At 73.9% G+C, this 56687-nt stretch carries 51 protein-coding genes and 1 tRNA gene (1 of these 52 running past the window's edge); 24 read left to right on the forward strand and 28 right to left on the reverse strand.

The window, feature by feature from the left end:
- Positions 1–127: 127 nt before the first annotated feature.
- From ACFHW0_RS18250 to ACFHW0_RS18260, 3 genes are read right to left on the reverse strand one after another with little or no spacing between them, the layout of a single operon-like run.
- Positions 128–1465, reverse strand: a complete 1338-nt coding sequence (locus ACFHW0_RS18250) for an FAD-dependent oxidoreductase (protein ID WP_416609174.1) — start codon at positions 1463–1465, stop codon at positions 128–130.
- Positions 1462–2769: a kynureninase gene (kynU, locus tag ACFHW0_RS18255; RefSeq protein ID WP_416609176.1), complete on the reverse strand. Its 1308-nt coding sequence runs from the start codon at positions 2767–2769 to the stop codon at positions 1462–1464. The genes ACFHW0_RS18250 and kynU overlap by 4 nt, the downstream gene beginning before the upstream one ends.
- Positions 2770–2789: 20 nt before the next feature.
- Positions 2790–3689 (reverse strand): tryptophan 2,3-dioxygenase, encoded by a 900-nt coding sequence (locus ACFHW0_RS18260; RefSeq protein WP_416609178.1) that lies wholly within the window; start codon positions 3687–3689, stop codon positions 2790–2792.
- Positions 3690–3869: 180 nt separating this feature from the next.
- Between ACFHW0_RS18260 and ACFHW0_RS18265 the strand changes: the two genes are divergently transcribed.
- The 3 genes from ACFHW0_RS18265 to ACFHW0_RS18275 all read left to right on the forward strand — a co-directional run bounded on the left by ACFHW0_RS18265 (position 3870) and on the right by ACFHW0_RS18275 (position 5797).
- Positions 3870–4325, forward strand: coding sequence for an Lrp/AsnC family transcriptional regulator (locus ACFHW0_RS18265; protein WP_416609180.1), 456 nt, complete (start codon positions 3870–3872; stop codon positions 4323–4325).
- 89 nt (positions 4326–4414) lie between these two features.
- On the forward strand, positions 4415–4933 hold the full coding sequence (locus tag ACFHW0_RS18270; RefSeq protein ID WP_416609182.1) for a hypothetical protein: 519 nt from the start codon (positions 4415–4417) through the stop codon (positions 4931–4933).
- A gap of 12 nt (positions 4934–4945) precedes the next feature.
- The gene (locus tag ACFHW0_RS18275) at positions 4946–5797 is read left to right on the forward strand and encodes a class F sortase (RefSeq protein ID WP_416609184.1); all 852 of its coding nucleotides are present in this window, start codon (positions 4946–4948) and stop codon (positions 5795–5797) included.
- 49 nt (positions 5798–5846) lie between these two features.
- Here ACFHW0_RS18275 and ACFHW0_RS18280 read toward each other — a convergent pair whose 3' ends face one another.
- Entirely contained in the window at positions 5847–6380 is a 534-nt protein-coding gene (locus ACFHW0_RS18280) for an HNH endonuclease (protein ID WP_091628780.1), read from the reverse strand.
- Between the two features lie 513 nt (positions 6381–6893).
- Positions 6894–7649 (reverse strand): SDR family oxidoreductase, encoded by a 756-nt coding sequence (locus ACFHW0_RS18285; protein WP_416609186.1) that lies wholly within the window; start codon positions 7647–7649, stop codon positions 6894–6896.
- 327 nt (positions 7650–7976) lie between these two features.
- On the opposite strand from ACFHW0_RS18285, the gene ACFHW0_RS18290 reads away from it, so the two are divergent.
- The 3 genes from ACFHW0_RS18290 to ACFHW0_RS18300 all read left to right on the forward strand — a co-directional run bounded on the left by ACFHW0_RS18290 (position 7977) and on the right by ACFHW0_RS18300 (position 11159).
- The gene (locus ACFHW0_RS18290; protein ID WP_416609188.1) at positions 7977–9029 is read left to right on the forward strand and encodes a mechanosensitive ion channel family protein; all 1053 of its coding nucleotides are present in this window, start codon (positions 7977–7979) and stop codon (positions 9027–9029) included.
- A 229-nt stretch (positions 9030–9258) separates the two neighbouring features.
- Positions 9259–10734 carry an MFS transporter gene (locus tag ACFHW0_RS18295; RefSeq protein WP_416609190.1) on the forward strand — a complete coding sequence of 492 codons (1476 nt, stop codon included), beginning with the start codon at positions 9259–9261 and terminating at the stop codon, positions 10732–10734.
- On the forward strand, positions 10731–11159 hold the full coding sequence (locus tag ACFHW0_RS18300) for a globin (protein ID WP_121399420.1): 429 nt from the start codon (positions 10731–10733) through the stop codon (positions 11157–11159). Before ACFHW0_RS18295 ends, ACFHW0_RS18300 begins: the two co-directional genes overlap by 4 nt.
- 87 nt (positions 11160–11246) lie before the next feature.
- Here ACFHW0_RS18300 and ACFHW0_RS18305 read toward each other — a convergent pair whose 3' ends face one another.
- The 4 genes from ACFHW0_RS18305 to ettA all read right to left on the reverse strand — a co-directional run bounded on the left by ACFHW0_RS18305 (position 11247) and on the right by ettA (position 14850).
- Entirely contained in the window at positions 11247–11834 is a 588-nt protein-coding gene (locus ACFHW0_RS18305) for a YbjN domain-containing protein (RefSeq protein ID WP_416609192.1), read from the reverse strand.
- Positions 11835–11983: 149 nt separating this feature from the next.
- Positions 11984–12688: a hypothetical protein gene (locus ACFHW0_RS18310; protein ID WP_416609376.1), complete on the reverse strand. Its 705-nt coding sequence runs from the start codon at positions 12686–12688 to the stop codon at positions 11984–11986.
- 17 nt (positions 12689–12705) lie between these two features.
- Positions 12706–13152, reverse strand: coding sequence for an acyl-CoA thioesterase (locus ACFHW0_RS18315; RefSeq protein ID WP_358086721.1), 447 nt, complete (start codon positions 13150–13152; stop codon positions 12706–12708).
- Positions 13153–13173: 21 nt separating this feature from the next.
- Positions 13174–14850, reverse strand: coding sequence for an energy-dependent translational throttle protein EttA (ettA, locus tag ACFHW0_RS18320; protein WP_357867258.1), 1677 nt, complete (start codon positions 14848–14850; stop codon positions 13174–13176).
- A 331-nt stretch (positions 14851–15181) separates the two neighbouring features.
- Here ettA and ACFHW0_RS18325 point away from each other — a divergent pair, with 331 nt between their 5' ends.
- Both ACFHW0_RS18325 and otsB read left to right on the forward strand, forming a co-directional pair.
- Complete coding sequence (locus ACFHW0_RS18325) at positions 15182–16582, forward strand: alpha,alpha-trehalose-phosphate synthase (UDP-forming) (RefSeq protein ID WP_416609195.1); 1401 nt, start codon at positions 15182–15184, stop codon at positions 16580–16582.
- Between the two features lie 38 nt (positions 16583–16620).
- A complete protein-coding gene (gene otsB, locus ACFHW0_RS18330; RefSeq protein WP_416609378.1) occupies positions 16621–19182 on the forward strand; it encodes a trehalose-phosphatase in 2562 nt (853 codons plus the stop codon).
- A 62-nt stretch (positions 19183–19244) separates the two neighbouring features.
- Here the strand turns inward: otsB and cobA are convergent, their stop codons facing one another.
- Genes cobA through cobC form a run of 3 tightly spaced genes read right to left on the reverse strand, consistent with a single transcriptional unit; the run spans position 19245 to position 22742 of the window.
- Positions 19245–20516 (reverse strand): uroporphyrinogen-III C-methyltransferase, encoded by a 1272-nt coding sequence (gene cobA / locus ACFHW0_RS18335; RefSeq protein ID WP_416609197.1) that lies wholly within the window; start codon positions 20514–20516, stop codon positions 19245–19247.
- A gap of 37 nt (positions 20517–20553) precedes the next feature.
- The gene (gene cobT / locus ACFHW0_RS18340; protein WP_416609380.1) at positions 20554–21648 is read right to left on the reverse strand and encodes a nicotinate-nucleotide--dimethylbenzimidazole phosphoribosyltransferase; all 1095 of its coding nucleotides are present in this window, start codon (positions 21646–21648) and stop codon (positions 20554–20556) included.
- Positions 21648–22742 (reverse strand): Rv2231c family pyridoxal phosphate-dependent protein CobC, encoded by a 1095-nt coding sequence (gene cobC, locus ACFHW0_RS18345; protein WP_416609199.1) that lies wholly within the window; start codon positions 22740–22742, stop codon positions 21648–21650. Before cobC ends, cobT begins: the two co-directional genes overlap by 1 nt.
- 121 nt (positions 22743–22863) lie before the next feature.
- Between cobC and ACFHW0_RS18350 the strand changes: the two genes are divergently transcribed.
- The gene (locus ACFHW0_RS18350; protein WP_416609201.1) at positions 22864–24996 is read left to right on the forward strand and encodes a transglycosylase domain-containing protein; all 2133 of its coding nucleotides are present in this window, start codon (positions 22864–22866) and stop codon (positions 24994–24996) included.
- Between the two features lie 76 nt (positions 24997–25072).
- Here ACFHW0_RS18350 and ACFHW0_RS18355 read toward each other — a convergent pair whose 3' ends face one another.
- Together ACFHW0_RS18355 and ACFHW0_RS18360 are read right to left on the reverse strand one after the other, a co-directional pair.
- Positions 25073–25642: a GNAT family N-acetyltransferase gene (locus ACFHW0_RS18355; protein WP_416609203.1), complete on the reverse strand. Its 570-nt coding sequence runs from the start codon at positions 25640–25642 to the stop codon at positions 25073–25075.
- On the reverse strand, positions 25639–27027 hold the full coding sequence (locus ACFHW0_RS18360; RefSeq protein WP_416609205.1) for a cobyrinate a,c-diamide synthase: 1389 nt from the start codon (positions 27025–27027) through the stop codon (positions 25639–25641). The genes ACFHW0_RS18355 and ACFHW0_RS18360 overlap by 4 nt, the downstream gene beginning before the upstream one ends.
- 210 nt (positions 27028–27237) lie before the next feature.
- Here ACFHW0_RS18360 and ACFHW0_RS18365 point away from each other — a divergent pair, with 210 nt between their 5' ends.
- Entirely contained in the window at positions 27238–28065 is an 828-nt protein-coding gene (locus ACFHW0_RS18365) for an SURF1 family protein (RefSeq protein ID WP_416609206.1), read from the forward strand.
- Between the two features lie 19 nt (positions 28066–28084).
- Here ACFHW0_RS18365 and ACFHW0_RS18370 read toward each other — a convergent pair whose 3' ends face one another.
- From ACFHW0_RS18370 to ACFHW0_RS18385, 4 genes are all read right to left on the reverse strand, one after another.
- Entirely contained in the window at positions 28085–29668 is a 1584-nt protein-coding gene (locus ACFHW0_RS18370) for an ATP-dependent DNA ligase (protein WP_416609382.1), read from the reverse strand.
- 88 nt (positions 29669–29756) lie between these two features.
- On the reverse strand, positions 29757–29963 hold the full coding sequence (locus tag ACFHW0_RS18375; protein WP_121399432.1) for a hypothetical protein: 207 nt from the start codon (positions 29961–29963) through the stop codon (positions 29757–29759).
- A gap of 77 nt (positions 29964–30040) precedes the next feature.
- Positions 30041–31393 carry a dipeptidase gene (locus ACFHW0_RS18380; RefSeq protein ID WP_416609384.1) on the reverse strand — a complete coding sequence of 451 codons (1353 nt, stop codon included), beginning with the start codon at positions 31391–31393 and terminating at the stop codon, positions 30041–30043.
- Between the two features lie 252 nt (positions 31394–31645).
- The gene (locus ACFHW0_RS18385) at positions 31646–32269 is read right to left on the reverse strand and encodes a hypothetical protein (protein ID WP_416609208.1); all 624 of its coding nucleotides are present in this window, start codon (positions 32267–32269) and stop codon (positions 31646–31648) included.
- 235 nt (positions 32270–32504) lie between these two features.
- On the opposite strand from ACFHW0_RS18385, the gene ACFHW0_RS18390 reads away from it, so the two are divergent.
- A complete protein-coding gene (locus tag ACFHW0_RS18390) occupies positions 32505–32906 on the forward strand; it encodes a rhodanese-like domain-containing protein (RefSeq protein ID WP_416609386.1) in 402 nt (133 codons plus the stop codon).
- A 307-nt stretch (positions 32907–33213) separates the two neighbouring features.
- Here ACFHW0_RS18390 and ACFHW0_RS18395 read toward each other — a convergent pair whose 3' ends face one another.
- The 3 genes from ACFHW0_RS18395 to ACFHW0_RS18405 all read right to left on the reverse strand — a co-directional run bounded on the left by ACFHW0_RS18395 (position 33214) and on the right by ACFHW0_RS18405 (position 37144).
- Positions 33214–34758 (reverse strand): cobyric acid synthase, encoded by a 1545-nt coding sequence (locus ACFHW0_RS18395; RefSeq protein ID WP_416609210.1) that lies wholly within the window; start codon positions 34756–34758, stop codon positions 33214–33216.
- Complete coding sequence (locus ACFHW0_RS18400) at positions 34755–35834, reverse strand: cobalamin biosynthesis protein (protein ID WP_416609212.1); 1080 nt, start codon at positions 35832–35834, stop codon at positions 34755–34757. The genes ACFHW0_RS18395 and ACFHW0_RS18400 overlap by 4 nt, the downstream gene beginning before the upstream one ends.
- A gap of 515 nt (positions 35835–36349) precedes the next feature.
- Positions 36350–37144 (reverse strand): single-stranded DNA-binding protein, encoded by a 795-nt coding sequence (locus ACFHW0_RS18405; protein ID WP_416609214.1) that lies wholly within the window; start codon positions 37142–37144, stop codon positions 36350–36352.
- 375 nt (positions 37145–37519) lie between these two features.
- Between ACFHW0_RS18405 and ACFHW0_RS18410 the strand changes: the two genes are divergently transcribed.
- Complete coding sequence (locus ACFHW0_RS18410; RefSeq protein WP_366644205.1) at positions 37520–37936, forward strand: HPF/RaiA family ribosome-associated protein; 417 nt, start codon at positions 37520–37522, stop codon at positions 37934–37936.
- Positions 37937–38036: 100 nt separating this feature from the next.
- Positions 38037–39074: an alpha/beta hydrolase gene (locus ACFHW0_RS18415; RefSeq protein WP_416609216.1), complete on the forward strand. Its 1038-nt coding sequence runs from the start codon at positions 38037–38039 to the stop codon at positions 39072–39074.
- 94 nt (positions 39075–39168) lie between these two features.
- Here the strand turns inward: ACFHW0_RS18415 and ACFHW0_RS18420 are convergent, their stop codons facing one another.
- Complete coding sequence (locus ACFHW0_RS18420) at positions 39169–39870, reverse strand: hypothetical protein (RefSeq protein ID WP_416609218.1); 702 nt, start codon at positions 39868–39870, stop codon at positions 39169–39171.
- Positions 39871–40035: 165 nt separating this feature from the next.
- Here ACFHW0_RS18420 and ACFHW0_RS18425 point away from each other — a divergent pair.
- Both ACFHW0_RS18425 and ACFHW0_RS18430 read left to right on the forward strand, forming a co-directional pair.
- Positions 40036–40108: transfer RNA gene (locus ACFHW0_RS18425), tRNA-Arg, on the forward strand.
- A 414-nt stretch (positions 40109–40522) separates the two neighbouring features.
- The gene (locus ACFHW0_RS18430; protein WP_416609220.1) at positions 40523–41755 is read left to right on the forward strand and encodes an RCC1 domain-containing protein; all 1233 of its coding nucleotides are present in this window, start codon (positions 40523–40525) and stop codon (positions 41753–41755) included.
- Between the two features lie 189 nt (positions 41756–41944).
- Here the strand turns inward: ACFHW0_RS18430 and ACFHW0_RS18435 are convergent, their stop codons facing one another.
- Entirely contained in the window at positions 41945–42541 is a 597-nt protein-coding gene (locus tag ACFHW0_RS18435) for a hypothetical protein (RefSeq protein WP_416609222.1), read from the reverse strand.
- A gap of 95 nt (positions 42542–42636) precedes the next feature.
- Between ACFHW0_RS18435 and ACFHW0_RS18440 the strand changes: the two genes are divergently transcribed.
- The 6 genes from ACFHW0_RS18440 to ACFHW0_RS18465 all read left to right on the forward strand — a co-directional run bounded on the left by ACFHW0_RS18440 (position 42637) and on the right by ACFHW0_RS18465 (position 48186).
- A complete protein-coding gene (locus ACFHW0_RS18440; RefSeq protein ID WP_416609224.1) occupies positions 42637–43194 on the forward strand; it encodes a DinB family protein in 558 nt (185 codons plus the stop codon).
- Positions 43195–43279: 85 nt separating this feature from the next.
- Positions 43280–44173, forward strand: coding sequence for a septum formation family protein (locus ACFHW0_RS18445; protein ID WP_416609226.1), 894 nt, complete (start codon positions 43280–43282; stop codon positions 44171–44173).
- Positions 44174–44357: 184 nt separating this feature from the next.
- Positions 44358–45536: a sensor histidine kinase gene (locus tag ACFHW0_RS18450; protein WP_416609228.1), complete on the forward strand. Its 1179-nt coding sequence runs from the start codon at positions 44358–44360 to the stop codon at positions 45534–45536.
- On the forward strand, positions 45526–46701 hold the full coding sequence (locus ACFHW0_RS18455) for a hypothetical protein (protein ID WP_416609230.1): 1176 nt from the start codon (positions 45526–45528) through the stop codon (positions 46699–46701). Before ACFHW0_RS18450 ends, ACFHW0_RS18455 begins: the two co-directional genes overlap by 11 nt.
- Entirely contained in the window at positions 46674–47387 is a 714-nt protein-coding gene (locus tag ACFHW0_RS18460; protein ID WP_416609232.1) for a response regulator, read from the forward strand. The genes ACFHW0_RS18455 and ACFHW0_RS18460 overlap by 28 nt, the downstream gene beginning before the upstream one ends.
- A 73-nt stretch (positions 47388–47460) precedes the next feature.
- On the forward strand, positions 47461–48186 hold the full coding sequence (locus ACFHW0_RS18465) for a hypothetical protein (protein WP_416609234.1): 726 nt from the start codon (positions 47461–47463) through the stop codon (positions 48184–48186).
- Here the strand turns inward: ACFHW0_RS18465 and ACFHW0_RS18470 are convergent.
- From ACFHW0_RS18470 to ACFHW0_RS18490, 5 genes are all read right to left on the reverse strand, one after another.
- Positions 48068–49048: a GlxA family transcriptional regulator gene (locus tag ACFHW0_RS18470; protein ID WP_416609235.1), complete on the reverse strand. Its 981-nt coding sequence runs from the start codon at positions 49046–49048 to the stop codon at positions 48068–48070. The genes ACFHW0_RS18465 and ACFHW0_RS18470 overlap by 119 nt on opposite strands.
- A gap of 4 nt (positions 49049–49052) precedes the next feature.
- Positions 49053–49661 carry an isochorismatase family protein gene (locus ACFHW0_RS18475; protein WP_416609237.1) on the reverse strand — a complete coding sequence of 203 codons (609 nt, stop codon included), beginning with the start codon at positions 49659–49661 and terminating at the stop codon, positions 49053–49055.
- A gap of 131 nt (positions 49662–49792) precedes the next feature.
- Positions 49793–50551 carry a lysophospholipid acyltransferase family protein gene (locus ACFHW0_RS18480; protein ID WP_416609239.1) on the reverse strand — a complete coding sequence of 253 codons (759 nt, stop codon included), beginning with the start codon at positions 50549–50551 and terminating at the stop codon, positions 49793–49795.
- Positions 50552–50704: 153 nt separating this feature from the next.
- Positions 50705–52765, reverse strand: a complete 2061-nt coding sequence (locus ACFHW0_RS18485) for a glycogen debranching N-terminal domain-containing protein (RefSeq protein WP_416609241.1) — start codon at positions 52763–52765, stop codon at positions 50705–50707.
- Positions 52765–53142, reverse strand: coding sequence for an SCP2 sterol-binding domain-containing protein (locus ACFHW0_RS18490; RefSeq protein WP_416609243.1), 378 nt, complete (start codon positions 53140–53142; stop codon positions 52765–52767). The genes ACFHW0_RS18485 and ACFHW0_RS18490 overlap by 1 nt, the downstream gene beginning before the upstream one ends.
- A 430-nt stretch (positions 53143–53572) precedes the next feature.
- Between ACFHW0_RS18490 and ACFHW0_RS18495 the strand changes: the two genes are divergently transcribed.
- The 3 genes from ACFHW0_RS18495 to ACFHW0_RS18505 all read left to right on the forward strand — a co-directional run.
- Entirely contained in the window at positions 53573–54829 is a 1257-nt protein-coding gene (locus ACFHW0_RS18495) for an MFS transporter (RefSeq protein ID WP_416609245.1), read from the forward strand.
- Positions 54830–55098: 269 nt separating this feature from the next.
- Positions 55099–56202 carry an FAD-dependent oxidoreductase gene (locus tag ACFHW0_RS18500; protein WP_416609247.1) on the forward strand — a complete coding sequence of 368 codons (1104 nt, stop codon included), beginning with the start codon at positions 55099–55101 and terminating at the stop codon, positions 56200–56202.
- A 20-nt stretch (positions 56203–56222) separates the two neighbouring features.
- Positions 56223–56687 carry the beginning of a SidA/IucD/PvdA family monooxygenase gene (locus ACFHW0_RS18505; RefSeq protein ID WP_416609249.1) on the forward strand. Its footprint extends 843 nt past the window's final position, so only the first 465 of its 1308 coding nucleotides appear in the window; its start codon is at positions 56223–56225; its stop codon lies off the right edge, out of view.

Genomic DNA, 56687 nt, shown 5'->3' on the forward strand with positions numbered 1-56687 from the left:
CCCGTCACCGGACTGCACTTGACGAACCGCCGCCCACCCTCGACGAACTCACCACCGACGAAGTTGCGCAGCAGGCCCGGGCCGTCGGGCGCCCGCCCGGCCATCAGCCGGGGATCCCAGGTCACTGTCATCGACGCCTCCCTCGGCTGATCGTGAAGCCGACCGCGCCGGCCAGCAGCGCCGCCGCCCCGGCGGCCACCACCCCGAGCACCCGGTGCTGCCGGCGGACCCGGCGACGCACCTCCGCGTACGGGGTGGTCGAGAAGGACACCAGCTCGTAGCGGGAGACGTACCGGCCCGGCAGCACCCGCTCCAGCGCGTGCTCGACCTTCCGGCCGGCCTGGAACAGCGGGGAGGCGACCTTGTCCCGCATCTCCACGAAGTTCGCCAGCGCCATCTGCGCGATCGCCTCGGCGTTCTCCTGCCGCCGCTGCTGGAACAGCGGCAGTGCCTCCGACCAGTCGTCGGCGCACTCGTCCAGGCAGCGGTCCAGCTCGACCACGTCCTCGAAGGCGCAGTTCGCGCCCTGGCCGTAGAACGGGACGATGGCGTGTGCCGCGTCGCCGAGCAGGCCGACCTTCCCGTACGCCTGCCACGGGGTGCAGCGGACGGTGCCGAGCACGCCCACCGGGTTGTGCTGGTAGTCGTCGACGAGGCCCGGGGCGAGCGGCGGCAGGTCCGGGTAGTGCTCGGCGAAGTGCCGCTCGATGGCCGCCGGGCTGCCCAGCGAGGCGAAGCTGGCGGTGCCGTGGGTGGGCCAGAAGAGCGTGCAGGTGAACGAGCGGTCCGGGTTCGGCAGCGCGATCATCATCGAGGTGCCGCGTGGCCAGATGTGCAGCGCCTCCGGGTCGAGGGCGAAGTCCCCGCCCAGCGGCGGGATCGTCAGCTCCTTGTAGCCGTAGTCGAGGAAGTCCACGCTCTCGGTCAGCAGCCCGTACGCCAGCAGCTGCCCGCGCACCGCCGACCCGGCGCCGTCGGTGCCGAGGACGACCGACGCGGTGGCCGCGACCGTGCCCTGCGGGGTCTCGAAGGTCATCTCGCCGCTGGTCGGGTCCAGCCCGACGAGCCGGTGGTCGAAGGCGACCCGCACCCCGGGCAGGCTGGTGGCCGCGTCGAGCAGGGCGTTGTTCAGCGCGCCCCGGCTGATCGAGTTGATCGCCCGGTCGCCCGAGGCGCTGTACGACTGGAACTGCGCCTCGCCGTCGACGGGGTGGATCATCCGGCCGCGCATCGGCAGCCCGTCCGCCAGCACCTGCTCGTCCAGGCCGATGCGGCGCAGCGCGTCCAGGCCCCGCTCCGAGAGCGCCAGGTTGATGGAGCGTCCCCGCTCCACCGTGCCGGTACGCGGGTCGGGTCGCCGCTCGTAGAGCGCCACCGGGTAGCCGCGCCGGGCCAGGAAGCACGCCAGCAGGCAGCCGGCCAGGCCCGCGCCGACCACCGCGATCTCGTTCCGCTCGTCGGTCATGCGTGCACCTCCACCGTGGCGGCCAGCGCGTCGGCGACCCGCCAGCAGTCGTGGAACGTGGAATAGAGCGGCACCGGGGCGAACCGGATGACGTCCGGCTCCCGGGCGTCGGCGATCACGCCGTGCTCGTGCCGCAGCCGCTTGGCCAGCCCGGCCGCGCTGCCCGCGCCGATGCGCACCGAGAGCTGGCAGCCGCGCCGCTCCGGCTCGCGCGGGGTGACCACGGTCAGCGGACGGTTCGCGGTCACCTCGTCCAGCAGCCCCGCCAGGTAGCCGGTTAGCCGGAGGCTGCGCTCGCGCAGCGCGGGCATCCCGACGGCGTCGAAGAGCTCCAGCGAGGTCCGCACCGGGCCCATCGCGAAGATCGGCGGGTTGGATATCTGCCAGGCCTCCACGGTGGCCGGCGGCCGCGAGACGGGGGTCATCTCGAACCGGGTGGCCGCCTCGGTGCTCCACCAGCCCTCGAAGCGGGGCAGGTCCGGGTCGCCGAGGTGCCGCTCGTGCACGAAGACGCCGGCCAGCGCGCCGGGCCCGGAGTTCAGGTACTTGTAGGAGCACCAGGCCGCGAAGTCGACGTCCCAGTCGTGCAGGGCCAGCGGGACGTTGCCGGCGGCGTGCGCCAGGTCCCAGCCGACCACGGCCCCCGCCGCGCGGCCGGCGGCGGTGATCGTCGGGATGTCCATCAGCTCGCCGGTGAGGTAGTTGACCCCGCCGAGCAGCAGCAGCGCCACCGTGTCGCCCTCGGCGGCCAGGTAGGCGGTCACGTCCTCGGTGCGCAGGGTGTCCTCGCCCGCGCGCGGGCGCAGCCGGACGACGGTGGTGTCCGGGTCCAGGCCGTGGAAGCGGACCTGGCTGCGCACGGCGTAGCTGTCCGAGGGGAAGGCACTGTCCTCGATGACGATCCTGGTGCGCGCCCCCGCCGGCCGGTAGAAGCTGACCATCAGCAGGTGCAGGTTGACGGTGAGGGAGTTCATCACCACGACCTCCGCCGGGGCGGCGCCGACCAGTCGCGCGGCCGGCGCCGTCAGCAGCTCGTGGTACGGCAGCCAGGGGCGTTCCGCCTCCAGGTGCCCCTCGACCCCGAGCCGGCGCCACGCGTCCAGGTCGGCGAGGAGTTCGTCGCGGGTGGCCCGCGGTTGCAGGCCCAGGGAGTTGCCGGCCAGGTACGCGGCGTCGCGGAAGCGCCCGCCGTCGGCCGGCGGCACGTGGAACAGGTGGCGGTGCCCGGGGTGGGCGGCGTCGAGGCGGCGTGCCTCGGCCTCACCGGCGGCGAAGCTGGACGAATCGGATGCGGGGGTGGTCATGGGGTCGTCTCGCTCTCGGGTCACATCGCTGTCCGGGCCGACCACAGCTCGGGGAAGACCACCCGGGCCATGCTGCGCTGCAACCACGCCAGTCCGGCGGAGCCACCGCTGCCGACCTTGGCGCCCATTGTCCGCTGCACCGCCTTGACGTGGTGCTGCCGCCAGTCGCCGAACTGCTCGGCCACCTCGGTCAGCGCCTCGCCCAGCATCCGCAGGTGGTTCTCCGGCCCGGGCTCGGCGTAGATCCGCACCCAGGCGGCCTCCACGGCGGCATGCGGCTGGTGCTCGGCGGCGAACTCCCGGTCGAGCAGGTCGGCCGGCAGGTCGTGGCCGTGCCGGGCCAGCAGGGCGAGCACGTCGTCCCAGAGGCTCGGCGCCGCCAGGGTCGCGCGCAGCTCGGTGTAGACATCGGTCTGCCGCCGGAACGGCCGGATCAGCGTCTCGTCGCGGAGGCCGAGCAGGAACTCCAGGTGGCGGTACATCGCCGACTGGAAGCCGGAGCCCTCGCCCAGCAGGTTGCGGAACCGGTTGAAGTCGGCGGGGGTCATCCAGCGCAGCCCGTTCCAGGCCGCGTTCAGCCCCTCCAGGTGCAGCGCGGCGCGGCGCAGCGGGGCCAGCGCGTCCCACACCCGGTCGGCCCGCAGCAGCCGCTGCGTCTCGCGCAGCTCGTGGCAGGTCAGCCCGAAGTACAGCTCCATGATCTGGCTGACCATCAGGAAGGACATCTCACCCGGGTCGTCGCTCAGCGGCTGTTGCAGTTGGTGCAGCGTGCTGGCGTGCACGTACGCGTCGTACGGCACCCGCTCGGCGAACTCCAGCGTCGGTTCGCCGCCGTTGCGGGCGGCGCGGGCCGCGCGCTGCCGCGGGGTCGCCGGGCGCACCGCCGCCTTGGCGGGTACGCGCACGTCCGTCTGCTTCACCGGTGGCCTCCCTCTGCTTCGTCACCCCGGGACGGCCGACGGTCGGCCGTTTTCGGGATGCCGACATGATCTCTCGGCGGAACCCCCGGATGGAATGCCGGATCAACGGCGCTCACCCCGTCTGACCTGCGACGCAGAAGGCATGAGCCTCATTCGGCTTCGAGAAAGTAAGGTCGCCTCATGGACGACATGGACTGGGCGCTGCTGCGGGAACTGCAGGCCGACGCGCGCCTCTCCTTCAGCGAGCTCTCCCGACGGGTGCACCTGTCGCCGCCGGCCGTGGCCGAGCGGGTGCGCCGGCTGGAGGAGTCCGGGGTGATCACCGGCTACCACGCCCACGTCGACCTGACCCGGGCCGGCCGCACCGTGGTCGCGCTGATCCGGATGTCCTGTTACGGGGCGCGGTGCATCCTGCACGACCCGAACGTGGCGGGCTGGCCCGAGATCCTGGAGATCCACCGCATCACCGGCGACGCGTGCAGCATGCTCAAGGTGGCCGCCGGGTCGATCGACGACTTCGAGGGCGTCATCGACCGACTCGCCCCGTACGGCCAGCCGTCGAGCACGATGGTGCTCTCCACCCCCCTGGCGTGGCAGCCCGTCACCCCGCTGCCCCCCGCCGACCGGCAGCGCTGACCCGCCCCGGGTTTGCCCTGCGGCCAGCGGGAAAGCAGGCCCTGTTGCCCGGGGGAGGATTCCGGTGATCGTCACCGGAAGGGGGGATCATGCCGGTGCTCACAGCGTTCCAACGTGCCCTGACCCGCGCTCTGACCGTCTTGGGGCTGGTCGGGGCCTTCGTTCTGACGACCGTCGCACCCGCGTGGGCGGGTGAGAACACCTTCGTCGAGGTGGTGCCCAACAGCGCGCAGGCCGGCACCCGGGTCAGCATCCGGGCCGGTTGCGACAACGCCAACAACCGCCAGGCCGACGTGCACTCCGACGCCTTCGGGCGGGTGATGCTGCGGCCGGACAACGGCTTCCTGACCGGCCAGGTCACCATCCCGGGCAGCAAGGAGCCCGGCGACTACCCGGTCGACCTGCGCTGCGACAACGGCAAGACCGCGACCACCACGCTCACGGTGCTGAACATGGAGCAGCCCAGCAAGGGCCCGGCCACCGGGGGCGGCGGCACCGCCGCCTCGGGCACCGGCTCGATGCTGATGATCGGCGGTCTCGCGGTCGTGGCCCTGGCCGTCGGCTTCGGCTTCTTCGGCAACCGCCGCCGGACCGGGTCCGGTTCCTGACCCGCCGTCGCCATGGCCGGCTCCCAGAGGCGTACCAGGCGATCGGATCCGGGCCGGGTCCGGGCGACCACCCGGCGGGCGCTGCGGGCGTCCCGCCGGGCGGCGGCCGCGACCGCCCGCCGGCTGCGCCGGGTGGCCGGGGAGGCGGTGTCGGCGAGCGTCGCCACCACCGATCCGGCCGCCGGTCCGCTGCCCGCCCGGCCCCGGTACCGCCGGATCCCGGCCGGCCGTGGTCGGTGGGCCCTCGGCCGAGGGCCCGGCCTGCCGGTCCTCGTGATCGGGACGCTGATGGCGCTGATCATCACGATGCTCGGCGTGGAGCGGATCGCCGGCGTGAGCGTGCTGCCGGAGCGGTTCCTCGCGGGGCTGCGACCCGCGCCGAAGAAGTTCCCGGTGCTGCCCGCGAGCCGGCCCGTCGGCATCGAGATCGAGCCGATCGACGTCCGGGCGCCCGTGCACGGCGTCGGCATCGCCCCGGACGGCAGCATCGCGGTGCCGGACGCCGCCCGCGCACAGGAGGCCGGCTGGTACGACCAGGGCCCGACCCCCGGGCAGTACGGACCCTCGGTGATCGTCGGGCACGTCGACACCAGCACCGGGCCGGCGGTCTTCCACAAGCTGCGGGACCTGCACGACGGGGACCGGATCGAGATCGCCCGGCAGGACCGGTCGGTGGCCGTCTTCGAGGTGGACTCCGTCGAGCGCTTCGACAAGGACCGGCTGCCGGTGGACGAGGTCTTCGGGGACTTCAGCCGCCCCCGGCTGCGCCTGATCACCTGCGGCGGGCGCTGGGTGGGCGGGGAGACCGGGTACGCCGACAACGTGGTGGTCTTCGCGTCGCTGGTCCGGGCCCGCACGACGTGACCGGCCCCCGACGCCGCCCGCGGGCCGCGTCCCCGGGTGCGGGCGACGGTCAGGCCGCCTCGGGCTCGCGCAGGTCGAGCCAGTCGGCCCAGCGGGGATCCGGCGCCCGGTGGCCGAGCACCCGCCAGGCGGTGCCCTTCGGGGCCGCCGGCAGCGCGTGCAGCCGCCAGCCCAGCTCGGCCGGCGTCTTGTCGCCCTTGGTGTGGTTGCACCGGGCGCAGGCAGCCACGACGTTCTCCCAGGCGTGCCTACCGCCCCGGCTGCGCGGGAAGACGTGGTCGATGGTCTCGGCGGGGCCCCGGCAGTAGGCGCAACGCCAGCCGTCCCGGGCGAAGATGGCGCGGCGGGAGAGCCCGACGTGGGTGCGGTAGGGCACCCGTACGAAGCGGGTGAGCCGGACGACCGACGGCACCGGCAGCGCGTCGCGGGCGCTGTGCAGGATGCCGTCGCCGTCGGCGACGCATACCGCCTTGGCGGAGAGCACGAGAATGGCGGCACGACGCACCGACACGACGCACAGCGGCTCGTAGGTGGCGTTGAGGACCAGCGCACCGGAGCCCACCGTGGGTCGTATGTCAGGCATCGCGTTCACCCTCCCGGTTCAGCGGCCCCTGCTCGCCACCGCCGACCGGAAACGGGCACGGCGACCCACCACGGCCGACGCCGGCCGGATCACCGACGTCCGTGCGCCCATCGTCCCTGATCGGACCCCGGATTGCACGTACTAATGTGACAAGCCAAGTGGGCATCACCCGGAAACGGGCAGATCCGGCCCCTGAGCAGGGCCGGAGCCCTCAGCGACTTTCGACGTTTCACACCCGTTTTCGATCTCAGTCGTGCCGGATCCACGCCCGATGATCTTGCATTTGCATTGATCTCCGTAATCTCGATCAAGCCAACTCAAGATCACAAGAGTGCCTGACGTGAAGCGGGAAACCCCTCTCCAGGCGGTGACCCTCGGTTCGCCTGTCCCTCGTCGTCATGGCGTACAGGTGCGCTGGCCGTTCCTGCGGCGTGGGCGGTGAGAGCCCAGGTTGAGGCGGAACAGGGAGAGAGCGTGCCCCCGCCTCCCGTCCCACCCACGTAGCGCGCCGGCTCACTTTCGGTGGGTCGCCCGCGTTCGCCAGTCATCGAGGCGCGTACCAGCGGTGCGGGCGCCGTCGGCGGGCAGGAGCGAGCGTTCTTCCAGCGTGGTACCGAAGTACCGAGCGCCGGAGCTACCCACCACCGAACGAGGGTCCTGCTTGGCCGCCCGAATGGATCGTCCCAGTTCGTCGAGGCGGAACTGCTCCGGGCCACCGACCTCGACCGCGGCGTTCGTCGGCGCGCCGACCACGACCTCGGCCACCGCGGCCGCGACGTCGTCCGCTGCCATCGGCTGGATGAGCACCGGCGCGAGGTGCACGGTGTCACCGTCCGTGGCGGCGTCGACAATGCCCTGGATGAACTCGAAGAACTGGCTGGCGTGGACCAGCGAATACGGGAGCCCGGACGCGGCGACGAGCTTCTCCTGGGCGACCTTCGCCCGCATGTAGCCGCTGTCCGGAAGCCGGTCGGAACCCACGATGGAGAGCACCACGTAGTGACCTACCCCGGCGTCCGCGGCGGCGGCGAGGAGGTTCCGGGTGGACGTCTCGAAGAACTCCAGTGCGGCGGCGCCCTCGAACGACGGCGAGTTCGTCACGTCGACGACGGCGCCGGCGCCGGCGAGCACCTCCGCCACTCCGTCGCCGGTCAGTGTGTTCACGCCGGTCTTCGGCGACGCCGGCACCGCCTCGTGACCCTGGGCAGCGAGTCTCTCCACGAGCTTGGAGCCGATGAGCCCGCTGCCGCCGATGACGACGATCTTCATGATCGAGCCACTCCCTGCCTGCCTTAGGGACGTCTCGTAACTCGATGTGCGTTCAGGTGGATCATGTTGGGGGCAGGTGATCTCGGCGGCCCTCGACGGTCAGCAACCTGGCAACCACAACTGTTTCCCCAGCTGGAGGCCGGTGCGTTCTGGCCATTCGGGGATTGCACGTACTGTCCGGGCCCCTCCGGAAGCGATCCCCGCGCGTGTCAGGGTGACCGGTTCGCCCGCGTCCCGCACGGCGCCGTGGCCCCCGGGACGCCGGGCGGGGCCACGCCGCGGAGGGTCGGCGGGATCCGGCCCCGCCGGGTGCGGTACGAAGACAGCGTGACCGTTGCCAGCCTGACGCCGCCCGCCCTGCCCGCCGTCGAGGCGCCGGACCCGGCTCCGTCGCCGACCTGCCTGGACGACGCCCTCTGCAAGAGCGTCTACGACATGACCGGCTCGGTGTGGTTCGCCGAGGGCAGCTACTGGATCCTGCTCAAGCCGCTGCGGATCGCGCTGATCCTGCTACTGGCGGTCGCCGCCCGGTGGCTGGTGCACCGCACGATCCGCCGGCTGGTGCGCACCACCACCGACGCGGGCGTGCCGACCATGCTGCGTCCGCTGCGCGAGCGGATCCCCACCGCCTCCGTCGAGCCGGGCGAGTTCGTCCCGGAGCGCCGCCGGCAGCGGGCCGAGGCGATCGGTTCGGTGCTGCGCAGCCTGAGCACCGCGTTCATCTTCGGCATCGCGCTGCTGATGATCCTCAAGGAGTTCAGCTTCGACCTGGCCCCGCTGCTGGCCAGCGCCGGCATCGCGGGCGTGGCCCTCGGCTTCGGCGCGCAGAGCCTGGTCAAGGACCTGATCGCCGGCCTGTTCATGCTGATCGAGGACCAGTACGGCGTCGGCGACACCGTGGACCTCGGCGAGGCGACCGGCGTGGTGGAGTCGGTCGGGCTGCGGGTCACCACCGTCCGCGACGGGCGGGGCGTGCTCTGGTACATCCGCAACGGCGAGATCGTCCGGGTGGGCAACAAGAGCCAGGGTTGGGCCCTGGTGGTGGTCGACCTGCCGATCGGCTTCGCCGGCACGGAGGAGGCCACGGCCGTGCTGCGGACCGCCGCCGCCTCGGTGGCGATCGACCCCGACCTGGCGCCGGAGATCGTCGAGGCGCCGGAGGTGCTGGGCGTCGAGCAGATGACGGTCGACGGCGCGGTCATCCGTACGGTGGTCAAGACGACCGCGGACGGGCAGTTCGCCGTCGGCCGGGAGCTGCGTCGCCGGCTCGCCGAGGCGTTGGAGAACTCCGGCATCACCGCGAAGATCGCCGCCGCCCGGTTCTACCCCGGCATGCCGGTGCGCACCCCCGGCGAGACCGGGCAGGGCGGCGCCACCTGAGGCGCCCGAACGCCGGGCGGCGGGGGTCGCGGGCCGGGTGGCCCCTCGGGTATCGTCCGTTCGTTCAGTCGGAGATGCGACGATCTACCCCTTCGCCCTAGCCACTCGTCGGACGATCGGGCAAAATCCGGTGCACGCGCTCCCCCGGAGCGTGATCACGTCCTCGCTGATCCGTAGATCTGACGACGGTTCCCGGGCCGTCCATCACGAGTGGCCCGCCAGGGGAACGATGGAGGCGACGGTGCCTGACGAGCGACCATCCCCGGAAGGGCCGGCAACCTTCCGCGAGGTGTTCGCCAATCGCGAATACGGCGCCGTCTTCTCGGCGAGCGCGCTCTCCTGGATCGGCGACTACATCGCCAAGGCCGCGGTCACCCTGCTGGTCTACGAGGAGACCCGGTCGGTCGCGCTCTCGGCCGCCGCCTTCGCGGTGAGCTACCTGCCCTGGCTGGTCGGCGGCCCCCTGCTCGCCACGCTCGCGGAGCGGCACCGCTACCGGCAGGTCATGGTGATCTGCGACCTCGTCCGGATGGTGCTGATGGTGTGCATCGCCATCCCCGGCATGCCGGTCCCGATGATCCTGGCCCTGCTCTTCGCCACCACGCTGGCCAATCCACCGAGCCAGGCCGCCAAGTCGGCGCTGATCCCCCTGATCCTCACGGGGGACCGCCTGGTGGTCGGGCTGTCGATGATCAGCAGCGTCGGCCAGGCCGCCCAGGTCGTCGGCTACCTGGCGGGCGCGGCCATCGCCGCGTTCAACCCGACCACCGCACTCCTGGTGAACGCGGCGACCTTCGGCCTGTCGGCCGCGCTGGTCCGCTTCGGCGTGGCCGACCGACCGACGGCGATGACCGCCGCGCACCGCAGCCACCTGCTGCGGGAGACCGCGCAGGGCTTCCAGATCGTGTTCGGCACGCCGGTGCTGCGGGCCATCGCCGTGCTGGTCTTCGCCGCCATGCTCTTCTCCGTGGTGCCGGAGGGCCTCGCCGCCGCCTGGGCGAGCGAGCACGCCGGCCAGCTGGACGCCGGCGCCGCCCAGGCGATCATCATGGCGGCGAACCCCGTCGGCTTCATCCTCGGCGGCCTGATCGTCAGCCGGGCGTTCGGGCCGGACCGCCGGCTGAGCCTGATGCGGCCGTTGGCGGTGCTCTCCCCGCTGGCCCTGGTGCCCGCCCTGCTCGACCCGCCGCCCCTGGTGGTGGCGCTGCTCGCCGCCGCCTGCGGCTTCGCCGTCGCCGGCATGCTGCCGGTGGCCAACGGGCTCTTCGTCCGGGCGCTGCCCGACGGCTTCCGGGCCCGCGCCTTCGGCGTGATGGCGACCGGCGTCCAGGTCATCCAGGGCCTGGCCGTTTTGGTCACCGGGCTGCTGGCCGAGCGATACTCCATCCCGCTCGTGGTCGGGGTGTGGAGCGCCGTCGGGGTGCTGCTGATGACGCTCGCCGCCCTGCGCTGGCCGAGCCGGTCGGCGATCGACGCGGCCGTCGAGGCGGCCCAGCAGGCGGGTGGAGTGGCGCCCCGGCAGGCGGACGGGGCGACCGGTCCCGCCACGCCGGCGAGCGCGCAGGGGCGGTCCGAGGAGGAGCGGTCCGGCGGGCCGCTGGGCGGTCGCCCCGGCGAGGCGGGACAGCGGCGGCACACGGTGACCCGACCCACAGTCGGCACCCCCCGGTCGCCCGACGCGGCACCTGGCAGGATGGAACGGTGAATGCCGCAGGTGAGTCCGACCGTCCCGGGGCGTCGATGACCCTCTTCGAGGCGGTCGGCGGCGAGCCCACTTTCCGCAAGCTGGTGGACGAGTTCTACGCCGGGGTCGCCGACGACCCGCTGCTGCGTCCCATGTATCCCGAGGAGGACCTGGGCCCGGCCGCTGACCGGTTGACCCTGTTCCTCATGCAGTACTGGGGCGGCCCCAACACGTACTCGGCGCAACGGGGGCACCCGCGGCTGCGGATGCGCCACGCGCCGTACCGGATCGGCGCCGCCGAGCGGGACGCGTGGCTGCTCCACATGCGCCGCGCCGTGGACCGGCTCGACCTGCCGCCGGAGATCGCCACCGCGCTGTGGGACTACCTGGAGCGGGCCGCCTACTTCATGGTCAACGCAATGGAGGACCCGGCCGGGCCGGCCTGACCCGGCTGGCGGGCGGGCCGCCCGGCGGATGCCGGGCGGCCCGACGGCGTCGGACGGTACCGGGTCGCCCGGCGCGCGTCCGGCGGCTCAGAGCAGGGCGCCCTCGTCGTGCAGCCAGTCCACGAAGCTGGTGGCGACCGCCGCGCCGCAGTCGAGCATCTCGACCAGCAGCGCGTCGTGCGCCCCGGCGCCGAACGGCACCTGCAACTCCGCGTAGATCGGCAACTGGCCGCGCTCGGTCGGGTCGCCGATGTAGGCCTTGCAGAAGCGGCGGGTGTGGTTCCACTCGTTGACCACGCGGTAGGCGCGGTCGGCCCAGTCCGGCGGCACCGTCGCGTGTGGACGGGCCCGCATCACCAGGATCTCGTCCTCCGGACCCTCCAGTGTGACCAGCACGGCGTGCCGCTCCCACATGGCCAGCAGGTTGCCGTCGCCGTCGGCCAGGTAGCGCACGTCGAGCATGTCGAGTGCGTCGCAGACGCGGCGCAGGGTTACCGGTTCGACCGTCGCGGACATGTCCGCGATCACGGCTCGCTCCGTCGGCGGGCAGTCGTCTGCCGGCTGACGGGGGGTCGGTGGCCCGACCCGGACGGTGCTCTCCACTGTGATCCCGCTCCGCCTTTCCGGGTCGCCGCCGCCGTTGGCGGGACCGGGGCGCCATGACCACCACGGCATCGCTCGCGCACCTCACTCCCCAGCGGATCCAGTCGCCTACGGTGCGTTGGATCCGAGGATGGACGGTACCCGGACAGCCGGGTTGAAGCACCCCCCCAACGGCAGCCCCAGGACAGAAGAATGACTGCGGGTCGTCCGAACGGATGAATTCAGACGGGCCGTACGGCAAGATCGGTGGCCTTCTGCGACCAGATCGCTCCGTACGGTCCCACCAGGCCGGCCCATCGGCCGACCGTTCGCACCTGGACGTCGCCCCCACCGGCCGTCCCGGCGGACCCCTCGGCGGGCCCCAGGAAGCCCATCCGGACCAACCCCTGGACCATCCGCTGGGTCACCTCGACCGGCTCGCCGGGCGGGTCCTCCGGGGTGACCACCACGGGCACGTGGTCGAGCAGCGCGTCCCGCAGCGCCCGCTGCCCGACCGCACGCCCGCCGACGCCGTGGGTGCTGGCGTCCCGCAGGGCTCCCGCTGCCGCCGCCGCGATCCGCCGCAGCTCCGCGCCCGGCAGCGTCTCCACCCGGCGGCTCGCCGTGGGCGGCAGCGGCCACCGCCACCGCTCGTCCCGCCGCGTCGGCAGGGCCGCGCCGCCCGCCGCCAACTCGGCCAGCAACTCGCCGGCCGCAACCGTGGCGTCGCCGGGGCCCGCGCCGGCCACTGTGCGCACGACCAGCACGCCCCACGGCAGACGCCCCCAGAGGGCCGTACGGCCCGTCGCGCCGGCCGACCTGAGCCGGACCGGCGCGCCGCCGTCCAGCCGGACGAGGCGGGCCAGGAAGGCCCCCGCGTCGGCCCTGTCGGCGATCCCGTGCCCGCCGGCGACCGTCGCACCGCCACCGGCCCCCGCCGGGGCCACCGGCCCGTCGGCCGCCGTCACGCCACCGGACCCTGCGGCGCGTACGTGAGCAGGAACGTCCGCTCCTCCGGGGTGATCCGCCGGGGCCGCTGCCGGGTCAGGTCGAACGGCACCAGCACCGAACGGGCGCGGCTGGCCAGCACCTCGCCGTCGAAGAGCTCGTAGGCGACGGTGAAGGACGCGCCCCGGATCTCCTCCACCCACAGCTCGATGCGCACGGTGGGGGCGGCCTCGGCGGTGGCCCGGCCGAGGGCGTACTCGACCGGGCGCAGGTAGTCGATCTCGTGCCGACTGATCACGACGCCGTCGGCGAACGAGCCCACTCCCCACGCCCGGCCGCCGGCGAACATCAACGCCACCCGCGCCTCCTCGTAGAGGGTGAGGAAGCGCGAGTTGTTGATGTGGCCGTACGCGTCCAGGTCGGACCACCGCAGGGTGCAGTGGTAGACAAAGCGGTCACTCATGATCGGCAGCGGTCCGCGCTGCTAGTCACGGGTCAGCTTGCGGTAGGTCACCCGGTGCGGGCGGGCCGCCTCCGCGCCGAGCCGGTCGACCTTGTTCTTCTCGTACGCCTCGAAGTTGCCCTCGAACCAGAACCACTTCGCCGGGTTCTCGTCGTCGCCCTCCCAGGCCAGGATGTGCGTGGCGACCCGGTCGAGGAACATCCGGTCGTGGGAGATGACCACGGCGCAGCCGGGGAACTCCAGCAGCGCGTTCTCCAGGCTGGAGAGGGTCTCCACGTCGAGGTCGTTGGTCGGCTCGTCGAGCAGGATCACGTTGCCGCCGATCTTCAGCGTCAGCGCGAGGTTGAGCCGGTTGCGCTCGCCGCCGGAGAGCACCTTGGTCGGCTTCTGCTGGTCCGGCCCCTTGAAGCCGAACGCGGCGATGTACGCCCGCGACGGCATCTCGACCTTGCCGACCATCAGGTGGTCGAGCCCGTCGGAGACGACCTCCCAGACCGTCTTGTCCCCGGCCAGGCCCTGCCGGTTCTGGTCGACGTACGACAGCGAGACGGTCTCGCCGACCCGGACGTCGCCGCTCGTCGGCTGCTCCAGCCCGACGATGGTCTTGAACAGGGTGGTCTTGCCGACGCCGTTGGGGCCGATGATGCCGACGATGCCGTTGCGCGGCAGCGAGAAGGACAGGTTCTCGATGAGCACCCGGTCGCCGAAGCCCTTGGTCAGGTTGTGCGCCTCGATCACCGTGTTGCCCAGGCGCGGGCCCGGCGGGATCTGGATCTCCTCGAAGTCCAGCTTGCGGGTCTTCTCCGCCTCGGTGGCCATCTCCTCGTAGCGGTCGAGGCGGGCCTTGGACTTGGTCTGCCGCGCCTTGGCGTTGGAGCGGACCCACTCCAACTCCTCGGTGAGGCGCTTCTTCATCTTGGCGTCGCGGCGGCCCTCGACGGCCAGCCGGGCGGCCTTCTTCTCCAGGTAGGTGGAGTAGTTGCCCTCGTAGCCGACGGCCCGGCCGCGGTCCAGCTCCAGGATCCAGCCGGCCACGTTGTCCAGGAAGTACCGGTCGTGGGTGATCGCCATGACGGTGCCCGCGTACTTGGCCAGGTGCTGCTCCAGCCAGGAGACGCTCTCCGCGTCCAGGTGGTTGGTGGGCTCGTCGAGCAGCAGCAGGTCGGGGGCCTCCAGCAGCAGCTTGCACAGCGCGACCCGGCGCCGCTCGCCCCCGGAGAGCTGGGTGACGTCGGCGTCCGGCGGCGGGCAGCGCAGCGCGTCCATCGCCAGTTCGAGCTTGGAGTCGATGTCCCACGCGTCGGCGTGGTCCAGCTCCTCCTGGAGCTTGCCCATCTCCTCCATCAGCTCGTCGGAGTAGTCGGTGGCCATCTGCTCGGCGATCTTGTTGAACCGCTCCAGCTTGGCCTTGGTCTCGGCGACCGCCTCCTCGACGTTGCCGAGCACGGTCTTGGCGTCGTTGAGCGGGGGCTCCTGGGCGAGCAGGCCGACGGTGTAGCCGGGCATCAGCCGGGCCTCGCCGTTGCTCGGCCGGTCCAGGCCTGCCATGATCTTGAGGAGGCTGGACTTACCGGCGCCGTTCGGGCCGACCACACCGATCTTGGCCCCCGGGAGGAAGCTCAGCGTCACGTTGTCGAGCACGACCTTGTCGCCGTGCGCCTTGCGCGCCTTTTCCAGGACGTAGATGTACTGGGCCACGGTGCGGGCTACCTCCGTAGGTTGCGACTGGGGTCGGCGGGCGCGGGCGCGGGCTGCGACCTCCGCCCGCCGCCGCCGGCCGGTGGCCGGCCGCACGCACGCCATCGTCAATCCTGACAGGTACGCGCCGTCGCGCCCACATCACCCCGCCCCCGACGCTCCGGACGCGTCGCGCCACCCCTGCTTCCGAGCAGGGGTATCGACAAGATCACCCCAAGGGTTGGACCATCGTGGGATGGGTAGGTGACTCCGGCACGGGGCCCCAGAAGCCGCAGCTACGCTCAGTACGCTCATTCGCGGTTGACCCGTCAGCACCCGGAGGTGGCCGAACGTGACCGTCCGCAGCTCCTTTGTCGTAGTGGCGAACCGGCTACCCGTCGACGAGGTGAGCACACCCGATGGACGGCAGTGGCGTCGCAGCCCCGGGGGGCTGGTGACCGCCCTGCACCCCGTCCTCGCCGAGCACCAGGGCACCTGGGTCGGCTGGGCCGGCGGCACCGGCGCCGCCCCCGAGCCCTTCGACCTGGAGGGCATCCGGCTGCACCCGGTACCGCTGAGCGCGGAGGAACTGGAGCGCTACTACGAGGGCCAGTCCAACGCGACGATCTGGCCGCTCTACCACGACGCGGTGGAGACGCCGGCCTACAAGCGCCGCTGGCGCGAGGCGTACCGCCTGGTCAACGCCCGCTTCGCGGAGGCCGCGGCGGAGGTCGCGGCCGAGGGGGCGACGGTCTGGGTGCAGGACTACCAGCTCCAGCTCGTCCCGGCGATGCTCCGCGAGCTGCGGCCCGATCTGCGGATCGGCTTCTTCCTGCACATCCCGTTCCCGCCCATCGAGCTGTTCATGCAGATGCCGTTCCGCACCGAGATCCTGCGCGGCCTGCTCGGCGCCGACCTGGTCGGGTTCCAGCAGCGCCTCGCCGCGCAGAACTTCGTCCGGCTGGCCCGGCACCTGCTCGGGCTGCGCTACGAGGGGCAGATGATCCAGGTCGACGGCCGCCAGGTGAAGGCCGGCGCGTTCCCGATCTCCATCGACACGAAGGAGATGGAGCGGCTGGCCGCCGACCCGGGCATCCAGGCCCGGGCGAAGGAGATCCGCGAGGAGCTGGGCAACCCGAAGACGATCATCCTGGGCGTCGACCGGCTGGACTACACCAAGGGCATCGAGTTGCGGCTGAAGGCCTTCCGCGAACTGCTGGCTGACGGAAAGCTGACAGTTCCCGACGCGGTCATGGTGCAGGTCGCCACGCCCAGCCGCGAGCGCGTGGAGCACTACCAGGCACTACGCGTGAAGGTGGAGCGGGAGGTCGGTCGCATCAACGGCGAGTTCGGCAGGGTCGGCGTGCCGGCGGTGCATTACCTGCATCAGTCGTACAGTCGCACTGAACTGGCCGCGATGTACGCCGCCGCCGACGTGATGATGGTGACCCCGCTGCGAGACGGAATGAACCTGGTAGCCAAGGAGTACGTCGCATCGCGCGCCGACCAGGGCGGTGCACTCGTGCTCAGCGAGTTCGCCGGCGCCGCCACCGAGCTGCGTCAGGCGTTCCTGTGTAACCCGCACGACCCTGACGCGGTCAAGGACGCCCTGCTGAGGGCCGTGCACGTCGAGAAGCCGGAGGCCCGCCGCAGAATGCGGACAATGCAACGCCATCTACGCACCCACGATGTGGGGCACTGGGCGAAGTCGTTCCTCACCGAGCTCGGTGTGCCTCAAACGGAGGACGCGTGAACGCCGCCAGCGAGATCATCACCCCGGCGGCCGGCACGATGGACCCGGAACTGCGCGCGGCCATCGGCCGGATCGCCCGGGTGCCCCAGCTTCTGATCGCCTGCGACTACGACGGCACCCTGGCGCCGATCGTGGAGGACCCGAGCAAGGCCGTGCCGCTGCCGGAGTCCGTGGCCGCCGTCCGGGCGCTGGCCGCCCTGCCCCAGACCACCGTGGCGGTGGTCTCCGGGCGGGCCCTGCGCGACCTGGCGGCGCTCTCCCGGCTGCCCAGCGAGGTCCACCTCGTCGGCAGCCACGGCTCCGAGTTCGACATCGGCTTCGTCGAGCGGCTCTCCCCCGAGCTGATCGCGGTCCGTACCCGGCTGCGCGACGCGCTGCGCGAGATCGCCGCGGCCCACCCGGGCATCCGGCTGGAGCGCAAGCCGGCGAGCGTCGCGGTGCACACGCGCGGGGTGGCCCCCGAGGTCGCGGCCGCCGCCATCGAGGCGGTCCGCAACGGCCCCGCCACCTGGGACGACGTCACGGTCACCCAGGGCAAGGAGGTCTTCGAGCTGTCGGTGGTCGCCACCCACAAGGGCACGGCCGTCGACCAGCTGCGCACCCAGCTCTCCGCCAGCGCGGTGCTCTTCATCGGCGACGACGTCACCGACGAGAACGCCTTCGGCAACCTGCACGGGCCGGACGTCGGCATCAAGATCGGCCCCGGTGACACCAAGGCCGGCTACCGGGTCGCCGAGCCGATCGAGGCCGCCCGCGCGCTCGGCCTGCTGCTGGAGACCCGGCGGCACTGGCTCTTCGGCGAGCGGGCGGTGCCCATCGAGCGGCACTCGATGCTGGCCAACGGGCGGACCGTGGCCCTGCTCACGCCCGAGGCCAAGGTCACCTGGCTGTGCCACCCCAAGCCGGACTCGGCGGCGATCTTCGCCGACCTGGTCGGCGGCAGCCCGGCCGGGCACTTCAGCGTCGCGCCGGAACGCGGGGGCATCCCGCTCGGCCAGCGCTACCGCTCGGGCACGATGACCGTCGAGACCCGGTGGTCGGGCCTGACCGTCACCGACTGGCTGGACAAGCCGGCCAGGGAGACCACGCCCGACGGCCCCGCCGTCATGACCGGCGACTCGACGATGGTCCGGGTGCTCACCGGCTCGGGCCGGGCCCGGCTGGAGTTCGCGCCCCGGCCCGAGTTCGGCCAGGTCGCGGTGCAGTTGCAGCCGATCGGCGACGGCCTGCTGGTGCTCGGCTCCAACGAGCCGGTCGCGCTCTACTCGCCCGGGGTCGAGTGGCAGGTCACCAACGACGGCGGCTACGAGACGGCCAAGGCGGTCGTCGACCTCTCCGCCGCCGGCGGGCAGGTCGTGCTGGAGCTGCGCTTCGGCACCCACAGCCTGGAGCACCACCGGCTGCCCGTCCACGAGCGGCAGGCCCTGGCCGAGCAGCCCTGGAAGGACTGGGTGGCCACCCTGCGGCTGCCGAGCACCGCCCGGGACCTGGTGGTCCGCAGCGCGCTGACCCTGCGCGGGCTCTGCCACGAGGCCACCGGCTCGATCCTGGCCGCCGCGACCACCTCGCTGCCGGAGGAGCTGGGCGGCGTCCGCAACTGGGACTACCGCTACTGCTGGCTGCGGGACGCGGCGATGACCGCGCGGTCCCTGGTCGACCTGGGCTCGATCGAGGAGGCCGAGGCGCTGCTGCGCTGGGTCGACGGGTGCATCGAGCGCACCGGCGGGCACCCGGAGCGGCTGCATCCGCTCTACACGGTCGACGGCTACGAGCTGGGCGCCGAGGCGGTCATCGACACCCTGCCCGGTTACGCCGGCTCCCGGCCGGTCCGGGTCGGCAACCTCGCCAACCACCAGCTCCAGCTCGACGTCTTCGGCCCGATCGCGGACCTGATCGCGGCCGTGGCCGACGCGCGCGGCTCCGTCCGCGAGGACGAGTGGCGGGTGCTCGACAACATGGTCGAGGCGGTCCGCCGCCGCTGGCACGAGCCCGACCACGGCATCTGGGAGGCCCGCCTCCCCCCGCGGCACCACATCTTCTCGAAGGTGATGTGCTGGATGACCGTCGACCGGGCGCTGCACGTGATGCGCCAGCACGGCGGCGAGGACCGGCCGGAGTGGGTGGAGCTGCGCGACCGCATCGGCGCCAACGTGCTGGAGTACGGCTGGCACGAGACCGTCGAGGCGTACAGCGTGGCGTACGGGGACGAGGAGATGGACGCCTCGTCGCTGTGGATCGGGCTGTCCGGCCTGCTCCCCGGCGACGACCCGCGCTTCCTCTCCACCGTCCTGCGGATCGAGGCGGACCTGCGCAGCGGCCCGGTCGTCTACCGCTACCACTGGGACGACGGCCTGCCCGGGCGCGAGGGCGGCTTCCACATCTGCACGGCGTGGCTCATCGAGGCGTACCTGCGCACCGGGCGGCGTACCGACGCCGAGGAGCTGTTCTCGCAGATGGTGGACACCGCCGGCCCGACCGGCCTGCTGCCCGAGCAGTACGACCCGATGGCCGAGCGCGGGCTGGGCAACCACCCGCAGGCCTACAGCCACCTGGGCCTGATCCGCTGCGCCCTGCTGCTGGACAACATGCTCAAGCAGTGACCTGACCAGCGACGACGGCGGCCGGAGACTCCCCAGTCTCCGGCCGCCCGTCGTTCGTCCCGTCAACCCTGCCCGGTCGAACCTGAGCCGCTCCCCGGTATTCCCGCAGGCCCAGCCCCGGCGAGGGCGTCGACCACGTCCCCCAGCACCACCACCGCGGGCGGGCGCAGCCCGACGGCCGCCACGTCGGCGGCCACCGCGCCGAGCGTGGACCGGAGGACCCGCTGCGCCCCGGTCGTGGCCTCCTGCACCACGGCGGCCGGCGTCCGCGCCGGCTTGCCGTGCGCGAGCAGCGTCGCGGTGATCGCCGCGAGGTTCTTCAGCCCCATCAGCACGACCAGCGTGCCGCGCAGCCCGGCCAGCGCGTCCCAGCGGACCAGGGAGGCCGGCGAGTCGGGCGCGACGTGCCCGGAGACCACGGTGAACTCGTGGGCCACCCCCCGGTGGGTGACCGGGACGCCCGCCGCGGCCGGAGCCGCGATCGAGCTGGTCACGCCGGGCACCACGGTCACCGGCACACCGGCCGCCGCGCAGGCCAGCAGCTCCTCGCCGCCCCGGCCGAAGACGTACGGGTCGCCGCCCTTGAGCCGGACCACGAACTTCCCGGCCAGGGCCCGGTCCACCAGGATCCGGTTGATCTCCTCCTGCGCGCGGGACGGGCCGTACGGGATCTTGGAGGCGTCCACGAGTTCGACGTCGGCGCGCAGCTCGTCGAGGAGCAGCCCCGGGACGAGCCGGTCGGCGACCACCACGTCCGCCTCGGTGAGCAGCCGCCAGCCCTTGACGGTGATCAGCTCCGGGTCGCCCGGACCCGCGCCGACCAGCGCCACCCGGCCGGGGCCGGTGCCCGACGGCGTCCCGGGCGTCGTCAGGGCGCCCTCCCGCACCTCCAGCAGGGCCCGGACGGCGTCGCGGACAGCCATCGCCCGGCGCGGGTCGCCCCCGCCGAGCACCGCCACGGTCACCGGGCCGTGCCGGGTCACCGCCGGCGTCCAGGCGGTGGCGGCGGCGCGGTCGTCGGCGCGTACGCAGAAGATGCGGCGCTCGGCGGCGGCGGCGCTGACCGACGCGGCGGCGAGCGGGTCGTCGATCGCGACGTGCACCAGCCACGCGCCGTCCAGGTCGTCGGGGGCGAACCGGCGCGGCGCCCAGTGCAGCCGTCCGGCGTCGACGTGCGCGCGCAGCGCCGGGGTCAGCTCGGGCGCGACGAGGAAGACGAGCGCCCCGGCGTCGAGCAGGGCCGGCACCCGACGGGTGGCCACCGCTCCCCCGCCCACCACGACCACCCGTCGGCCGGCGAGCCGCAGGCCGAGCGGGTACGGGTTGCCGCTCACGCCGCCGCCTCGCCGCCGGCGCCGATGGTGGGCCCCTTCACTTCTCGGCCACCCCCGCCGAGTCGAAGGTGGCGACCTCGTGCAGCACCCGGACCGCGCCGGTGACCACCGGCAGCGCGAGCAACGCGCCGGTGCCCTCGCCCAGGCGCAGCCCGAGGTCGATCAGCGGCTCCAGGCCCAGCCGGCGCAGCGCGACCGTGGCCCCCGGCTCGGCCGAACGGTGCCCGGCCACCATGGCGGCCACGGCGGGCGGGGCGAAGGCCGCCGCGGCGAGCGCCGCGGCGACCGCGATCACCCCGTCCAGCAGCACCGGCGTCCGGCGGGCGGCGGCGCCCAGGATCAGCCCGGCCAGCGCGGCGTGCTCCAGGCCGCCGACGGCGGCCAGCACGCCCAGCGGGTCCGCCGGGTCGGGGGCGTGCCGGCGCAGCGCGGCCCGCACGACGTCGACCTTGCGAGCGTACGTCGGGTCGTCGACCCCGGTGCCCCGGCCCGTCGTCTCCGCCGGGTCGATTCCGGCGAACGCGGCGATCAGGGCGGCGGCCGGCGTGGTGTTGCCGATGCCCATGTCCCCGGTGAGCAGGATGCCCGCGCCCGCGTCGATCAACTCGTCGGCCACCCGGATGCCGGTCTCGACGGCCGCGCGCGCCTCGTCGCGGGTGAGCGCGGCGGTCACCGCCAGGTCCCGGGTGCCGGGGCGGACGTTCGCCGCGACCAGCCGGGGCGCGTCGCGGGTCGGCGGGGCTCCCCCCGCCTCCCCGCCCGGCGCGGCGACCGGGAGCGGGGTGGCCACGCCGACGTCGACCACGGTGACCGAGGCACCGGCCTGCCGGGCGAACGCGTTGACCACCGCGCCGCCGGCCAGGAAGTTGCCGATCATCTGCGCGGTGACCTCCTGCGGCCAGGGCGTCACCCCCTGGGCGTGCACGCCGTGGTCGCCGGCGAAGATCGCGACCGCGGCCGGCTCGGGCAGCGGCGGCGGGCAGTGCCCGGCCAGGCCGGCGAGGCGTACGGAGAGATCCTCCAGGGCGCCGAGCGAGCCGGCGGGCTTGGTCAGCCGCCCCTGCAACTCCCGGCCGGCGGCCATGGCCGACTCGTCCGGCGGCCGGATCGCCGCGATCGTGGTCTCCAGCATCATGCCTCCAGGATCTCCGCCAGTACCTCGGTGAACGCGTCGGTGGTGGCCGGGTCGCGCACGGCGACGCGCAGCCACTGCGGGCCGAGACCGGGGAAGGTGTCGCCCCGGCGCACCGCCCAGCCGCGTCGCCGCAGGGCGAGCCGCACGTCGGCGGCGTCGGGGACGTGCACCAGCACGAACGCGCTGGCGGGGCGGCCGGCGACGCGTACGCCGGGCAGGGCCGACAGGCGGGCGACCAGGTGCTCGCGGTCGGCGGCGAGCCGGGCGGCGATGGCGCGCTCGGCCTCGACCGCGACGGGCGTGGCGCAGGCCGACGCGGCGGCCAGGGCGGGGGTGGAGACGGCCCAGAGCGGCTGGGCGGCGGCCAACCGCTCCAGCAGCGCGGCCTCGCCGAGCAGGTAGCCGATCCGCAGGCCGGCCAGGCCCCAGGTCTTGGTGAGGCTGCGGACCACCAGCAGGCCGGGCAGGTCCCGCCGGGCGGCCAGCGACTCCGGTTCGCCGGCCACGCCGGGGGCGACGGTGGTGTCGGCGAACGCCTCGTCGACCACCAGCACCCGGCCGGGCCGGGCCAGGGCGGCCAGGGCGCCGGCGGGATGCAGCACCGACGTCGGGTTGGTCGGGTTGCCGATCATCACGAGGTCGGCGTCGGCGGGCACCCGGGCCGGGTCGAGCCGGAAGTCGTCGGCCGCGTCGAGCAGCACGCGCTCCACCTGGTGCCCGGCGGCACGCAGCGCCGCCTCGGGCTCGGTGAACTGCGGGTGCACCACCACCGGTCGGCGTACGCCGGTCAGCGCCCGCGCGATCAGCACGAAGCCCTCGGCCGCGCCGGCGGTCAGCAGCACCTCGGCCGGCGGGCGGCCGTGCCGGGCCGCGACGGCCGCGCGCGCCGGCCCCGGGTCGGGGTACCCGGCGAGGTCGCCGAGCGCGGCGGTGATCGGGTCGGCCAGCCAGTCCGGCATCGCGTCGCGTCGCACGTTGACGGCGAGGTCGACGAGCCCCGGCCCCACCTCGGCGTCGCCGTGGTGGGCGAGGTCGGGTTCGTCTCCGGTGGGCCCCGGTTCGGGGCGGGTCTCGGTCGGCTGACCACGCATGTCCGCGATCCTGCCGGGAAGGTGCCGCGCGGGACAGCGGATCCCGGCGTGGGCCGCATCACCACACGGGCGTTTATGAATATTTCTCAAGTACGAATCGGAAATGTCATAACTTGAGCGGGTGAGCAATCGACCCCTCGCTGCCGCTGGTCGTCTCGTTCCCCTCCTCCGCGCCGGACTGATCGCCGGGATCGTGGTCGCCGCCATTGCGTACCCCGTGGCCGCCGCCACCGGCCTCGGCGCCAAGGTCACGGCGCACGCCATGGAACACAAGACCAAGATCCTCGCCACCGCGCTGCCGGCCGAGACGTCGTACGTCTACGCGCCGGACGGCAGGACGGTGCTGACGATGTTCTACGAGGAGTACCGGCAGTACACGAAGCTGGCCGACATCTCCCCGAACATGCAGCAGGCGATCGTCGCCGCCGAGGACAACCGCTTCTACCAGCACCGGGGCGTCGACCCGAAGGGCGTCGCCCGCGCCTTCGTGGCCAACGCCCGCTCCAGCGGCGTCTCCCAGGGCGCCTCCACGCTCACCATGCAGTACGTGCGGATGGCGCTGCGGGACAGCGCGAAGACGCCGAAGGAGGTGCAGGAGGCCACCCAGCAGACCAGCCTGCGCAAGGTCCGGGAGATGCGGATGGCGATGGACCTGGAGAAGGAACTCAGCAAGGAGCAGATCCTGGAGCGCTACCTCAACTCCGCGTACTTCGGGCACCGCGCGTACGGCATCTACGCGGCCAGCGAGATCTTCTTCTCCAAGGCCCCCAAGGACCTCAGCGCCGTCGAGGCGGCCACCCTCGCCGGCCTGGTCAAGTCCCCGTCCGAGTACGACCCGGCCAGCTCGGACCAGAAGGACGCCACCGGCCGGCGCAACTATGTGCTGGACCGGATGGCCCAGCTCGGCTACCTCTCACCCGATGCCGCCACGCAGGCGAAGACCGAGCCGATCCGGCTGAAGCTGACCTACCCGCCGAACGACTGCGCCTCCGTGCCGGAGAAGTGGAACAGCTGGGGCTTCGCCTGCGACTACATGAAGAACTGGTGGAGCGCGCAGCCCGCGTTCGGGGAGAACCGGCTGGAGCGCATGGACAAGCTGCGCCGGGGCGGCTACCGGATCGTGCTCAGCCTGGACCCGAAGATCCAGGAGGCGGCGGAGAGGAACGTCGGCACCAAGGAGAACACCGGCAGCCCGTTCGCCAACGGCATCGTGGTCTCCGAGCCCGGCACCGGGCGGGTCAAGGCGATGGCGGTGAACCGGACGTACTCGCTGGACCTGAGCGAGAACGGACAGAGCTCCAACCCCGAGGCCGGGCCGAACGTCAAGGCGAACTACCCGAACACCGTGGCGCCCCTGCTCGGCGGCGGCGACCTCCCCGGCTACCAGGCCGGCTCGACGTTCAAGATGTTCCCGATGCTGGCCGCGCTCGACTCGGGCATGCCGCTGTCCACCTCGTTCAACGCGCCGCACCGGTACCGCTCCGAGGTCTACGACGGCTGGTCGCCCTCCAACGCCAGCGGCGCGATGAGCGGCAACCAGACCATGTGGTCCGGCTTCGGCAAGTCGGTGAACACGTACTTCGTGTGGCTGGAGGAGCAGGTCGGCGCGGACAAGGCGGTCCGCCTGGCCGAGCAGCTCGGGCTGCGCTGGCGCACCGACGTCGACCGGGAGCACGCATCCCCGGCCAAGGCGAAGCAGTGGGGCGCGTTCACCCTCGGCGTCTCCGACGCCACGCCGCTGGAGATGGCCAACGCGTACGCCGCGATCGCCGCGGACGGCCGCTACTGCGAGGCGATCCCGGTGCAGGCGATCTACAACCGGGACGGCACGCCGACCACCTGGAAGACGGCCTCCGGGATCGAACGGGAGGTCGCCAAGCCGCGCTGCCGGCAGGTGGTGGACGCCGACGCCGCCCGCGCCGCCACCGACGCCGCCCGCTGCCCGACCGGCGACACCCCGGCCCGCGGGAGCTGCGGCGGCTGGTCGACCGCGGACAGCGTGCGGGGCACCGTCGGCCGCCCGGTGGCGGGCAAGACGGGCACCACCGACAGCACCCGGTCGGCCTGGTTCGTCGGCTACACCCCCGAGCTGGCGGCGGCGAGCTTCATCTCCGACCCGGACAACCCGTTCAACGCGGTCGGCGACGGCCAGTCGCAGATCCCGATCAAGGCGGTGGCGCAGACCCTCCGCGACGGCCTCAAGGGTCAGCCCACCCGCCAGTTCACCCCACCCTCGGACCGCATGGTCGGCTGACCGGTTCCGCGCACGGGCCGGGCGGCTGACGGTCAGGGTGGCGGCGGTGCCGTCGGATCGGCGCGGGCCAGCCGGGTCAGCGGAGATCGGCGGAGACGAGGGACCAGACCTCCAGGTCGACCCGGCCGCCCCGGACGAAGCCGGCGTTGCGGAGCAAACCCTCGTAGCTGAACCCGCCCTTCTCGGCGACCCGGCGGGAGGCCAGGTTGCCGGGGGCGATCCGCAGCTCGACGCGCTGGAAGCCGTGTTCGAGGATCAGCGCGATGGCGAGCGCGTCGACCGCCTCGACCGCCAGGCCGAAGCCCCGCGCGTGCGCCGCCATCGCGTAGGAGACCTCCGTGCACCGGGCGCCCCAGTCGGTGCGCCGCGTCCACAGGCAGCCCACCACCCGGTCGTCCTCCCGGCGCACCACCGCGTAGTGGTCGCCGTCGCCGCTGTCGCGCCGCTGCCGCGCCAGGTCGGTGCACCAGGCCAGCCCGTCGATCTGACCGGAGGTGTCGGCCAGCGGCAGCCACCGCTGGGTCTGCCGGTCGGCGAAGACCTCGTCGGCCGCCGCCGCGTCGGCCCCGGTCAGCGCGCGTACCTCGGTGCGGGGCGTGGAGACGGTCAGCGCCGGGAAGCGGCGGACCGCCACCTGACCGATCACGCGGGCACCCCGTCCGGCCGGGCGGTCGCGGCGTCCGCCGCCGCCACCGCCGCGGCCACGAGCCGGGCCGCCAGCTGCGGGTACGCGGCCCAGTGCAGGGTGAGTTGCGAGGCGTGCACGCCCCGCCAGACGAAGCCCTCGGGCGCCCCGCCGTCCCAACTCCACGCCGGCCGCGCCCCGGCGCGCGGGGTGAGCACGCCGCAGTGCTCCTTGTACCCGGCCACCACCGTGCCCGCCGGCCCCACGAGGCCGTCGGTCAGGGCGGTCGCCTGCCGGTAGCCCGCCACCAAGCCGTCGCGGCGCGTCCCCACCGCGTCGAGCACGCCGCACATGGGCAGCCCGTCCAGTTCCCGGGCCAGCCAGAGCAGGCCGGCCCCCTCGGCGACGACGGGCCGCCCGGTGCGGGCCAGCTCGGCGACCGCGATGCAGAGCCGGCGGTTGGCGGAGAGCTGCTCGGCGTACGACTCGGGCAGCCCGCCGCCCACGACCAGCGCGCCGGTGCCGGCGGGCAGCGCCTCGTCGTGCAGCGGGTCGACCGTCGCCACCTCGGCGCCGGCCGCCCGGAGCAGCTCGACGGTCTCGGGGTGGCTGTAGCTGCCGCCCGGCGTCCCGGCGACCGCGACGACCGGGCGCGCCCCGGTGTCCTCCCGCCCGACCGGCGGCGTCCAGGGCGGCGCGGGCAGCGGCGGGGCGGAGCGGGCCAGGCCCAGCAGCCGGTCCAGCTCGACGGTGGCCGCGACCGCCTCGCCCAGCCGGCGGACCGCGCGGGTGGCCTCCTCGGTGCGGGCGAGCGCGGGCACCGCCCCGTACCGTCGGGCGGGCAGCACGGACGGCAGGTCCTGGCGGCGCAGCGCGCCGTAGACGGGCACGCCGATGTCGTCCAGCGCCTCGCGCAGCAGCTCCTCGTGCCGGGAGGACGCCACCCGGTTCAGGATCACCCCGCCGAGCCAGAGCTGCTCGTCGTACGACCGGAAGCCGTGCACCAGGGCGGCCACCGACTGCCCCGTCGCGGCGACGTCGACCACCAGCACGACCGGGCTGCGCAGCGCGGTGGCCACGGCGGCCGTCGACTCGCTCTCCGGGCGGCCGGCGAGACTGTCGTACAGGCCCATGCTGCCCTGCACCACCGCGAGCCCGGCGCCGGCCGCGCCGTGGCCGACGAGGGGGGCGATCCGGTCGGCGCCGACCAGCCGGGGATCCAGGGTCCGACCGGGGCGGCCGGCGGCCAGCCCGAGGTACGCGGCGTCGACGCGGTCGGGGCCGACCTTGAACCCGGCGACGTCGACGCCCCGGTCGGCGAACGCGGCGAGCAGCCCGATCGCCAGCGCGCTCTTGCCGTGGCCGGAGGACGGCGCGCTGAGCACCAGGCGCGGCACGACGGTCATCATCGACTCCCTGCGGGGCGGCGGGGGACCTGCGGCGGGCCGAGGGCGCGGTCCGCCCGCGTGACGATAGCCGAAGCGGCCGACGGGTGGTCGCCGCCGAACGGGCCCCGCCGGCGGGTGTCGGGCGCGCCGGGCGGAGCCGCCGGCACCCCCGCCCGGGCCGGAAGGGGGGCTGTCGCAGCGAGTGCCTCCGGTCACAGGGGTAGCCTCGTGGGCGTGTACCGGTTCCTGCTGACGCCGCGCTGGCTGGGCATTCTCGCGCTGACCCTGGTCGCCGCGGCGGTGATGGTGCTGCTCGGCAACTGGCAGCTGGACCGCTACCACGGCCGTACGGAGGTCAACGAGCGGATCGACGCCGGCCTGCGGATGGCCCCGGTGCCGCTGCGTGACGTGCTGCCTGCCCCGACCGGCGGCAGCGGCACGGCGGGCCCCGCCCCCGTCGCGGAGAAGGCCTGGACCAAGGTCACCGTGACCGGCCGCTACGACCCGGCGAACGTGGTCCTGGTCCGGGGCCGCTCGGTGGACCGCACGGTCGGCTTCGAGGTGGTCACCCCGCTCGTGCTGGCCGACGGCACGGCCGTGCTGGTCGACCGGGGCTGGATCCCGCCGGCCCGCGGCGGCGACGCGACCGTCCAGCCGGACGTGCCGGCCCTCCCGCCCGGCGAGGTCACCGTGACGGGACGGGTGCACCTGAGCGAGAGCGGTTCGGTCGCCGTGACCCGGCGGGACGGCAAGCTGGAGACCCGGCGGATCGGCGTGTCCCGGCTGGCCCGGGAGCTGCCCTACCCGGTGCACGGCGCGTACCTGCTGCTCGACGAGCAGACCCCGGCGGCCGACCCCGCCTTCAAGGACGTGCCGGTCGGGTACACCAACAACTGGCAGAACTTCGGCTACGTCGTGCAGTGGTGGATCTTCGCCGCGATGACCCTGTTCGGCTACGGCTGGGTGGCCCGCCGGGAGGCCCGCCGGCTGGCGGGTGTGGAACCGCGGCGGCCCGTCGACCGGGCCGCCGAGCCCGCGCCGCAGGGCGCCGCCTGACCCGTCGCGCCCGGCCCGCTCAGCCCGTGACGCGGCCGGCGTGGATGGCGCGTACGGCGTCGATGGTGTCGGCCTCCGCCGCCGTCTTGTCGTCGCGGTAGCGCACCACGCGGGCGAAGCGCAGCGCCATCCCGCCCGGGTAGCGGGAGCTGGTCTGCACCCCGTCGAAGGCGATCTCGACCACCTGCTCGGGGCGGACCCGCACCACCCAGTCGCCGCGCTCGACGGCGAGGGCGAGGAAGCGCTCGGTCTGCCAGCGCAGCAGCTCGTCGGTGAGGCCCTTGAACGTCTTGCCGAGCATGACGAAGTCACCCGTGCGCGGGTCGCGGGCGCCGAGGTGCAGGTTGGACAGCCAGCCCTGACGCCGGCCGTTGCCCCACTCCACCGCCAGCACCACCAGGTCGAGGGTGTGCCGGGGCTTCACCTTCACCCAGGCGGCACCCCGCCGGCCGGCGTCGTAGGGGGCGTCGGGCGCCTTCACGACGACCCCCTCCTGGCCGGCGTCGATGGCGGCGGCGAACGCCTCGCCGGCCCGCTCCGGGCCGTCGACCTCCATCCGGCCGACCAGCAGCGGGGCGTCGACCGCGGCGTCGAGCGCGGCCCAACGCTCGCGGCCGGGCCGGTCGACCAGGTCGTCGCCGTCGAGGTGCAGCAGGTCGAAGAAGTACGGCGTCAGCACCGTCCCGCCGGTGGTCGCGGCGGCGGCGCGCACGGCCGGAGCCACCGGGGCGCCTCCGGCGCTGCTCGGCGTCGTGCGCCGCGCCGCCCGGCTCGACGTCTGCTGGAAGGGCAGCGGCCGGCCCGTCTCGTCGAGCCCGATCGCCTCCCCGTCGAGCACCAGCTCGCGGGCGGGCAGCGCCCGCACGGCGGCGACCACCTCCGGCACCCGGGCGGTGATGTCGTCCAGGCTGCGGGTGAACACGGCGATGTCGTCGCCGGAGCGGTGCACCTGGATCCGGATGCCGTCGAGCTTGACGTCGACCACGGCGGGGGTGCCCGTGGCCGCGAGCGCCTCGTCCACCGAGGGCGCGCTCTGGGCCAGCATCGGCGCGAGCGGGCGGCCGACCTGGAGCCCGAAGGCGCCCAGGGCCGCCGCGCCCCCGTCGAGCGCGGCGACCGCGACCGCGCGCAGGTCACCGGCGAGCAGCAGCGCCCGGCGTACGGCGGCGAGCGGCACGTCGGCGGCCCGGGCCACCGCGTCGGCGAGCAGCCCCGCCTGCGCGCCCTGGCGCAACTCGCCGCTGAACAGGCCGGTCAGCAGCCGCTGTTCCTCGGCGGTGGCGGCGGCGTAGAGCGCGCCCAGCAGCGCCCGGCGGCGGGCCTGGGAACCGGGTCCGTGCACGGCCGCGATCTCGTCGATGGCCGCGTCGACGGCGGCCACGGTCAGGGTCGGCTCGGCGGCCGGCGGCGGCAGGTCACGCAGGCTCGCGAAGCCCACCCCGGTCTGCCGCTGACGCAGCTCGCCGGCCAGCCAGCCGGCGCCCGCCGCGACCTCGGGCGGGTCGAGCGCCCGCAACGCGGCGGCGAGCAGCTCCACCTTGGTCCGCCGGGCCCGGGTGGCGCCGACGGCGGCGGAGGTGGCTGCCAGGTCGAGGAACCGCACGGGCTCCATCCTGCCAGCCACCTCCGACACGACCCGGACATTGCCGTGCCCGGGCGCCGGGAAACCTCCGCCCGCGGAAGTGGGCGGGTCAGGCCGAGACGGGTTCCTCGATGCGCAGGCCGCGGGCGCGGATCTCCTCGGCGACCCGGGAGAGCACCGTGTCGAGAGCGACCAGCGCGGCGGACAGGTCGCCGAGCTGTTCCTTGAGCGTGTCCTCGGACCACGCGGAGACGTCGACGTCCCCCAAAGCGCTGACGGCGGCCTCGAGCCGGCCCATCACCTCATTCGTACGCATGTTCGAGAGGCTATAACAACCCGACCGCCGACACACCGCAAACGCCCACATCGACCGCGAAGTTACGGTTCCGACACCTAACGCCCGGCGACGCCCGCCTCGGCGACGTTCTTGAGCAGCAGCGCCTCCGCCAGGCAGACCCGGGCGAACTCCCCGAGGTGCAGGCTCTCGTTCGGGCCGTGCGCCCGGGCCTGCGGGTCCTCCACGCCGGTCACCAGGATCGCCGCGCGCGGGAACATCTCCTGGAAGGTGGCGATGAACGGGATCGAACCACCGATGCCGAGGTCCACCGGGTCGGTGCCGTCCCAGGCGGTCCGGAACGCCGAGCGGGCCGCGTCGAACATCGGGCCGGACGCGTCGATGACGCACGGGTCGCCGTCGTGTTCGAAGGTGACGCTCACCCGCGCACCCCACGGGGCGTGCTTCTCCAGGTGGGCGCGCAGGGCCGCGTAGGCCCGCTTCGGGTCGTCGCCCGGCGCCAGCCGCACGCTCAGCTTGGCCCTGGCGGCCGGCACCAGGGCGTTCGGCGCCTCGGCGGTGGTCGGGGCGTCGATGCCGAGCACCGCGAGGGCCGGCTTGGTCCAGAGCCGGTCGGTGATCCGCCCGGTGCCGATGAGGCTGACGCCCTCGGCCAGCCCCGCCTCGGCCCGGAACCGGTCCTCCGGGTAGTCGACGCTCGCGCCCTCCCGGCCGACCAGCCCGTCGACCGCCACGTCACCGGCGTCGGTGTGCAGGGTCGCCAGCAACCGCGCCAGGGCGGTCAGCGCGTCCGGCACCGCCCCGCCGAACATGCCGCTGTGCACGGCGTGGTCGAGGGTGCGCACCTCCACGAAGCAGTTGACGATGCCGCGCAGGCTCGTGGTCAGCGCCGGTACGCCGATGTCCCAGTTCGCGGAGTCGGCGATCACGATGACGTCCGAGGAGATCTCGTCGCGGTGCGCGGCGAGCAGGCGCTCCAACGAGTCGGAGCCGTACTCCTCCTCGCCCTCGATGAAGAGCACCACGCCGACCGGCAACGCGTCACCGTACGCGCGCAGCGCCGCCACGTGCGCCATGATGCCGGCCTTGTCGTCGGCGGCGCCCCGGCCGTAGAGCCGGCCGTCCCGCTCCACCGGCTCGAACGGGTCCGACTCCCACAGCGTCAGGTCGCCGACCGGCTGCACGTCGTGATGGGCGTAGAGCAGCACCGTCGGCGCCCCGGGCGGGGCCGCCTTCCTGCCGATGACCGCGGGCTGGCCACCGGAGCGCACGATCTCGACGTCGAGGCCGCAGCCGCGGAGCAGCTCGGCCACCGCCTCGGCGGAACGCTCCACGTGCGAGTGGTCGAAGCCCTCGAACGCGATGCCGGGGATGCGGACGAGGCGTTCCAGGTCGGCGCGGACGCCGGGCAGCTCCCGCTCGACGGCAGCCCGGACCTCGGACTCGGACATGATCGGTGTGGTCATGACCGGCATCGTATGCCGGCCTTACCGACCGCACCGCCCGAGCCCGCCGCGACGGGCCTGTCCCGGCCGGTCAGGCGGCCGCAGCGGCGGACTCGGCAACGCCGGCGACGTCACGCCGCCCTGACGGCCGCCAGCGGCGGCGCGCGCGGCGACGGGCCCGCCAGTGCCGCCCGGGCCGACGGCCCCACCAGCTCGCCCGGGTCGACGGCCCCGCCAGGTCGCCCCGGGCGACGGGTCTCAGCGGCGGCGCACGTAGTAGCGGTCGGCGTCGTGCGGCAGGACCGGGGCGCCGTCGACCACCAGGTCCGCACGCGCCTCGGTGCCGTCGACGGCGAAGTGCGACCGCTCCCCGAGGTGCCAGCGACGCAGCTCCGGCAGGATTCCCGGGCCGTCGCGCTCCAACGCCCGGGCCAGCCGCAACGGCGCCGGGGCGGTGACGAAGACGGCCAGGGTGAGGTCCGCGGTGGCGGCGGCCCGCGCCGCGCTCACCCCCTCGACGAGGAGCACCGGCGCGACCGGGACCGGCACCGGGCGCGGCAGGAAGGCCCGACGGACCCAGCTGTACCGGCGGTACGCCCCCGGCCGACCGGCGCGCAGCGGCCCGAGCACCCACTCCTCCAGCCGGGGCCAGAAGGTGAGCTGGTCGTCCCAGCCGTCGATCAGGTCGTCGGTGTGCACCACGGGCGGCGGGCCGCCGCCGGGGAGGGCGGCGAGGGCGTCCGCGAGCCGCGCCGCGAACGCGCTCTTGCCCGCGCCGCTCGGCCCGTCCACCGCCACCAGCCGGGTCCGCCCCAACCGTGCCGGCCCGGCGAGCACCCGCCGGGCCAGCCGGTCGTACGCCTCGACCACCGCCACCGCCACGTGGCCGACGGTAACCAGGCCGGATCCACGGCTACCGCGCGGGTCCACGGTGGCGGGGCGCCCGACGTCAGCGGGCCACGCGGACGCCGGACCGGGCCGGGTCACCGGGTTGTCGCGGCGGCTGGCGGTGCTCCGATCGGGGGTCGCCCGAACGAGCGTTCGTCGGGTACGCCGGGGCGTTCGTCGGGCGGAGTGCGGAACGGGGCGGGATGATCTGCTGGTGTCCCACAGCGTGATGAGTCCGGGCGTCGACGCCCTCCTGGAACAGGCCCGCGCCGGGGTACGCCGGCTGACCCCGCACCAGACCGTCGAGGCGGTCCGTACCGGGGCGTTGCTGGTCGACACCCGCACCGACGCGCAGCGGCAGGAGCAGGGCGACCTCCCCGGCGCCATCGTGATCGACCGGACGGTGCTGGAGTGGCGACTCGACCCGGCCAGCGCGTGGCGGATCCCGGAGGCCACGGCGTACGACCAGCACATCGTGGTGGTGTGCCGCCAGGGCTACAGCTCCAGCCTCGCGGTCGCGAGCCTGCGGGCGCTCGGGCTGCACCGCGCGACCGACATGATCGGCGGCGTGCAGGCGTGGCGCGAGGCGGGGCTACCCATGTCCGACCGCCCCGCGGACATCCGCCGCTGACCGGCCCCGGCCTCGGGCCCGCCAACCGACTGCCCCGCCCGCCCGCCCCGTGCCCCGCGCCCCGTGCCCCGTGCCCCGTGCCCCGCGCCCCATGCCTCATGCCTCATGCCTCATGCCTCATGCCTCATGCCTCATGCCTCATGATCAAAAGGTTGCGCCCTGATCCGCAGCTCCACAGGACGCAAAGCTCTTGATCACTGCCGCAAGGGGCGGGGTGGGGGAGCCCGCACGCGAGGGGCGGGGTGTGGGATCGGGCGCGACGGTGTGGCGGCGCGGCGGCCCCCGTGGGCAGCGACGCTTGGTGGGATCAGGGAAGGTGTGGGGCTCCGGGTGGGATGAAGGGGAGGCCGGCGGGCGGGCCGGACTCGACGAGGCGCCAGAGGGCGTCGGTGTCGAGGTGCTCCTCGACCAGGTCGCCGAGCAGGTCCAGGGAGCGCTCGCGGGCGGCGGCGAAGGCGGTGTCGGGGGCCACCGTGAAGCCGGTCCGGCCGGCGAGCCGGGCCACCTCGGTCAGGAACCGGCGGCGGAACCCGTCGGACTCGAAGGCGCCGTGCCAGTGGGTGCCGTGCACGGCACCGACCACGGCCCCCTCGCCGCTGCCGTCCGCGCAGGTCAGCAGCGGGGTCAGCGCCGGGTCGGCGTGCGAGACGTACCCGTGGTGGATCTCGTAGCCGTGGACCGGGACATCGCCACGGGCGGTGCCGGCCGACTGCCGGACGGTCTTGCGCGGGTCGAAGGTGACCTCGATCGGCAGCAGGCCCAGCCCCGGCACGCTGCCCTGCCGGCTCTCCACCGAGTCGTGGATCGCCCGGGCCAGCATCTGGAAGCCGCCGCAGATGCCGAGCAGCGGCTTGCCCGCCGCCGCGTGCGCCAGGACGGCGTCGGCCAGGCCGGTCCGCCGCAGCCAGGCCAGGTCGGCCACGGTCGACTTCGAGCCGGGCAGCACGACCAGGTCGGCGGCGGCCAGTTCGGCCGGCTCGACGGTCAGCCGGACCCGTACGCCCGGCTCGGTGGCGAGCGCCTCGACGTCGGTCGCGTTGCTGATCCGGGGCAGCCGGACCACGGCCACGTCCAGCCAGTCGGTGCCGCGCGGGGCCGCCGGCCGGCCGAGCACCCGGCCGTACGCGAGCGAGTCCTCCGCGTCGAGCCAGAGGTCGAGCGCCCAGGGCAGCACCCCGTACGTCGGTCGGCCGGTGACCTGGCGCAGCATGTCCAGCCCCGGCCGGAGGAGCCCGAGGTCGCCCCGGAACTTGTTGATCACGAAGCCGGCGATCAGTGCCTGGTCGGCCGGGTCCAGCAGGGCGAGGGTGCCGAACATCGAGGCGAAGACCCCGCCCCGGTCGATGTCGCCGACCACGATCGTGGGCAGGCCCGCGTGCCGGGCCAGGCCCATGTTCACGTAGTCGCCGGCCCGCAGGTTGATCTCCGCCGGGCTGCCGGCGCCCTCACAGATCACGACGTCGTACGCGGCCCGCAGCTCGGCGAGCGCCGCGTACGCGGTCTCGGCGAGCCGGGGACGCAGCTCGCGGAAGTTGCCCGCGGTGACCGTGTCGACGGCCTCACCGAGCAGCACCACCTGGCTGGCCAGGTCGCTGCCCGGCTTGAGCAGCACCGGGTTGAACCGCAGGTCGGGGGCGAGACCGCAGGCGGCGGCCTGCATCGCCTGCGCCCGCCCGATCTCACCGCCCCGGCCGTCCGGGCCGACGACGACGGCCGAGTTGTTGGACATGTTCTGCGCCTTGAACGGCGCCACCTTCACGCCCCGGCGGTGCAGCCAGCGGCAGATTCCGGCGGTGAGCACGCTCTTGCCGGCGTCGGAGGTGGTGCCGGCGACCAGCAGGCCGCCGCTCACCGCCCGCTCTCCCGCCCCGCCGCGGCCACGACACGCCGCCCGACGCCGACCCCACCGACGGCGCGCCGGCCGAGGATGCGCTGCCCGACGACGCTCCGGTGCGTCACCCGGCGCCCGACGGCGCCCACCAGCCGGCCGAGGGTCAGCGGGTACGCGGCGGCCAGCCCGAGCGCGGCCAGCCCGACCGCGCCCGAGATCCGGGCGGCCCGCTTGAGGTGCCGCGCCTCGGGGCGGGGGCCGTCACCGAGGAACGGACGCACCTCGGAGCGCCCGAAGTAGACGTTGCGTCCGCCCAGCCGTACGCCTAGGGCGCCGGCCATCGCCGCCTCGCACTGCCCGGCGTTCGGGCTGGGGTGGTCGTTGCGGTCCCGGCGCCACACGCGCCACGCCCGTTGCCGGTCGCCGTGCGCGGTCGGCGCGACCGCGACGGTGAGCAGGCCGGTCAGCCGCGCGGGCACCAGGTTGAGCAGGTCGTCGAGGCGGGCGGCGGGGGTGCCGAACCGGGCGTACCGCGGGGAGCGGTGGCCCACCATGGCGTCGAGGGTGTTCGCCGCGCGGTACCCGAGCAGGCCGGGAAGCCCCGCCACGGCGCCCCACAGCAGCGGGGCGACGACCGCGTCCGAGGTGTTCTCGGCGAGCGACTCCACGGTGGCGCGGGCCAGCTCGGGCTCGTCGAGTGCGGACGGGTCCCGGCCGCAGAGGTGGCCGAGCCGCTGTCGGGCGGCCGGCAGGTCGCCGGCGCGCAGCGCCCGCCCCATCACGGTGGCCTCGTGCCGCAGGGTGCGCCCGCCCAGCACCGTCCAGGTGCCGGCGGCGACCAGGGCGGCCCGGGCCACCGGCCGGCGCCGGGTGGCGACCGTGGCGGCCACGCCGAGCAGCACCGGCGCGCCGACCGCCAGCGCGGTGAACGCCGCTCCGGCAAGCCGGTCCGGGCGGTACGTCCGCCGCTCCAGTGCCCCGGCGGCACGGCCGAAGCCGGCCACGGGGTGGTACCGGCGGGGGTCGCCGAGGAGCGCGTCGAGGGCGTACCCCGCGACCAGTCCCGCCACGGTCGCCACCGGCGTCGCCTGTCGCACCCGCCACCACCTCCGGCCGGCCAGCCTAGCCGAGCGCCCACCCCGCCCCCGGTCGAACACCCGACCACCCGGGCCCCGGCGGTCGTCGTCCCCGATCGCCCGGACCGCGCCAAGCCACTCCCCCCTCCCCCGATGACCCGACGGTCCGCTCGACCATTTGACCGGTCGAGCTGGTCGAGCTGGTCGAGCGCGGGGCAGGGAAAGGGCGGGCAGCGAAAGGGTCGACCCGCGACGCCCATGATCGTTTGACGTCGCCCCGGGCGGAACGACGGTGGACGCCCGGCTGCCGTGCAAACGATCACGCATGACGAGCCGCGATCGGGCAGCACCCCGCAACGGTCCGCCACGACACCGCCGATGCACCGCCCACCGGGCGGCCCCGACGGGCCGGCCGGCTCCGCCCACCGCCCACCCCGCATTGGAACGACTCATTGGAGCGCCCGGGGGGACACGCGGGGTGACGACGGCACCGCCGACGCCACCCCGCCCCCGTCGTGTCACCCGGGCGCGGGCGGTCACGCGGGCTGCGGCACCCGCCCCCGGCCCCGGCGGCCACGGCCGGCCGGGGAGACGCCCGCCTCGGCTTCCTCGGACGACGGGCCCGGCTCCCCCACGGCCACGTCGCTCCGACCGCCCCGGGCACCCGGGGCGTCCTCCGGTGCGTCGGTCACCGGCGTCGGGCCGTCGGCCTCCGGCTCCGGCCCGTCGGGCTCCCCACCGTGGGGCTCGTCCGTCGGGTCGTCGAAGGGGTCGAGGGAGCCGTCGCCGGTGGCGTCGGCCGGCAGGCCGTGACCGGCGAACGCGCCGAAGTCGGGCTCGAAGTCGTCGTCGAGCGGTCGGCGGTCCGGCAGGACGGGGGCGTCCTCGTCCGACACCGGCTCGGTCGTCTCGCCGCGCACCCGGTGCTCGGTCTCCGTGTCCTCGACGGTGCTGGTCGTCATCGTCGGGCGGTTGCGCTGGAACCGGCTGCGGCCCCGGGACAGGTCGTGGCCGACGGCGACCGCCTCCAGCTCGTAGAGCGAGCGGTGATTGCCGGCGTCGTCCGTCCAGTCGCGGGTGTAGAGCCGGCCGCAGACCACCACCGGGTCGCCGACCATCACCGAGGCGGCCACCCCCTCGGCGAGCTTGCGCCAGCAGTTGACCCGGACGCGCAGGCTGTTGCCGTCGACCCAGCGCCCGCTGTCGCGGTCGAGCCGGCGGGCGGTCGAGGCGACCTTGAAGTTGGCCACCAGGGTGTTGCTCTGGGTGGTGCGACGCCACTCCGGCGCGGTCAGCACGTTGCCCACGACCGTGACGTAGGTGTCGAACATCGTCCCTCCAGGGGGGAGATCGGGCTTGCCATCGCGAGTCGACTCGGTGCCGAGCCTGGGCCCTGGGCGCGGGTGCCGCCAGCACCGGGCACCGGCCTGTGGACAACCGGACCGCCTGTGGACAAGAACCTGATCAAGGTCCCGGTGTGCTAAGGCCGGGCGACCCTGGGGAGCCCGCACGATCGGCTCGACGATCGGGAGGCGGGGCCGCGCTTCGGGTGCCGCCACGGGCGGGGCGACACGTCACGTTCCGGACGGAGCCCGGCGGGGTATGGATTCGATCAACCGCACCGCCGACAGCACGACGAACGAGAGGTCAGCGATCATGAAGATGACCAGCACCGCAGCCGCCATCGTCTCCGGCGAGGTGCGGCGATGAGCGCCGTCGCCAACCCGGCCACCGTGGCGGAGTGCCTGCGGGTCGGCGCGGGGTTCTCCCAGGGCGACCGGAACTGGATCGCGGAGCAGTTCGCCACGCTCGACTCCCGGCTGGCCGGCTTCCACGCCGACGCCACCGAGCTGGAGGTGTCGGTCAAGGACCGGGAGGCCCGGGGCCAGAAGGTCACCCTGGAGTGCTGGATCGCCGGTCGCCAGAAGATCGTCACCACCTCCGCCGAGGAGGACCTGCACGCCGCGCTCAACGACGTCCGGGACGACCTGCGGCGGCGGCTCAACGACGCGAAGACCAAGCAGGAGCCGCGGCACAACAAGCACCTGCGCGACGTGCCCCCGCCGGCCGCCGAGGTCGAGCCCGACACGGACCCGGCCCGCGCCGAGGCCGAGACCGTCTGACGCGTACGCCCGAGGCCCCGTCCGCCGGGTGCGGGCGGGCGGGGCCTCGGGCAGCACCCAGGGCTACCGCCCGGTAGCTTCCCGGCGTACCGTCGCGGTCGTGGAACCGGACGTGCTGGGCCCGCCGTACGAGCGGCAGACCATCGACCTGGGCACCGACGACGAGGGACCGGTGGTCGCCACCCTGGTCCGTCGCCGGGCCGACCGCCCGACGGGGCGGGCCGTGCTCTACGTGCACGGCTTCACCGACTACTTCTTCCAGGGCCACCTCGGCGACTTCTTCGCCGAGCGGGGCTGGGACTTCTACGCCCTCGACCTGCGCAAGTACGGACGCAGCCTGCGGCCCCACCAGACGCCGAACTTCTGCCGCGACCTCAGCGACTACTTCCCCGAGCTGGACGCCGCCGCGAGGATCATCCGCGAGGACGACGGGCACGACACGCTGCTCGCGATGGGCCACTCGACCGGCGGGCTGGTCATGCCGCTCTGGGCGCACGCCCGCCGCGACGCCGGGGTCATCGACGGGCTCTTCCTCAACAGCCCCTTCTTCGACATCAACGCCCCATGGCTGGTGCGCCGGCCGCTCGCCGCCGCCGTCGGCCGGCTGGGCCGTCGGGCGCCGCGCCGGGTGCTGCCGTTCGGGCTGGGCACGGTCTACAGCGAGAGCATCCACGCCGAGCACCACGGCGAGTGGAACTACGACCTGACCTGGAAGCCGCTCGCCGGCTTCCCCGTCCGGGCCGGCTGGCTGAACGCCGTCCGCACCGCCCAGCGGCAGTTGCGCGCCGGCCTGGACATCCAGGTGCCGGTGCTGCTGGCCTGCTCGACCCGCTCGTTCAAGGGCACGAAGTGGCACGAGTCGGCCGCCCTCGCCGACGCCGTCCTGGACGTCGAGCACATGGTCCGCTGGGCGCCCCGCCTCGGCCGGCACGTCACCGTGGCGCGCTTCGACGGCGGCATGCACGACCTCACCCTCTCCGGCACCGCCGTACGGGAGAAGGTCTTCCAGGAGGTCGGACGCTGGGCCGACGCGTTCTTCGACGCCGGGCCGACGGTCCGCGCCGGGGAGCGCCCACCGGCGAGCCGGCAGCCGGCGGACGAGGCCGACCCGGCGGGCGCCCCCACGCAGGGCGGCTGAGCGCCGGCCGCCGACAGCCCCACGCCCCGCCGGCCGCCCACCACGCCTGCCGCCGCCGACCGCCCATCGCCGGCCGCGCCGCGCGCCGTCGGGCTTATCTCGCGTCGACGGCCTCGCGGATGCGGTCGAAGGTCGCCAGCGGGTGGCCGCCGTCGCCGGCCGGCAGCACCAGGCCCAGGCACCGCAGCCCCGGCTCGCCGTCGCCGCCGGCCTGCACGCCGAAGACCGGCGCCCCAACGTAGCCGCTCGGCAGCTCCGCCGTGAGCCGGACGGCGTCGCCGACCCGCGCCACCCGCTCGATGGCCACCTCCAGCGGACGGGCGCCCCCCGCGCCGACGCCGTGGGCGAGCACGACGGCGGAACCCGGCTCCGCGCCGATCCGGGCGATCGCGTCCCGATCGGCCGCGATCGCATCCGGCACCTGTTGGGTACGCCACCGCCAGCCCTCCCCGGCGGCGTGCTCGTGCAGGGCGGCGGTGGGCATCACGGCGACGCCGAGATCCTCGTGGTGCCGCCACCGGTCGGCCAGGTCGGGCAGCGCCACGGCATCGGCGGCCACCCCGGCCGGCTCGGTCACGCTCGCCCGCAGCCCGATTTCCCCCGCCCCGGCTCGCGTGAGCGCGTCGGCGGTCAGCAGGTACTCGCGCCCCTGCCCGGTGAAGAGGAACGCGGTGCCCTCGCCCCGCTCACCGTCCCCCGTCCCGGCGTCGGTCCGGCGGATGGGCAGGATCGCGCGGCCGAGGAGCTGGCACAGCTCGTACGCGACGTCGTTCTCGACTTCCGGGTCAAGCAGCACCAGCCGAGGGTACGACCCGCCGCGTCCCGGGCCGCGCGGGTGCCGGAACCCGGGTGACCGGCACCGGAGGCGCGTGCGACCCTGGTCCGCGACGTGGCACGCGACGACCCGTTCCACCGGTCACCCGGTGGACGGCGGTACCCTTCTCGCGCGACACGCACGCGCGCGCCCGTAGCTCAGCGGATAGAGCAGGGGACTTCTAATCCCAAGGCCGCAGGTTCGAATCCTGCCGGGCGCACTCTCACACAGCAGCTTGACCTGCTACTTGTTGCCCTTGCTGCGATCTTTCTCAGAGCGTGCCCCAGGTGGCGAGTTTGAGGTGGCGCTTGTGCCGGGCGAGGGCGGCGGCACGGGTCACGAATGCCGGCAAGGTCGGCGGGGCGTTTCGTGGCGATCCGTCAGCCGGCGGTAGCCGGTGAACCAGGCCAAGGGCCGCTCGATCACCCACCGGTGCCGGCACCCACTCCACGTCCCCGGCCAGCCCCGCCGGGGCGTCGGCCGTCCCAGGGAGCGGCCAATAGGGAGAGACATGAGTCGAACTGACGGATATCAATGTAGTGTTTCATCGATGTGAAGTGATGGTCGCTGACGGCCTGTCGGGGCAACGCCGCCTCCACCGTACGAGACCGACGATGTCTGGGGAGAACAGATCGTGAACGAACATCGGAAGGGGTGGCTACGGGCGCGATGGCGGCGGGCAGCCCGAACCGCCGTCGTGGCAGCGGCCTCCGTCGGGATCACCGTGCTGGCCATCGGTTTCACGGCGGGTGCGGCCACGGCGGGCGTCGGCTCGGCCGACCGGGGCACACCGGACGCCTCGCTCGCCGTCGGGCCGGTCTCCCGGGTTGCCGCAGGCGATCTGCACACCTGCGTGATCCGCACCGACGGAGCACTCTGGTGCTGGGGCAACAACTTCTACGGCCAGCTCGGCGACGGGACCAGCACGGACCGGACCGCTCCGGTCCGGATCGGCGACGCCACCAGCTGGGCGCGGATCGACGCCAGCATGAGCACCACCTGCGGGGTACGCACGGACGGGACGCTGTGGTGCTGGGGCAGCAACCACAACGGGCAGCTCGGCGACGGGACGACCACGAAACGGAGCAGCCCGGTACGGATCGGCGACGGCACCACCTGGGCCAGCGTCAGCACCGCCGCCAACCACACCTGTGCCGTCCAGACCACCGGCGCCCTGTGGTGCTGGGGCTCGAACCGCCACGGGCAGCTCGGCACCGGAGTGACCCCCTACCTGGCGACCGCACCGGTGCAGGTCGGCACGGCGACCACCTGGGCGAGCGTCACGACCGGGTACGCGCACACCTGCGCCACCCGCACCGACCGGACCCTGTGGTGCTGGGGCAGCAGTTCGGACGGACAGCTCGGTCTCGGCATCCGGGACTACCGGGCGACACCGACGCAGGTGGGCACCGCGACCACGTGGACCGGCGTGACGGCCGGGTACGTACACACCTGCGCGGTCCGCGCCGACGGGACGCTGTGGTGCTGGGGCGAGAACGGTTACGGCCAGGTGGGCGGGGGCGTCGGCTTCCAGACGACCCCGCTCCAGGTCGGCACCGCCACCACCTGGACGAGGGTCGAGACGGGCATCGACTCGTCGTGCGCGACGCGCACCGACGGCAGCCTGTGGTGCTGGGGCAACAACGCCTCCGGACAGCTCGGCGACGGCACCACCACCCACCGGTCGACCCCGACCCGGGTCGGTAGCGCCACCACCTGGACGGACAGCGTCGCCGCGTCGTACCACGCCTGCGCGATGCGCACCGACGGCAGCGTGTGGTGCTGGGGCGACAACTCGTTCGGGCAGCTCGGCGACGGCACCACCACCCACCGGTCGACCCCGGCACAGGTGGCCCTGCCGGCCTGACCGCCACCGTGGACGAGCGGGGCCGTCGGTCCGCGCCGCTGCCGTGTCGGCGACGGTACGGACCGACGGCACCGCTCCATCAGCTGGTGTCGGGGAGAGCGGAAGTACCTGCCAGGAGGTGGTCCGAGCGGCAGACCCAGGACCGATGCCGCAGCGTGCACCTGCCCACGGTGGTGTGGTGGCCCGCCGTCAGCGGAGTCGGACGTCGAGGGCCGGGAAGTCGTACCAGGTCAGTTCGAAGGACGACCCGGTCTCCGGGGCCACCGGGAACAGGCCCCAGCTCTCCACCCGCTCGCCCGGCGCGATGCTGAAGGACTCGTCGGGCCGCGTCTCGGTGCACCAGGTGGACTCGGGACGCACGCTCCGGCCGTCCGACAGGACGATCCGCGAGGAGGTCCGGTCGACCTCGGCGGTCGGGCAGCTCACCGGCCACGCGACGGGCGAGCCGTTGCGGTACGTGAGGTTCAGCCGCAGCTTGCCGCCGGTGACCTCCGCGCTGACCAGCGTGACGGTCAGGCCCGACTGGCGGTAGACCGACTGGTCGAGCGGGTACGTCCGGGCTGCGGGCTGCGACGGCGACGGGCCCGAGCCGCTGGCCGGAGAGCCCGTGGACAGGCCGCCGGTGGCGGCTGCGGCAGTGGTGGCGGCGACCGGTCCGGACGTGGTGGGGTCGGCCGGCCCGGACGCGGTACGGTCGGCCAGGTACCAGCCGCCGAGGGTGCCGGCGACGGCGAGGCACGCCGTCGCCGCGACGACGGCGAGCAGGCCCACGTACCTCTTCTGCACGATCGGCTCCCGGATCGGTGCGGCGGCGATGGCGTGAAGGTAGCACCAGGGTCCAAAGTCGGCGGTACGTCGGAGGCACGGCGTAGCGTCGGGGCATGGACGTCGACTGGAACGGTGAGCTGCTCGAACAGCTCGACTGGCACTGGCGGCTACAGGCCCGTCCGCGCCTCGACGGATTGACCGACGCCGAATACCACTGGGAGCCCGTCCCGGGCGCCTGGGGCGTCCGGCCGCGCGGGCGCAGCACCGCCCCGATGGCGGTCGGGCAGGGCGACCACCTGATCGACTTCGCGATGCCGCAGCCCGAGCCCGCGCCCGTCACCACGATCGCCTGGCGGTTCGGGCATCTCGTCGTGGGGGTGTTCGGCGCCCGCGTCGCCGCCCACTTCGGCGGTCCCCCGGTCGACTACGGCTCCTTCGCGTACGCCGGCACCGCCGACGCGGCGCTGGCGCAGCTCGACGAGGCGTACGACGGCTGGGTCGCCGGGGTGCGCGGCCTGGGCCTCGACGGCCTGGCCCGGCCGTGCGGCCCGGCGGAGGGGCCCTACGCGGACCGGTCTCTGGCGACCCTCGTGCTGCACATCAACCGGGAGGCCATCCACCACCTCGCCGAGGTGGCGCTGCTGCGCGACCTGCACCTGCGGCTCGGCTGACCCCGGCGGCACGCCCCGCGGGCATCCGGTCCGACCCCGGGTGCCATATGCTGCGCCGGTTGTCACGGGGCACGGGGAGGACCGCATGCGACGCTGGCTGGGCGTCACGGCTTCGGCCGCGCTGGTCGCGGCGGCGGTGAGCGGGTGCGGCACGCCGGCCGGCACGGACGGGGACCTGACCGACGACTGGCGGCCCGTGGCCGAGGCCCGCCAGTTCGCGCCGCAGGCCGGCGAGTGTCACGTGGTCGCCGAGCCGACCGCCTACCTCACAAGTCACCAGCCGGTCGACTGCGCGAAGGCGCACCTGGTCGAGACGTTCCACATCGGCACGTTCACCGGCGACCTGGCCGCCCGCCCGATCCCGCCCCGCGTCGGGTCGGCGGCGATGCGGTCCGCGTTCGCCGAGTGCGACGCCAAGGCCAAGGAGTTCGTCGGCGGCGAATGGCGCGACGCCCGGTTGTCGGTGCAGGTGGCGCCGACGTCGCCGGCAGGCTGGACGGGCGGCAGCCGGTGGTACCGGTGCGACCTGTTCGAGCTCGACGCGGTGAGCGGGGCCAACGGCGACAACGACCGGCCGGTCAACCGGGCGGGCAGCCTCCGTGGCGTGCTGAAGGCGGCCACCCCGCTGCGGTACGGCTGCGCCGAGGAGGACGAGTGGTCGAACCTGCTCGCGGTGCCGTGCACGAAGGTCCACCGCTTCGAGTACGTGGGCGTCTGGACCGCGCCCGACGTGTCCTACGACGACGCGACGAAGGACGAGGACGCCGTCCACGCGAAGTGCCGGCCGGTCATCGCCCGCTACGCGAAGGTGCCGGTCGACGGCATGCTCCGTTATCGCACGGGCAGTACGTACCGGTTCCCGTCCGAGGAGGCGTGGGCGCGCGGCGACCGGGGGGTGCGCTGCTGGTACTGGTCCAGCGGCAAGAAGCTGACCCGCTCGATCGCGGGCGGCGGCACGAAGGTCCTGCCGATCAACTGACCGGGCGTCGGCAGGGTCGGTGCGGGCAGGTCGGCGGTCCGCATCCGCGTCGGGAAGGGCTGACCGACCGGCGACACGGCACGCACCGAGGGTGATCACGGGCCGTTGCTCGTGCTATTCTCCGGCGTCGATCCCCCCTTTTGGCCCGGATCGGGTCGTTGTCGCAGAAGGACCCTCTTTCCCGATGCCGGCCGTTGCCGCCCCGACCACGTCGCCGACCACGCTGGACACTCCGGCCGGCGGCGCGTTCACTCTGATCTTCACCCGCCTGCCGGCGCTGCTGCGCCTGGCCTGCGGCCTGGTCGGCGCGGTGGTCGCCCTGTCGGTGCGTACCCCGCCCGTCGAGCCGGCGCTGCTGGTCCCGGCCGTCGCGGCCCTGACCGCCTGGTCGGTCTGGTACGCGTTCCGCGCGCTGCGCCACGGCATCGGCCGCCCGATGGTGCTCGGCGACGTGGCGCTGACCGCTGCCGCCTGCCTCGCGATGCCGGCGCTGGTCGCCCCGGAGGTGCTGCCCGGCGAGGTGAGCTGGATCGCGGTGCTGGCCAGCACCACGGTCCTCAACGCGCAGGCCAACGCCCCCATCGGTTGGTCGGTTCCGGCGGGACTGTTGGTGACGGCGGCCTACGCGACCGGCGCGCACGCCGCCGGCCAGCCCGACGAGGCCGCCGCGCACGCGGTGACGCTGCTGGTGCAGACGGCCTGCGGCGCCCTGATCACCGCCATCATGCGGCGGCGGATCGGTCGGGCTGACGACGCCTTCGTGGCGCACCAGCGGCTCACCCGGGAGGCGCTGGTCGCCCGGACCGCGCGGGACGCGGAGCGGCGGCAGAACCGGGATCTGCACGACACGGTGCTGGCCACCCTGACGATGGTCGGGCTGGGCGCGGTCGCCGGCCCGTCCGCCGCGCTGCGCGAACGGTGCGCCGCCGAGCTGCGTACCCTCACCGCGCTGGCCGACGCGCGGTCCGCGCCCGAGGCGGGGCCGGTGCCGCTGGACGGGCGGCTGCGGGCGGTGCGCGCCCGGCTGCCCGAACTGCCGGTCACCACCGAGCTGGCGCCGTGCGTCGTGCCGGCCCCGGTCGCGGAGGCGCTCGCGGAGAGCACGTACGCGGCGCTGTCCAACGTGCTCCGGCACGCGCCGGGCGCGTCCGTCGCGCTGCGGCTGAGCCGGGTCGCCGACACCGTCGTGGTCGAGCTCGCCGACGACGGTCCGGGTTTCGACCCGGCGGCCGTTCCCGCGCACCGGTACGGGCTACGCGAGTCGGTACGCGGCCGGATGTCCTCCGTCGGGGGGCGCGCCGAGATCCACTCGCGCCCCGGCGCCGGTACCCGGATCCGGCTGGAGTGGTCCGATGTCGACTGACACGACGACGGCTCCGGCCACGGCGGTGCCGGCGGCGCGTACGCCGGACGGAGGCGGCTCCCCGGTGGATCCGGCGGCGGCGGTGGCCGCCGCCTCCGACGGCGGCGCCCGGGTCGTGGCGGTGGTCATCGCGCTGGCCTGGCACACGGCGATCGCGCTGCCCGCGGTGCTGGGCGCGTGGGCGGAGCTGGCCGCGCCGACGGTGGTCCTCGCCGGCTGGCTGCTCGCGGCGGCGGTCGGGGTGCTGGCCGGCCTCCGGCTGCTGCGCGGCGCGCGCCTGCCGGCCTGGCCGCTGGCCGCGCTGCTGCTGGTGGTCGACGCGGTGGTGTTCGCGGCGGCCGGTGAGCGGCAGCTCTTCACCGCCGCGAACTGGGTGTGGGGCACCCTCGGCTGGTTCTTCGTCATGGTCCTGTGGGGGCGGCGGACCTACGGGCTGATCGCGACGCTGGGCGCACACGCGCTGATCGCGCTGGCCGGGGTGCTCGGCCACGGCGCGACCGCCCCCGCCGACCTGGCCCGGTACGCCATGTCCGTCTACGCCACGTCGACCCTTCAGGTGGCGGTCTTCGTGGGCGGCACGGCGATCGCGCGGCTGGCCCGGCAGCGGGCCGGCGCGGCGGCGGCCGCCCACGCGGCGGAGGCCGAACGGGACGCCGCCGAACGGGCCCGGAGGGAACGGCGTGCCCGCCTGACGCTGGTCAGCGGCGCCGCCGAGGAGGTGCTCGCGGAGCTGGCCGAGGGGCGGGCGGACCCGGCCGACCCGGACGTGCAGCGGCGGGCGGTGCTGGCCGCCGCCCGGCTGCGCCGGCTCATCGCCGAGTCCGACGACGTGCCCGACCCGCTGTTGCACGAGCTGCGGGCCGCCGCCGACCTGGCGGACCGCAACGGGCTGCCGATCGACCTGGTGACGATCGGCGACCCGCCGCCCCTGCCGGTGCAGGTGCGCCGCCGGCTGGCCGACCCGCTCACCGCGCTCCTGGCCGACGCCCGGGGCTGGGCCCGGCTGACCGTGGTCGCCGGGCCCGACGAGGTGGTGGTCAGCCTGGTCACGCCTGACCGGCCCGGTCCCGACACCGCCGGACCGCCGGGCGACGACGGGCGGGTGGAGTACCTCTACGAGCGGGACGGGGAGATCAGATGGGCGCAGACGCGGTGGCGGGGGTGACCGGCGGTGGGCCGGTCGGCGTGGCGATCGTGGACGACCACCCGGTCGTCATCGAGGGGGTCCGCGTCTGGCTGGCCGCCGAGCCGCGGCTGACGGTGCTGGCGACCGGCGACGACCCGGACGCCGTGCTGCGGGCCGCCCCCGACGCCGACGTGGTCCTGCTCGACCTGCGGCTGCACGGACGGATGGCCCTCGACAAGCTCGCCGAGCTGAGCGCGGCCGGTCGGCGGGTGGTGGTCTACTCGGAGCACACCGACCCGCAGACGATCCTCGCCGCCCTGGACGCCGGGGCGGTCGCGTTCCTGGCCAAGCACGAGGGGCGGGAACACTGCGTGGCCACCGTGCTGGCCGCCGCCAGCGACCGCCCGTACGTGCCGCCGGCGCTCGCCGGGGCGATCGTGGGTGACCCCCGCCCGGACCGGCCCGCCCTGTCCGACAAGGAACGTGAGGCGCTGCTGCTGTGGTTCCAGTCGATGTCGAAGGCCTCGGTGGCCCGTCGGATGCGGATCAGCGAGCACACCGTCAAGCAGTACGTCGACCGGGCGCGGATCAAGTACACCCGAGCGGGGCGACCGGCCGCCACCAAGGCGGCGCTGCTCGCCCGGGCGATCGAGGACGGCCTAGTCCGGCCGGAGGAGATCGGCATCTATCGGTCACAGGCTTCCTACGACCGGCCGACCCCCTAACGGGCGTCATGACAGCCGGCCGGGGGTCGGCGACGCTCGTAGTGAGATGCCGTCGGCACCGGAGGTCATGACGATGCACGATGACGCGTCCCCCTTCTTCATCGCCCCGCACCGCTTCGACGCGGACGACGACGTGGCCCCGGCGCTGGACCGGCGGCACGAGTTGGTCGTCGAGGCCGGTGAGCGGGTGCTCGCCCGGCACCGGCTGCACGCGTCGGGGCACCTGCTCGGCCCGACGGAGGCATGGCGGCGGTGGACGCTGCCCGAGCCGGTGGCGGTGACCGTCACCGACCGGCGGATCGCGTACGTGGGCGGCGGGCCGCAGCTCGCCCTGGTCGACGGGGCCGGTGACGGCGCGCGGCACCGCCGGGGCGTCCGGCTGCCGGGTCTGGTCAGCGGTCAGATCCGCTGGCAGTGGCCGTCCCGCCTGGAACTGCTGGCGGCGGGGCCCGCGGAGCACGCCCGCCTGCTGGTGGTCTGCGACGCGCTGCGCACCATCCAGCAGCCGGCCCTCGGCCTCACCGGCCCCGCCGGGGAGGTCATCGAGCTGACCCGCCGGGTGCGCCGGGCGGTGGCCGGGTTCCGGCTGGCCCACCCCGAGCTGGTGGACCTGTCGCCGCCCGAGCGGGACGTGCTGGCGGTGCGGGCCGGGGCCGGGCCGGGCGCCGGCGAGGCCCGGATCACCCTGCCCGGGTCGCTGCCGGTCGAGTTCCACTCCCGGGACGACTACTACCGGCCGGGACGCTCCGACCGTGGGTGGCACGGGCCCGCAGCCGGCGCAGCATCCGGGCATCGGTGAAGCCGACCGTACGGGCGGCCCCCTCCACGGTGGCGCCGTGCCCGATGAGGTGCTCGGCGCGTTCCACCCGCAGCAGCTGCTGGTAGCCGAGCGGGGTCAGCCCGGTGGCCTGCCGGAACAGTCGGGTCAGCGTCCGCTCGGCCACCCCGCCGACGGAGGCGAGGTCGGCCAGCGGCAGCGGCTCGGCGAACCGGCGGTCGATCAGGTCCTGCACCCGGTGCACGGCGTCGGAGAGGTGGGACCGGTGCCGCAGCATGGCGCCGGCCTGCGGCTCGTGACCGTTGCGCCGGGAGTGCAGGACGAGGGTGCGGGCGATCCGGGCCGCCACCGCCGGCCCGTGCCGGGTGGCCACCAGGTGCAGCGCCACGTCGATGCCGCTGGCGATGCCGGCGGAGGTGACCACCCGCTCGTCGACCACGTAGAGCACGTCGCGGACCACCCGCGCAGCCGGGAACCGGCTGGCCAGTTCGTCCTGCACGTCGTGGTGGGTGGTGCAGCGGCGGCCGTCGAGCAGGCCGGCCCGGCCGAGGGCGTACGCGCCGGCGCAGACGCTGGCGACGGTGCCGCCGCCGGCGTGGTGGTCGGCCAGCCGCCGCAGGTCGTCCGGCCCGACCGGCCCCTGCGGTCCGTGCGCGCGCAGCCGCCATCCGGGCACGACCACCAGGTCGTCGCGGGTCAGCTCGGGCCACCGGAGCCCGGCCACCAGCGGTACGCCCTGCACGGTCGGCACGACCTCCCGGTCGGCGACGTAGTGCAGCCGGTAGTCGTAGCCGAGGTCGGCGGCGGTGGAGAACACCTGGGCCGGGCCGGCGAGGTCCAGCAGGTGCAGCTGCGGGACGAGCAGGAAGACGACCCGGGGCATCGGCTCAGGCCCGCGCGCCGGCCTGAACCGCGCCGGTCACCTCGGCCACGGTGCGGATAGTGGCGAACCGGCCGGCGAGGGCGTACTCGGTGCGGGCGGTCATCTCCTCGTTCGACAGGGTACGCGGGTCGGCCAGGAGCTCCTCCTGCGTGGCCGTGGCCGGCAGGTCCCGGTGCGGGGTCGGGAAGGTCACCGTCGCGTCCGTCACGAAGGTCACCTCGTAGCCGAGGTCGCAGCCGACCCGGGCGGTGGTCTCGACGCACTGTTCGGTGCGGATGCCGCAGACGGTGATCTCGCCGACGCCCGCCGTCGTCAGCAGCTGCTGGAGGTTGGTGGTGGTGAAGGCGTTGTGCGACGTCTTCACCAGCGTGGGCTCCCCCGGGGCGGGCGACAGCCCCTCGATCAGGCGGACGTGCCCGTTGGCCGGGTCGAAGACCCCGCCGGTGCCCGGCTCGGCGTGCAGGACCCAGACGACCAGGTCGCCGCGCCCCCGGGCGGCGGCGACGAGCCGGTCCACCTGGCCGACGATGCCGGGGATGGAGGCGTACGCCCAGCTGGGGCGGCGGCGGAAGGACTCCTGGACGTCGATGACGACGAGTGCTGCTCTGCTCATGGGTTGAATCCTCGCCGGGTACGCGCCGGCGCGGCAGGCACCATCCCGCCCCGCTGCGGAACGATCCGGCCATCCCGGTGCCCGCCGGCCGGGAACCTCCGTCGGGCGTCGGGTCGATCGGGGAACGCCGGTCAGGCGTCGGGGTCGACCGCGGCGGCCCGGCGGCGGACCTCCAGGTCGGCGGCCTCCTCCAGCGTGGGCGCGGTGCCGCCCAGGTGCTTCGGGAGCCACCAGGTGTCGTCGGGGCCGGCGGGGGCGTCAGGGTACTCCCGCTGGGCCCGGTCGACCAGCGCGGTCAGCCGCTCCTTCAGGTCGACGGTCATCGCGTTGGCGTCCGGATAGGCCGCCGGGTCCATCGGCTCGCCGACCAGGATCGTGATCGGGGTGTGCCGGCGGGTCAGGGTGCGCGGTCGGCCCTTGGTCCAGAGCCGCTGGGTGCCCCAGATTGCGACCGGCAGCACCGGCACACCGGCCTCGGCCGCCATCCGGGTCGTCCCGCTCTTGAGTGACTTGACCGTGAAGGACCGGCTGATCGTCGCCTCCGGGAAGACGCCGACCACCTCACCGCGCTTCAGCGCGCTGACCGCCGTCGCGTACGACCCGGCGCCCGCCCGCCGGTCCACCGGGATGTGCCGCATGCCCCGCATCAGCGGGCCGGACACCTTGTGCGTGAAGACGGACTTCTTGGCCATGAACCGCACCAGCCGCTTCGCGGGGTTCGCGCCCAGCCCGCAGAAGATGAAGTCGAGGTAGCTGACGTGGTTGCTGGCCAACACCGCCCCGCCCGTACGCGGCACGTGGTGGGCGCCCTCAATGGTGATCTTCAGGTCCAGGACCCGGAACATCGTCTTGGCGGCGGCGATCACGGGCGGGTACACGAGTTCCGGCATGGCGCGAACTTACCCTGCCCGCCTGAACCCCATGCCGACCCGCCGGGCCACCGTGTCCGGCCGTGCTCCCACCCGCCCGTGCGGGCCGGCCCCGGTCGCGGGAGGCCGGCGGCCCCGGTCCGCCCGGTCGCCACCGGCCCCCTCGCAGTACAGCTAGTCCGTGAGCCGGTGCATGTCGAGGCGGCCCCGCGCGAACGCGTCGACGCGGCCCCACCTGCCCGGGATGTCCAGCACCTCGATCCGCCCCATCCCGATCGGCAGCCGGGGCTCCACCGCGAGGTGCCCCTCGTGCGGCTCCAGGCCGAGCATCGTCCGCAGCAGCAGCAGCGGCGTGCCGGTCGACCAGGCCTGCGGGCTGCACGCGGTCGGGTACTCCACCGGGAACTTGGTCAGCTCGCGGGGGTAGCCCCCGAACGCCTCCGGCAGCCGGCCCTCGAAGTAGGTGGCCGCGTCGAGGATACCGCTGGCGATGACCGCCGCCTCCTCGGCGAAGCCGTACCGGCGCAGGCCCCAGGCGATGAAGGAGTTGTCGAACGGCCAGATCGTGCCGTTGTGGTAGCCGATCGGGTTGTAGCGGACCTCCCCCTCGGCCAGCGTCCGCACCCCCCAGCCGGTGAAGAGCCGGGGCCCGACCAGGTGCTCGGCGATCTTCTCGGCCCGGTCGTGATCGACGATGCCGCTCCAGAGCAGGTGTCCGATGTTGGAGCTCAGCACGTCGCACTGGCGGCCGTCCGGGTCCAGGGCCAGGGCGTAGTACTGGCCGTCCTCCACCCAGAAGTCCCGGTTGAACCGCTCCTTCAGCGCCGCCGCCTCCCGCTCCAGCCGGTCGGCGAAGTCCGGGTCGCCCCAGAACTCGCGCGCCAGGCGGGCGGCCCGCAGCTTCGCGTCGTACGCGTACCCCTGCACCTCGCAGGTGGCCCGGGGGAACGGCGGCAGCTTGCCGTCCCGGTAGGAGATGGAGTCCCAGGAGTCCTTCCAGCACTGGTTCTCCAGGCCGGTGTCGGTGTTGCGCCGCTCGTACCAGATGTAGCCGCTGCCGACCAGGTCGGCGTAGTCGTCGATCCACTTCAGCGCGGCCCGGCACTCCCGCTCCAGCTCCATGACCAGCTCGACGTCCCCGCTCCACTTCTCGTACTCGTCGAGCAGCACCAGGAACAGCGGGGTCGCGTCCACCGACCCGTAGTAGGGCGAGTGCGGCTGTTCCTCGAAGGCGGCGGTCTCGCCGTACCGCATCTCGTGCAGGATCCGGCCCGGGTCCTCGTCGCGGAAGTCGTCGAACCGGGTGCCCTGTAGCGAGGCCAGGATCCGCAGCGTGGTCTTCGACAGGTCCGGCGTGAACGGCAGCGTCTGCAGGCAGGTCAGGATGCTGTCCCGCCCGAACATGGTCATGAACCAGGGCAGGCCGGCGGCCGGCAACGACGCCCCGCCGAGGGAGAGCGGCGAGAAGCGCAGCGCGGCCAGGTCGATCAGGCTGCGCCGGTACGTCGAGGCGACCCGGTCGTGCTGGCTGTTGACCTTGGGAGCCCTGGCGATCCACTCCTCGAGGTCGTGCTGGAGGGCGAGCCGCTCGGTGGTGTGCGCCCGCAGTCCCATCCGCAGGTCCCGCCCGCCCGGGGAGAGCGCCGTCGTCTTGACGTCGATCTCGGCCTGCCACTGCTCGTTGGGCTGGAGGTGGATCGAGTAGGCGAAGCCCTTGGGGTCGTAGCGCGGGGCCGGGGACCCGGAGATCAACGTCTCCCGGATGAAGTTGCCACGCCGGTAGCCCAGGCGCAGCCGGTCGGGCTCGACCTCCGTGTAGATCTCGCCCTTCTTGTTGAGGATCTCGTCCTTGACCTGGAACAGGTCGGCGAAGTCGGACGCCGCCTCCATCCTGATCTCCAGGTCGACCGGCTTCTCGTCGTGGTTGAGGATGGTGAGCGTCTCCCGGAAGCTGCCCCCCACCGCCCGCTCCCGGATGATCGACAGTTTCGCGTCGATGTAGTGCGTCGCCATCCCCGGCACCAGGAAGAACCGGGCCTCGTAGTACTGGAGGTCGTCGTACGAGAGCGGGTTGAGCCGGTCCCCGTTGACCGTCAGCACCCAGGTCGACAGGTAGCGGGTGTCCAGGGAGAAGAACCCGGTCGGCTCGCTCGGTGTCGCCTCGATGTCGCCGGTGTCCTCCGAGACCACGAAGGTGCTGCCGTCCAGGATCCGGATCGTGTTGCTCTGCGCCATCACCGCACCTCCTCATGGCCCTCGAAATGCCTCCGTGGCCCACGGGCGTCCGGATGGCCGGGGAAGAGCCGCTCCATCTGCACCACCAGTCGGAGGTCCCCGCTCACCGTCATGTCCCCCCGCAGCAGCGCCGCCACCCCGTGCTCGCGGCCGGCGGCGAGGTCCTCGAAGAGCTCGGGGCTGGTCCCGACCACCGTGTCGGCCTCCTGGTCCTCCCGGCTCACCTGGAGCCGGCCGTGGTCGATCCGCAGCAGCCAGTGCGTGGTGTGCGCCCCCTCGTGCAGGTCCAGGCGCAGGGTCCCGGAGGACTTCGCCAGCAGGGGGTCGTACCCCCGCCGGTCGAGGTCCTCGAAGAACCTCGTCGTCGCGTCCACCATCGGGTCCTCTCCTCCCCCCGTCGGTCAATGTCCCGAGCAGGGGGTCCCCGTCCGGTGCCGGGCCAACCTCGCCCGGATGGGGTGAGTCGACTCCGGTCCGGCGCGTCGGTCCTGCTGCGGATGCACGCCGGAATCCCCGCGGGAACGCAGGGAGCCCCGATTGGCCCCGGCTGGCGTGGCATTGCCGGCCAGCACCAGCCGGGTCCGGGGCGGGCCGACCCCCGACACAGCCCACCCGATGCGGCGCGACACGAGCACGAGCTGCGGGCTGTCACCACGATGCCCGCGACCGCTCGGGCGACTTCTCCACCAGCGGGTTCTCGGTGCCATCCGGCCCGTGCGCCAAGCCCTGCGCCTGGGGATTGACGGTCATGCCAGGATGCTTCGTGATCGCGTTCCCGTCGGCACTCTCCGAAGCAGAGGCTCCCGAATGACCAGGACCGCCAGGATGGGCATGGCTTTCGTAGCCTTCGCCGCGGCTGTCAGCTTCCTGATATCCCTTGCCGGCTCCTCCCTGAAGAGCACAGTCCAGGTCTTCTTCCTGAACATCGCGGACGGTTTCGACGTCGACCGGGGCAGCCTGGCGATCGCGACCACCCTGTTCGCGGTGGTTTCCGCGGTGACATCGTCGGTGATCGGGCACCTCGCCGACCGTATCGGCGCGATCCCGGTGCTGGCGATCGGCACCGCCCTGAACGGCATCGTGCTGATGCTCAGCGCCACGGCCTCCGAATTGTGGGTGTTCGTCCTCACCTACGGCGTGGTCGGCGCCGTCGCGGTCACGATGCTCTCCTTCGTGCCGCTGGGCGTGCTGGCCGGCCAACTGTTCCAGGGACGCAACAGTGGGTTGTTCTACGCGCTGCTGACCAACGGCGCGGCGGTGGGCTTCATGGTGCTGGTGCCCCTGTGGGCACACCTGGACAACAGCATGTCCTGGAACCAGGTGCTGTTCGCCATCGGCGTGATCTTCCTCGTCCTCCTGCTGCCGCTGTCACTGGCGCTGGTACGCCTGTCCGGCACCCGGCAGCCGGCCGAGGCGACGTCGAAGGTGTCGCTGTGGAGCGCCACGACCACGACGTTCCGCCATCCGCAGACGCGCGCTCTGGTGCTGGCCTTCATCGGCTGTGGGACCACGATGGCCTTCATCGACGTCCACTTCTTTCCCCATCTCCACGACCACGGCATCTCCGATTCGGTCGGCGCCTCGGCGGTGGCGGTGCTGGGCGCGTTGGAGGTCGTCGGCTCGCTGGTCGCCGGCCGGCTGTGCGACCTCGGCTGGACGCGGGTCACGCTGGTCGGCGCCTACGTGTTGCGCGGTGTCGCCATGGTCCAGCTGCTGTTCGTCGACTCCCCGGCGTCGGTCATCGCCTTCGGCGCGATCTTCGGCGTGACCTACCTGGCCACCGTGGTCGCCACGACGGTCTGGGTGACGCGCGTCCTGCCGCCCGGGGTACAGGGCACCGCGCTCGGAGTGCTCTGGGCGGTCCACATGCTGTCGGTGGCGGCGACCAGCCAGTTCGGGGCGATGCTCGCCGACCTGCAGCACAGCTACACCGCGACCATTGTCGCGTCGTCGATACTCACGGCCCTCTCCGTTCTCGTGGTGGCCATCCAGCCGAGCCCGGACAAGCGCATGTTCGGTGACAACTCCACAGCGGAGGGCGAGCGATCTCCCGCCGAGGTCTGACAGACCTTGGGCGGCACTTGACTGTCCATACGTCAGCCGGATCGGCCTGTTCGATGGAGGTGGCCGCGATCAGGGCAATCGCGGCCACCCCACAACCCATCCACCCCCGCTGCTCGAGATCTTGTCGCAGCATCGCCTGAGCCCTATCGTCTGCAATCACCAACTGCTACGACGAACTTCCTTCCCCGATGGGGTGATCATGCGTGGGCTCAACCAGCGGCCCGCACGGCGTACGCGGTTCAGCCCGCGTGCCCACCGGCCCTGATCCGGTGGGAAATCCGGTCGCCGTCGTTGGCGCCGGCCTTGCCGGCTCTCTGCTCGCGCTGCGGCTCGCCGAGCAGCTCGGGGGGCGACATGTCGAGCTGTACATCGGCACAGCCACGCCCGGCCGGGATGCCACCGCCGTTTCCGGCGGCTTGGTCCGCGGCTTCGAGACGGACCTCGACCAGTGCCGCCTGGCGGCGGACAGCCTCGCCGAGCTTCGCCGTGACCCCGCGTTGGCCGACGCGGCCGGTTACCAGCAGTCGTCAGCTTACTACTTCCTGCGCCCGGGGATCAACCCGGACCGCCAGCTCGCCGTGTTGGACGACACGCTCGGCGGCTCCGCCCGGCTGGCGCCAGCCGGGCAGGTGGCACGGGCCCTCGGCCTCGCCCCCCGACCGGAGGGCACATTCGCGGTCGTCGAGCGGCATGCGGGGCACATCAACACGGACGCGCTGCGTCGCCATGCCGTCACCCGGGCTGCCCGATCGGGCGTTCGGCTCCATCACGAGGCGGTCACGTCGATCGGAGCCGGGCCGACCGTGACGGTGGGCGACATCGCTCGGCAGCACGACGTGGTGGTGGTCGCGGCCGGGGCGTGGACCGGCGCACTGGTGCCCGTCCCGCTGCGCACCCGACGAATTCAATACGGCGTGTACGCGCTGGCGCGCCCCCACCTCGGTTGTTTCGTCGACGACGTGTCCACCCTGTACGGCCGGTCCCACGCGGCAGGGTCCGTCCTGCTCGGTGTCGCCACCTCGGCATGGGGGGCGGTTCCGGGGGACGACCGCCCCGATCCGGTGTACGTCGACCGGGTCTCGGAGGTCGCCCGCGCCGTCCTCGGCCTCGACGGACGGCTGCCGTCGCCGCAGTGGTCCGCCGCTGGCGTGGACTGCTTCGCCGACGAGGGCGGGCTGCGGCTGCGCGCGGTCGACGACATCCCGGGGGTGTTCAGCTTCACCGGTGGCGCAGGCAGCGCCGCGAAAAGTGTTCTGGCATCGAGCCGGCTGGCCGCCGCGACAGTGTGCGCGGCGGCCGGCGGACAAGCACTCCAAGTGCCCACGCCCCCGGTGCCGGTCGGCCGGGAGCTGGGCGATCAGGCGTCGAGATGAGGGGCAGTATGGAAAGACGCATGTCAGTGGTCGCGGTAGGAGCCGGCCCTGCCAACCTCGCCTTTGCCGTGGCCATGGAGGAGATGGCTCCCGACGTGGCCGGCGGAACCCTGCTGGTGGAGCAGCACAGCGACATCGCCTGGCAGCGCGGGATGCTGCTGCCGTGGACCCAGAGCCAGGTCGGCTTCCTCAAGGATCTCGTGACGCTACGCAACCCGCGCAGCCAGTATTCCTTCGTCAACTACCTGCACTCGACGGGCCGGCTGGACGACTTCATCAACCTGGGCTCGGCGTTGCCGTTCCGGCTCGAGGTCTCCGCGTACCTGCAGTGGGTGGCCAAGTCGCTGGAGCGGGTGCAGGTGGAGTACGGGCGATCGGTCACCGAGATCACTCCGGTGTCGTCGCGGGATGACGGGGTCTCGGATCGCTGGCGGGTCCAGTTCGACACCGGCGAGGTGGTGCGCTGCGAGAACCTCGTGATCGGG

This window comes from Micromonospora sp. LOL_025 (assembly GCF_048060285.1).
Taxonomy (GTDB): Bacteria; Actinomycetota; Actinomycetes; order Mycobacteriales; family Micromonosporaceae; genus Micromonospora.

Coding starts and splice junctions, on each gene's coding strand:
- cobT (WP_416609380.1), bottom strand. CDS start 21,648: ATGCTGGAGACCACGATCGCGGCGATCCGGCCGCCGGACGAGTCGGCC.
- ACFHW0_RS18470 (WP_416609235.1), bottom strand. CDS start 49,048: ATGCCCCGGGTCGTCTTCCTGCTCGTCCCGCAGCTGCACCTGCTGGAC.
- ACFHW0_RS18380 (WP_416609384.1), bottom strand. CDS start 31,393: ATGTCCGAGTCCGAGGTCCGGGCTGCCGTCGAGCGGGAGCTGCCCGGC.
- ACFHW0_RS18445 (WP_416609226.1), top strand. CDS start 43,280: ATGCGACGCTGGCTGGGCGTCACGGCTTCGGCCGCGCTGGTCGCGGCG.
- ACFHW0_RS18440 (WP_416609224.1), top strand. CDS start 42,637: ATGGACGTCGACTGGAACGGTGAGCTGCTCGAACAGCTCGACTGGCAC.
- ACFHW0_RS18490 (WP_416609243.1), bottom strand. CDS start 53,142: ATGGTGGACGCGACGACGAGGTTCTTCGAGGACCTCGACCGGCGGGGG.
- ACFHW0_RS18460 (WP_416609232.1), top strand. CDS start 46,674: ATGGGCGCAGACGCGGTGGCGGGGGTGACCGGCGGTGGGCCGGTCGGC.
- ACFHW0_RS18270 (WP_416609182.1), top strand. CDS start 4,415: ATGCCGGTGCTCACAGCGTTCCAACGTGCCCTGACCCGCGCTCTGACC.
- ACFHW0_RS18465 (WP_416609234.1), top strand. CDS start 47,461: ATGCACGATGACGCGTCCCCCTTCTTCATCGCCCCGCACCGCTTCGAC.
- ACFHW0_RS18250 (WP_416609174.1), bottom strand. CDS start 1,465: ATGACCGACGAGCGGAACGAGATCGCGGTGGTCGGCGCGGGCCTGGCC.
- ACFHW0_RS18360 (WP_416609205.1), bottom strand. CDS start 27,027: ATGACCGTCGTGCCGCGCCTGGTGCTCAGCGCGCCGTCCTCCGGCCAC.
- ACFHW0_RS18295 (WP_416609190.1), top strand. CDS start 9,259: ATGGAGGCGACGGTGCCTGACGAGCGACCATCCCCGGAAGGGCCGGCA.
- ACFHW0_RS18390 (WP_416609386.1), top strand. CDS start 32,505: ATGAGTCCGGGCGTCGACGCCCTCCTGGAACAGGCCCGCGCCGGGGTA.
- ACFHW0_RS18375 (WP_121399432.1), bottom strand. CDS start 29,963: ATGCGTACGAATGAGGTGATGGGCCGGCTCGAGGCCGCCGTCAGCGCT.
- ACFHW0_RS18410 (WP_366644205.1), top strand. CDS start 37,520: ATGAGCGCCGTCGCCAACCCGGCCACCGTGGCGGAGTGCCTGCGGGTC.
- ACFHW0_RS18315 (WP_358086721.1), bottom strand. CDS start 13,152: ATGAGTGACCGCTTTGTCTACCACTGCACCCTGCGGTGGTCCGACCTG.
- ACFHW0_RS18480 (WP_416609239.1), bottom strand. CDS start 50,551: ATGCCGGAACTCGTGTACCCGCCCGTGATCGCCGCCGCCAAGACGATG.
- ACFHW0_RS18275 (WP_416609184.1), top strand. CDS start 4,946: ATGGCCGGCTCCCAGAGGCGTACCAGGCGATCGGATCCGGGCCGGGTC.
- cobC (WP_416609199.1), bottom strand. CDS start 22,742: ATGCGTGGTCAGCCGACCGAGACCCGCCCCGAACCGGGGCCCACCGGA.
- otsB (WP_416609378.1), top strand. CDS start 16,621: ATGGACCCGGAACTGCGCGCGGCCATCGGCCGGATCGCCCGGGTGCCC.
- ACFHW0_RS18475 (WP_416609237.1), bottom strand. CDS start 49,661: ATGAGCAGAGCAGCACTCGTCGTCATCGACGTCCAGGAGTCCTTCCGC.
- ACFHW0_RS18485 (WP_416609241.1), bottom strand. CDS start 52,765: ATGGCGCAGAGCAACACGATCCGGATCCTGGACGGCAGCACCTTCGTG.
- ACFHW0_RS18405 (WP_416609214.1), bottom strand. CDS start 37,144: ATGTTCGACACCTACGTCACGGTCGTGGGCAACGTGCTGACCGCGCCG.
- ACFHW0_RS18265 (WP_416609180.1), top strand. CDS start 3,870: ATGGACGACATGGACTGGGCGCTGCTGCGGGAACTGCAGGCCGACGCG.
- ACFHW0_RS18495 (WP_416609245.1), top strand. CDS start 53,573: ATGACCAGGACCGCCAGGATGGGCATGGCTTTCGTAGCCTTCGCCGCG.
- ACFHW0_RS18285 (WP_416609186.1), bottom strand. CDS start 7,649: ATGAAGATCGTCGTCATCGGCGGCAGCGGGCTCATCGGCTCCAAGCTC.
- ACFHW0_RS18455 (WP_416609230.1), top strand. CDS start 45,526: ATGTCGACTGACACGACGACGGCTCCGGCCACGGCGGTGCCGGCGGCG.
- kynU (WP_416609176.1), bottom strand. CDS start 2,769: ATGACCACCCCCGCATCCGATTCGTCCAGCTTCGCCGCCGGTGAGGCC.
- ACFHW0_RS18305 (WP_416609192.1), bottom strand. CDS start 11,834: ATGCCGTGGTGGTCATGGCGCCCCGGTCCCGCCAACGGCGGCGGCGAC.
- ACFHW0_RS18450 (WP_416609228.1), top strand. CDS start 44,358: ATGCCGGCCGTTGCCGCCCCGACCACGTCGCCGACCACGCTGGACACT.
- ACFHW0_RS18280 (WP_091628780.1), bottom strand. CDS start 6,380: ATGCCTGACATACGACCCACGGTGGGCTCCGGTGCGCTGGTCCTCAAC.